This is a genomic window from Streptococcus sp. HF-100 (assembly GCF_015594635.1).
Lineage (GTDB): Bacteria > Bacillota > Bacilli > Lactobacillales > Streptococcaceae > Streptococcus > Streptococcus vaginalis.
This window is the reverse complement of the sequence record NZ_JADNQV010000007.1, coordinates 1-57,671: the sequence shown is the minus strand read 5'-3', so window position 1 is coordinate 57,671 and position 57,671 is coordinate 1. Positions and strand designations below refer to the sequence as shown.

The following is a 57,671-nucleotide window of genomic DNA, read 5'->3' as shown; positions in this document are numbered from 1 at the left end:
TCACCAGCTTTAAACGTTGGTTATAATAGTCTTAAACGTGTACCTACTCGTGAAAACTCACCACAAAAACGTGGTGTTGCAACTCGTGTTGGTACTATGACACCTAAAAAACCTAACTCAGCTCTTCGTAAATTTGCTCGTGTACGTTTGAGCAACTTGATCGAAGTGACTGCTTATATCCCAGGTATCGGACATAACTTGCAAGAACACAGTGTTGTGCTTCTTCGTGGTGGACGTGTAAAAGACCTTCCAGGGGTACGTTACCATATCGTTCGTGGTGCACTTGATACTGCAGGTGTAACCGATCGTAAACAAGGCCGTTCTAAATACGGTACGAAAAAACCAAAAGCATAAGGAAAGGGGATAAAGATCAATGAGTCGTAAAAACCGTGCGCCTAAGCGCGAAGTATTGCCAGATCCGCTCTACAATTCAAAATTAGTGACACGTCTTATCAACCGCGTTATGCTTGATGGGAAACGTGGTACAGCAGCTTCAATCGTATATGGTGCTTTTGAACAAATCAAAGAAGCTACTGGAAATGATGCACTTGAAGTATTTGAAACAGCAATGGAAAATATCATGCCTGTACTTGAAGTACGTGCTCGCCGTGTTGGTGGTTCTAACTACCAAGTCCCAGTTGAAGTTCGTCCAGAACGTCGTACAACTCTTGGACTTCGTTGGTTGGTAACTATTTCACGTTCACGTGGAGAACACACTATGCAAGATCGCCTTGCAAAAGAAATCATGGATGCAGCTAACAATACTGGTGCAGCTGTTAAAAAACGTGAAGATACTCACCGTATGGCTGAAGCTAACCGTGCTTTTGCTCACTTCCGCTGGTAAGATTGCTTCTCTTTTTAGAGAATTGCAAAAGCTCTTTCAAAGGCTTAGTACTCTTACTAATTAGCATGAGTAATCAACAAGCGGGTAGGATTTGCCTACTCGCTTTTCTTAAAATATGTTATAATAAACTGTAAATAAAATAATAGGAGAAACAACCAAATGGCTCGCGAATTTTCACTTGAAAAAACTCGTAACATCGGTATCATGGCTCACGTCGATGCTGGTAAAACAACAACGACTGAACGTATTCTTTACTATACCGGTAAAATCCATAAAATTGGTGAAACACACGAAGGTGCTTCACAAATGGACTGGATGGAACAAGAACAAGAACGTGGTATTACTATTACATCTGCTGCAACAACAGCACAATGGAAAGATTACCGTGTCAACATTATTGACACACCAGGACACGTGGACTTCACAATTGAAGTACAACGTTCCCTTCGTGTATTGGACGGTGCAGTAACTGTCCTTGACTCACAATCAGGTGTTGAACCTCAAACAGAAACAGTTTGGCGTCAAGCAACTGAATATGGTGTTCCGCGTATCGTATTTGCTAACAAAATGGATAAAATCGGTGCAGACTTCCTTTACTCAGTAAGCACTCTTCACGATCGTCTTCAAGCAAATGCTCACCCAATTCAATTGCCAATCGGTGCAGAAGATGACTTCCGTGGTATCATTGACTTGGTTCGTATGAAAGCTGAAATCTATACAAATGACCTTGGAACAGATATTCTTGAAGAAGATATTCCAGCTGATTATCTTGAACAAGCCCAAGAATGGCGTGAAAAATTGGTCGAAGCAGTTGCTGAAACTGATGAAGACTTGATGATGAAATACCTTGAAGGTGAAGAAATTACTGAAGCAGAACTAAAAGCTGCCATCCGTAAAGCAACTATCAATGTTGAATTCTTCCCAGTTCTTGCTGGTTCTGCCTTCAAGAACAAAGGTGTTCAAATGATGCTTGATGCAGTTATTGACTACCTTCCAAGCCCACTTGACATTCCAGCTATCAAGGGTGTAAACCCAGATACTGAAGAAGAAGAAACTCGTCCTGCATCTGATGACGAACCATTTGCAGCACTTGCTTTCAAGATTATGACAGACCCATTTGTTGGTCGTTTGACTTTCTTCCGTGTGTACTCAGGTGTCTTGAACTCAGGTTCATACGTTTTGAATACTTCTAAAGGAAAACGTGAACGTATTGGACGTATCCTGCAAATGCACGCTAACCACCGGAATGAAATCGAAACAGTTTACTCTGGTGACATTGCTGCAGCTGTTGGTTTGAAAGATACTACAACTGGTGACTCATTGACAGATGAAAAGGCAAAAATTATCCTTGAATCTATCGAAGTTCCAGAACCAGTTATCCAATTGATGGTTGAACCTAAGTCAAAAGCTGACCAAGATAAGATGGGTATTGCCCTTCAAAAATTGGCTGAAGAAGACCCAACTTTCCGCGTTGAAACTAACGTTGAAACTGGTGAAACAGTTATCTCTGGTATGGGTGAACTTCACTTGGATGTCCTTGTAGACCGTATGCGTCGTGAATTCAAAGTTGAAGCAAACGTAGGTGCTCCTCAAGTATCTTATCGTGAAACTTTCCGTGCACAAACATCAGCACGTGGATTCTTCAAACGTCAATCAGGTGGTAAAGGTCAATTCGGTGATGTTTGGATTGAATTTACTCCAAATGAAGAAGGAAAAGGATTCGAGTTTGAAAATGCTATCGTTGGTGGTGTGGTTCCACGTGAATTCATCCCAGCTGTAGAAAAAGGTTTGATTGAGTCAATGGCAAACGGTGTTCTTGCTGGTTACCCAATCGTTGACGTGAAGGCAAAACTGTATGATGGTTCATACCACGATGTCGACTCATCAGAAACAGCCTTCAAAGTTGCTGCCTCTCTTGCTCTTAAAGAAGCTGCTAAGACTGCGCAACCAACCATTCTTGAACCAATGATGCTTGTTACAATTACTGTACCAGAAGAAAACCTCGGTGACGTTATGGGACACGTAACAGCTCGTCGTGGACGTGTTGATGGTATGGAAGCTCATGGTAACAGCCAAATCGTTCGTGCCTATGTTCCACTTGCTGAAATGTTCGGTTATGCAACAGTTCTTCGTTCAGCATCACAAGGACGCGGTACTTTCATGATGGTATTTGACCACTACGAAGATGTACCGAAGTCAGTACAAGAAGAAATCATTAAGAAAAATAAAGGTGAGGCTTAAGATAAGCTGATTTTGGAGCGCCTGCGCAAGCAGGTGCTTTTTGCATATCTCCCACTTAGCTTCCGAAAATGAAAGAGAAATGAAAATCTTTGAAAGGAATGATATTCCTTGTTAATAATGCTGAAATCAGTTGCAATTTTAAGGGATAAAGTATATAATAGATATGTTGAAAGGTGATTTGTAGCAACTCAAGTTACTCTTTTCACATAAAAATTTTTTGATTTTCATAAGGAGGAAATCACGAATGGTAGTTAAAGTTGGTATTAACGGTTTCGGTCGTATCGGTCGTCTTGCATTCCGTCGTATCCAAAACGTAGAAGGTGTTGAAGTTACTCGTATCAACGACCTTACAGATCCAGTTATGCTTGCACATTTGTTGAAATATGACACAACTCAAGGTCGTTTCGACGGTACTGTGGAAGTTAAAGAAGGTGGATTCGAAGTTAACGGTAAATTCGTTAAAGTTTCTGCTGAACGTGACCCAGAACAAATCGACTGGGCTACTGACGGTGTAGAAATCGTTTTGGAAGCAACTGGCTTCTTTGCTAAGAAAGATGCAGCTGAAAAACACCTTAAAGGTGGAGCTAAGAAAGTTGTTATCACTGCTCCTGGCGGAAACGATGTTAAAACAATCGTATTTAACACTAACCACGATGTTCTTGATGGTACTGAAACAGTTATTTCAGGTGCTTCATGTACTACAAACTGCTTGGCTCCAATGGCTAAAGCACTTCAAGACAACTTCGGTATCGTTGAAGGTTTGATGACAACAATCCACGCTTACACTGGTGACCAAATGATTCTTGACGGTCCACATCGTAAAGGTGATCTTCGCCGTGCTCGTGCTGGTGCTGCAAATATCGTTCCTAACTCAACTGGTGCTGCTAAAGCTATCGGTCTTGTTATCCCAGAATTGAACGGTAAACTTGATGGTTCAGCCCAACGTGTTCCAACTCCAACTGGATCAGTTACTGAATTGGTTGCTGTTCTTGAAAAGAATGTAACTGTTGATGAAGTAAATGCAGCTATGAAAGCAGCAGCTAACGAATCATACGGTTACACAGAAGATCCAATCGTATCTTCAGATATCGTAGGTATGTCATTTGGTTCATTGTTTGATGCAACTCAAACTAAAGTTCTTGATGTTGACGGAAAACAATTGGTGAAAGTTGTATCTTGGTACGATAACGAAATGTCATACACTGCACAACTTGTACGTACTCTTGAATACTTTGCAAAAATTGCTAAATAATTCATCAGTATAGAAAAGGGAGGCTTGCCTCTCTTTTTTGTTGTCATTCGCTCCTCGGCTCAGACTTGTGGAAGTTGGGAGTTGAATATGTATAAAAATTAAATTAGAATGTTGATAAAACTCCAGAGTTTCCACTCGTTTGGTCGTTATGACCAAGCTACAATAAAAACAACTTGACTTTACCCAAATCAAGTTGTTTTTTTACTATGTAAGGATTGTATTGCTAGATTTCTTCATCTGGTGTTAAAATCATTGGGATGATAATGGGCTCACGCTCTGTGTTTTCATATAAAAATGGTCTAAGAGCATTTACGATAGCACCATTGACTGACTGGATGCTAGCATCTTTATTTTTTAATGCAATACGAATCGCATTGAAAAGAATACGTTGGCTATGACGGATCAGTTCACCTGATTCACGCATATAGATAAAACCGCGACTAAGAATATCAGGACCAGCCAAAATCATTTTTGATTTAAAGTCAACGGTAGCTACTGCAAGGACAACGCCATCTTCGGAAAGGTCACGTCTGTCGCGAAGGACTGCGGCACCGATTTCTCCGATACGATTACCATCAACATAAATATCTTGGGCATTGAAACTTCCTGCAATACGAGCTGAATTGGCAGTTAAAGCAAGGACGTCTCCATTGCTCATGATAAAGATATTCTTTTTAGGGATGCCTGTATCCATTGCAAGTCCAGCATGAACTTTTTGCATGCGGTATTCACCATGGACTGGCATGAAATACTTCGGTTTTATCAAGCGAAGCATGAGTTTTTGTTCTTGTTGCCCTCCGTGCCCAGAGGTATGGATATTATTGATTTTTCCATGGATAACATCAACGCCAGCTTCTGAAATGGTGTTGATGAGCTTATTGACACTGGTGGTATTTCCAGGGATAGGACTAGAAGAGAAAATCACTGTATCACCTGGTTGAAGCTGCACTTGACGATGTGTTCCATTCGCAATGCGTGAAAGAGCTGCCATTGGCTCTCCTTGACTTCCTGTACACATGATTAGAATTTCATTTGCGGGATAGTCTTTGATTTCGTTTGGTTCGATGAAGGTTCCTTTAGGTGTTTTGATGTAACCTAGCTCAATTCCATTGGTAATGGCTTTTTCCATTGAGCGTCCAAAAACAGCAATTTTTCGGCCAGTTTTAACCGCAGCATCCGCAGCTTGTTGAAGACGGAAGATATTTGAGGCAAAGGAGGCAAAAATAATCCGCCCGTGAATGCCTTCAATGATTTTCATGATAGATTGACCAACGACTTTTTCGGAATTTGTGAAAGTTGGAATTTCTGCATTGGTGGAATCAGAAAGAAGTGCTAGAACGCCATCTTCCCCAAGAGCTGCCATTCGATGTAAATCTGCTGGCTCGCCAACGGGGGTAAAGTCAAACTTGAAGTCACCCGTACAAACAATTTTCCCTTGAGGTGTGTGGATGACAATTCCCAAAGGCTCTGGGATAGAGTGAGTTGTGCGGAAGAAGGTTGCTTTTAAATTTTTAAATTGAAGTTCGGTATTTTGATTGATTTCGTAGAGTTTAGCGTCACGTAAAAGTCCGTGCTCTTCCAATTTACCACGAATCAGTGCAAGGGCAAGTGGTCCAGCATAAATGGGAACATTTGCTTGCTTGAGAAGGAAGGGAATCCCTCCGATGTGGTCTTCGTGACCGTGAGTAATCAACACTCCTTTGATACGGTCAATATTTTCTACGATATAAGAATAATCAGGAATGACATAATCAATCCCTAAGAGGTCGTCTTCAGGAAATTTAATCCCTGCATCAACGATGATAATCTCATCTTGGTATTCAATCCCATAGGTATTTTTTCCGATTTCTCCTAAACCACCAATGGCAAATACACCGACTTCTTCGGGTTTTAAAGTATATGACATGGTTTAGAGCTCCGTAATTGTAAAGTTGCCTGATTTTTTTTCGTATTCTAAATGTTTGTCAGACAAAAGTGTAATCAATTCAACATTATAAGGTGTTTTTTCTTCGACGAGTTTCCGGGCTTTGATGCGTCCTTCTAGTTCGTCTTTGGCGTCAATATCCAAGTAGAGAGAATGCGTGTTTTCCCGACGTGGATTGCGTTCTTTTGTTTCTTGATAAAAAACTTTGTAAATCATTTCAATTCCTTTCTCATTCATAATCAATCTACCAGAAAATAGCCACCTTATTTTCAAGGGCGGTCTCCATCTATTTGATTTTCTGGGTAATAAATTGATTTTGATACGTTACAATTATAATCATTATATCATAAAAAGGTTATTTAGTAAAAGAAAGAAGTGAGAAAAACTAGGAAAACGATTTTCAAAAGGTCTTGTTTTTTTGGAAATCATATTGAGGAAATCCGTATTTTTTGTAGTATAATAGAAAGTAGATTATCACAAAGGAAAGATAAGAATGAAAGTTTTAGCTTTTGACACATCCAGCAAAGCCCTAGCAATTGCGATTTTAGAAGATGAGAGTTTGCTTGCTGAGATGACGATAAATATTAAGAAAAATCATAGCGTTACATTGATGCCGGCTATTGATTCTTTAATGGAAAGTTTGGATTTGAAACCAAGTGATTTAGGTCGCATTGTAGTTGCAGAAGGTCCGGGTAGTTATACAGGTTTGCGAATTGCTGTGGCAACAGCCAAAACGTTAGCACATACGCTTAAAATAGATTTGGTAGGAGTTTCTAGCTTGCGAATTCTGGTGCCAGAGGACATTGACGGCTTGGTCATTCCTCTCATGGATGCTAGACGCAATCATGTCTATGCTGGTTTTTATGAAAATGGCAGAGCAGTTCAGCCAGAAGCTCATTTATCTTTTGAAGAAGTGTTAGAAAAAGCCAAGTCTGCTTCTCAGGTAACTTTTGTAGGAGAAGTGAAAAATTTTGCGGAGCAGATTCAATCCGCTTTGCCAGCAGCTCTTATCAAAGCAACCCTGCCAAGCGCTGTGCTCCTTGCTAAAATCGGTCTGCAACTATCGGATCGTTCTGTTCATGATTTTGTGCCGAATTACCTCAAGCGAGTGGAAGCAGAAGAGAATTGGCTCAAAAACCATCAAGAAACGAGCGATTCTTACATCAAGCGCTTATGATTGAGATTAAAAAAGATGAAAAAAAGCAGGTTGCTGATTTGGCAGAGCAGATTTACCAAGTATTAAAAGATGTGTATGCTGTCAGTCCTTGGAATATAGAGCAGATTGAGAAAGATTTACAAAATCCTTTGTCGGTTTATGTTTTGGCTTTGGAAGCTCAAAATTTAATTGGCTTTCTGGCTTTTCAAGGGTCGGATTTTGAAGCGGAAGTTTTACAAATTGCGGTTAAGAAAGCCTATCAAGGACAAAAAATTGCGACCGCTTTGTTTGAACATCTGCCAATTGACAAAGAGATTTTTCTTGAAGTGAGAGAATCCAACAAAGCAGCTCTGCTATTTTACCAAAAAGAGAAATTTATAAAAATCGCTCGGCGTAAGAATTACTATCATGAGCCAGTGGAAGATGCGATTGTAATGAAAAGAGAAAACAATGAATGACAGATATATTTTAGCTTTTGAGACCTCCTGCGATGAGACTAGCGTGGCAGTTTTAAAGAATGACACTGAACTCTTATCCAATGTTATTGCCAGCCAGATTGAGAGCCATAAACGTTTTGGTGGCGTGGTACCGGAAGTGGCTAGCCGTCACCATGTGGAAGTTATCACAGCTTGCATTGAGGAGGCTCTTGCGGAGGCTGGTATTACAGAAAAAGAAGTGACTGCAGTAGCAGTAACTTATGGACCAGGGCTGGTAGGCGCCCTCTTAGTCGGGTTGGCAGCTGCCAAGTCTTTTGCGTGGGCACATCATTTACCGCTTATTCCTGTCAATCATATGGCAGGTCATCTGATGGCGGCTCAGAGTGTTGAGAAATTAGAATACCCTCTTTTAGCGTTATTAGTCAGCGGGGGGCATACGGAATTGGTTTATGTCAGCGAAGCTGGTGATTATCAGATTGTCGGAGAAACACGCGATGATGCAGTTGGAGAAGCTTATGATAAAGTTGGTCGTGTGATGGGATTGACTTATCCAGCTGGGCGTGAGATAGATGAATTGGCCCATAAAGGACAAGATATTTATGATTTTCCGAGAGCGATGATTAAAGAGGATAATTTAGAATTTTCTTTCTCTGGGTTGAAGTCTGCCTTTATCAACCTATGTCACAATGCGGAGCAAAGGGGTGAAAGTTTGTCGAAAGAAAATTTGGCTGCTAGTTTTCAAGCTGCTGTTTTAGATATTCTCATGGCAAAAACAAAAAAAACTTTGGAGAAATATCCTGTTAAGACCTTAGTCGTTGCGGGCGGTGTTGCTGCTAATCAAGGTTTACGTGAACGTTTAGCAGCTGAAATGACAGATATCAAGGTAGTCATACCGCCTTTGCGTCTCTGTGGGGACAATGCAGGAATGATTGCTTATGCGAGCGTCAGTGAGTGGAATAAAGGGAATCTTGCAACATTGAGCTTGAATGCTAAGCCAAGTCTGGCATTTGACACAATGGAAGAATAAATATGATTGGAAAAAGTTTTAAGGATGGGGCTAAGGCAGCGATGCCAACGGCTCTTGGGTATATTAGTATTGGACTAGCTTGTGGAATTATTGGCGCTTCTTATGTCAGTCCTCTTGAAATGGCACTCATGAGCAGTTTAGTCTATGCAGGAAGTGCTCAGTTTGCTATGCTAGCACTTTTTGCGATTCACGCACCGGTAACAGCTATTGCTCTGACAGTTTTTTTAATCAATTTGCGGTTGTTTTTGCTGATCCTTCATACATCAACCTTTTTTCGGCATGCCAGTCTCTTGCAAAATATCGGTATCGGAATACTCTTGACAGATGAGACCTATGGCGTTTTATTAAGTGAGCGTGTCCATACAAAGGATATTTCGCTTCAGTGGATGTACGGCAATAACATTACGAGCTATCTTGCTTGGATTGTTGGCTCTGTGGTCGGAACGACATTAGGAAGTCTTTTGCCAAATCCAGAAGTGTTTGGACTGGACTTTGCGCTGGTGGGCATGTTTATTGGGATTTTTTCTTCCCAATTTTTAGTGATGCTCCATAAAACAAAACTTCAAAAACTAGTAGTGATTTTGGTTGTGGTAGCTTTGTCGTTCTATGCTTTAAGTATACTTGTTTCTTCGTCTTTAGCTGTTTTAACGTCGACCTTATTAGGCTGTGCTGTGGGGGTAATACTAGATGATAAATAATTATATATTTGTCGCCATTCTTCTCTCAGCCTTGGTGACGTGGCTAGCACGGGTGATTCCTTTTATCTTGGTAAAATATCGCGGTCTACCTAAAGTTGTAGAACGATTTTTACAGTATTTACCAGTCTCTATTATTTTTGCATTGATTTTATCCAGCCTTACAAATGGGAAGATAGGGCAGTTGCCAACCTTTAAATGGCTAGATTTAATAGCTGTCTTTCCAACAATTTATATTGCTTTTCGCTATCGTAACTTAGTAGTGACCGTGATTTTTGGTGTGATATTGGTAGCTATTCTGCGATTTATCTTTTAACTTTATAGGAATAACTCTGTCTTAGGAAATCACTAAAGCGGAGTTTTAGCTAAAATAACCGTTTAAGATCTAAAACAGACTATTCAGGATTTTAATGAGCTTTTTATTTAGATTGAGCAGGATGAGAGCTTGTTATAAAGTAGATTTGCGGTTACTATTTTCATTTCCAAAGGGGCTTTTAGCAGTATTGAGACTTACTTCGCAAACTCTATCTATAACCTCAAGTCTGTGCTTTGAGCAATTATCTACTTCGTTAAGAATTTTGGATATCAAAAAGTAAGGCAGGGATGAGATTTTCCCTGCCTTTTACAAGCTATTATTTTTCCAACAAATGTAGTGATTGGAAAAGCACTTTTGATTTTAATCAATTAGAGTTCCTTGGAACAATTGATTAGGAATAGGTGCCACCCATCACAGCTATCTGTTAGTTTTCTTTTTTGTCTAATTTCTTGCCTAACTCAATAATGTATTGCTTCATATCGTCTTTGACTTGAGGATGTTTGAGGGCATAGTCAATAGATGTTTTCATAAAGCCAAATTTGTCGCCGACATCATAACGGTCACCTGTGAACTCACGAGCGAATACTCTTTGTGTTTTGTTGAGAGTATCAATAGCATCTGTCAGCTGGATTTCATTTCCGGCACCTGGCTTTTGTGTTTCTAAGATGGAGAAGATTTCAGGTGTTAGTAGGTAGCGTCCGATAATGGCGAGATCACTTGGTGCGTCTTCTGGTTTTGGCTTTTCAACAAAAGTTTCAACGCTGTAGAGTCCATTTACTCCTTCACCTTGTGGATCAATAACGCCGTAAGAAGAAACTTCGTCGTGTGGCACTTTCATGACAGCAATAGTTGAAGCATGTGTTTCCTCGTAATCGTTCATCAATTGCTTGGTAAGTGGTACTGCTTTGTCATTTGTAATGTCCATTAGGTCATCACCTAGCATGACAACGAAAGGTTCATTCCCAACGAAAGCTTTGGCTTGTAAAACAGCGTCTCCAAGCCCACGTGGATGGCTTTGACGAATGAAATGAAGACCGATACCAGTCGTTTCATCTACGAGTTTTAAAAGATCAGATTTACCTTTTTCTTTGAGGTTGTACTCCAATTCAAAATTTGAATCAAAGTGGTCTTCAATGGAGCGTTTGGATTTACCTGTTACAACCAGAATGTCTTTGATACCGGATTTTAACGCTTCTTCAACAATAAATTGAATAGTTGGTTTGTCAACAATAGGCAGCATTTCTTTGGCGAGCGCTTTGGTTGCTGGCAAGAAACGAGTTCCGAGTCCAGCAGCAGGGATAACAGCTTTTCTTACTTGAGTCATATGACCCTCCTTTTTTGTAGTAGCTAATTACGACCATTCGTTTTCAGCTTTAAATTCATTATTCATTATATCATAAATGGCGTCTTTTATGTTAAGGCTTTCATAAATCACGTGATAGATCGCTTGAGTAATTGGCATATAGACACCCAGTTCTTGTGCGAGTTCGTAAGCAGCTTTGGTGGTGGAAATGCCTTCGATAACCATGCCCATGTTAGCTTCAATATCTTCTAACTTTTCGCCACGACCAAGAGCATCACCAGCGCGCCAATTACGTGAGTGAACGGAGGTTCCTGTGACAATTAAATCTCCTACTCCGGATAAGCCACTATATGTTAAGGGACTAGCACCGAGTTTGACGCCAAGACGAGTAATTTCTGCTAAGCCGCGTGTGATAATAGCAGCTTTGGCATTGTCACCGTAACCGAGACCATGAAGAGCCCCTGCTCCGACCGCAATGATGTTTTTGAGTGCACCCGCTGTTTCCACACCGATGACATCTGTATTGGTGTAGAGACGGAAGTAGTGATTGCTGAAAAGGTTTTGGACGTATTTAGCTGTTTCTAAGTCTTTTGAAGCTGCTGTGATGAGAGTAATGTCGCGAACGATAGTCTCCTCAGCGTGGCTGGGACCAGAGACAACGACGATTTCGCTACGGAATTGTTCAGGCAATTCTTCCTCTAAAATCATGGAAAGTCGTTTGTGAGTGTCGGGCTCCAGACCTTTTGAAGCATGCATCACTTTAACTGGATGATCCAGCACCTCGGCTACTTGTTTGGCTACAAGACGTGTGACCTTGGTTGGAACGACGAAAAGGATAGCATCCACGCCATCAAGGGTTTCTTTTAAGTCGTAATACGCTGTGATCTTTTCATCAAGAACAATATCTTTAAAATACCGTTTGTTAGTGTGGTGCTCGTTGATTTCAGTAATTTGTTCGGCAATATTGCCCCAAATACGAACTTCATGTCCGTTGTCATTTAATACTTGTGCCAAGGCAGTACCCCATGAACCAGGGCCTAAAACAGCAACTGTTTGTTTTTCCATGTTCTTCTCCTTATAGAGTTTTCTAATTTCATTTTACCATAGAAAGCGATAAATTTCTTGTTTAGTAGTAGCTTGTTTTTATAAGTTATTATTTTATAAGAATAAAGGCTGATTAAAGTGCATAAAAAGAGTGTAATGAGGCAGGAGTTGTGGCTAGTATAAAAACTATTTATCACGACCTTTAAAAAAATCAATTGGACGGCAGGTAGAGGAAGTGGTAAGATTGTGTATATCAATGAGGAGGGAATCGTATGAGCAGACCGATTGTTGGAGTGACCGCTAATCTTTGTCCTGTCGATAAGGAAGGTAAAAATATTCACTCGTCCGTTTCTAGTAAATTTGCTGAGAGTATCAGAATTGCTGGCGGATTACCTATGATTATCCCTGTTGGTGACAAAAGTTTGGTGAGGGATTATGTTGAAAGTATTGATAAATTGATTTTGTCCGGCGGACAACATGTGCACCCCACTTTTTACGGAGAAAAGCAGACGATTGAGAGTGATGATTACAATATGGTGCGAGACGAGTTTGAGCTGGCTCTGTTAGCAGAAACTATTCGACAAGAAAAACCAATTATGGCAATTTGCCGAGGCTTGCAGTTGGTCAATGTTGCTTTTGATGGAACGCTCAATCAGCATATTGACAACCATTGGCAGGGCTTACCTTTTGGAACTTCTCATTCTATTCAAACTGAGAAAGGCAGCATTGTTGAAGAATTGTTCGGTCGTGCTAGTCAGATTAACTCTGTCCACCGACAAAGTATTAAAGATTTGGCACCGAATTTTCGCGCAACAGCTTTTGATCCTAGGGATAAAACCATTGAAGCGATTGAGTCGATAGATGATAGTCGGATCATTGGGCTTCAATGGCACCCAGAGTTTTTAGTCAATGAAGAAAAAGGGAATCTAGAACTTTTTCAGTATCTTTTGCAGAAATTGTAAATTTGAAATACGGCTTAAGCTTCATTTAAGAAAATCATTTTATAATAATATTATCAAATGAAGACCTCCTAACTTTATTTGATGAAATCCTAAAACTTTTTCATAATAATCTCCCTATAAGGATCACCAAAGAGGTGGTCTTTTTTCTACCATTTGTCAAGCAATTCAATGTTTTTCAGTCAAAGAATTGATGATTGATTTGATTTTAATAGTTTATCCTAGCCCTTTTCGGCTCTTTTGATTGGAAAAAGAGTACACAAAATCAACACCATACCTAGCGAAATTTTTTGTAAGGTGTTACAATGATAGAGCATAGACGGCTTTAATGATTTTGGGTTAAAGTGTAATCGTAAAGTTTGTTATGCGTAATGAGGTAATACATTGTCTGTATGAGGCGATGCATTGAGGCAATCGTATGAGGCTTAGTTGAAGTCGTCTGCGATTGTCTTTTTCGTTTCTCGTAAAAGTCCGCAATGTGGCAAGGATTGGTATGATTGGCCGAAACAATGTTGTGAATGGTCTTGAAGAGAATCTTTCTGGCATGAGGATTGCCCCGTTTGGTGATGTGTTCTTGAGCCAGAAAGTTTCCAGATTTGTAGTGTCTGAGATCAATTCCAATAAAGGCGTTGATTTGATTGGCAAACTGAAAACGGCGAATATCTCCTAGTTCGCCTATGATAGAGGTGGCTGTTGTTTCAGCGATACCAGGGATAGAGAGGAGAATCTCATCCTCTCTCAATCTTAGCTTTTCATTACCCCACTACAGTTGACAAAGAGCCACTTTTTTCTATCATTCTCCAAAAACACTTTGAATATCCTCATCCGTTATTCCAATCATAGGGTTGATTTTCAAGAAATTTTCCTCAGTCAAGATATATTTTTCCACAGTTGTTTCCAAATTATTCACAGAAGTGTGTATAACTTTTTCATCAGTTAGGAGGTCTGAAAAGCGTTGGATTAGATAGGTATTGCGAGCTGTGCCAGTGTTTTTGACAGCAAAGTCAAAGGCAGACTTTTCCCCAAGAAGAATCAATTTGCTCTTGGCACGGGTGATAGCAGTATAGATAAGATTGCGTTGCAGCATACGGTGGCTGCTGGATGTAATCGGTAAAATGACTACAGGAAATTCACTACCCTGAGATTTGTGGATACTCATAGCGTATGCCAGACGAATTTTATACCATTCACTGCGTTGATAAACAATCTCATTGCCGTCAAAGTTGATAGTCAATTCGTCCTGTTTAGAGTCCGTATATTTTGCTGGCAGCAAATCGGTGATATAACCCAAGTCACCGTTGAACACATTGCTTTCCGCATCATTGACCAGATGAATCACCTTGTCGCCTTGTCGGTATTGGCAATCCGTTGCTTCAAAGACGAGTTGTTCTTTTTCGGCAGGGTTGATTAGATTTTGCATGAGTTGATTGATGTGGTCAATCCCAGCCTGTCCGCGGTACATAGGCGCAAGTACCTGCACATCTTGAGCTGGAATGCCACTGCGGATAGCAGCTTCTACAATACGTTCAATCATCTGCGGAATATGTTCACTACGCGCTTCAAAATAAGAACGGTCAGCCTTTTTTTCTATAAAATCAGTTGGCAGGATGCCTTTTTGAATCTGACTGGCTAAGGTAACGATAGTGGAATCTTTGCTTTGTCGATAAATTTTTTCTAATTTGGTCTGTGGAAGAAGAGGGATTTTCAGTAAATCTGCCAGCACTTGTCCGGGGCTGACAGAAGGCAGCTGATCAGCATCTCCGACAATTAGGAGTTTGGTGTTTGATGAAATGTTGCTGAGGAGTTGATTGGCTAACCAAGTATCTACCATTGAAAATTCGTCGACAATAATAAAGTCTGCGTCCAAATAATCGTCTAAATGGCTAGTGTCATCGTCTCCTGTCATGCCTAAATGCCGATGAATCGTAGCGCTTGGAAGCCCTGTTAATTCATTCATGCGTCTGGCAGCACGCCCAGTCGGAGCTGCTAGAAGGATAGGCAAATCGTGAGATTTACGCAAATCCAACCCATTCAGCAGAGCGTAAACAGCAATGATTCCATTGATGACGGTCGTTTTTCCCGTTCCGGGACCACCCGTTAGGATAAAAATTTTGTGATTGATAGCGTCACAAATCGCTTGTTTTTGAATCACATCATAGGAAATGGCAAACTCAATTTCGATTTGGGTAATAGCAGCTTCGATTTTTTTCGGTTCAAATTTGTTTTGCTTCCCTTTTTCTAAAATGCGTAGGAGACTGCTGCGAATCCCTTCTTCGGCAAAAAAGAGACTGTTTTCAAAAATCTTTGTATCAACATTTTGAACTTTATCTTCTTCAATCAAATGTGCCAGCTCATCCGCAACAGAACTTGAGTCTAACTCAATCTGACGAGAACTTTCGAGGAGTTCAATCGTATGTTCCAGAAGTTCTTTTGCTTCAAGATAAGTGTCGCCCTTTTCCATAGACTGGGTTAGGAGTGTGTGAAGCAGCCCAGCACGAAAACGCTCTGGAGCAGTACTTTCAATTCCTAAGCTTTGTGCCAGTTGGTCGGCAATTTTAAACCCAACCCCTTGGACGTCTTCTACTAATTGGTAAGGAAATTGTTCGACAATTTCGAGAGTTTCTTCCTTGTAAAAATCTTGAATCTGAAAGGCAAGCTTGTTCGGGATACCGTATTCAGATAGCTTGGCAAGGATTCTCTCGGTGCCGTAATTTTGTCTTAGTTTTGTGAGAAAGGCTTCACGGTTTTTAGCAGAAAGACCTGCAATATCCTTTAATTTTTCTGGCTCTGCTAAGACTTTATCAATCGCGTTGTCGCCATAGAGATCCACGATTTTTTGCGCTGTTTTTACACCAATCCCTTTAAAATGGTCGCTTGAAAAATATTTGACTAAGCCTTTGCTGGTTGGCTTTGCACGCTCATAGCGTGTTATTTTGAGTTGTTCACCATATTTAGGGTGTTGCACGAGATTTCCCCAAAAAGTGTAGTCTTCGCCCTCCATAATATCCGCCATGGTGCCCGTGACAATAATCTCAAAATCATCAAAATCTGCATCGGTGTCGTCAATATCTAACAGCAGAATCCGAAAGAAACTGCTGGGATTTTCAAAAATAATGCGTTCAATGGTGCCTGAAAAGTAAAATTCCATCATCTTCCTGTATCAATGTTAAAAGAATGGGAGTGGGGCAGAACTAAAAATTGAAAATTTTTAGTTCGTAGTCCCACCCCCGCAAGGGTGCTTAAACAGTTATCAAGCTGTTTAAGGTTGCAGATGAAGAAAACGAAGTTTTCGTCAAAGATGCTCTTCCGAGCTTGAAAAGCGAACAGCTTTGATACTTGCTTCGCAAGTTTTATCTGCCACCTCAAAGCAGTGCTTTGAGCAATCACGGTGGCTTGCCATGCAAGGCTGATTTCCCGCCTTCAACAATTCACTAAATTGTTGAAGCTGCGTTATTCGTGTATTCCTAAATCTGATAGGCTGGAACACTTTTTACCCAGCTCCAACGAATCAAAATAGACTTGTTTGAGATTAGAAAGTGCCGATTCTATTCAAAGGCCAGAAACGGAATTTTGCTTCGCCCTGCAATTGATTGGCTTTAAATGTTCCCACCTGACGGCTGTCTTTTGAGACAAGACGGTCATCTCCTAAAAGCAGGTATTCGTCTTTTGGAACTTCAATGGTAAAGCTAGTGTTCCCATTTGCATCCTGCGTAAAGGCTTGAGCTTTATCTGCTAAAGACTGAAAGAAACTGTTATAGGAATAGGTTGCCTGCAATTTATCATCTTTAAACTTCGCGAGGTAATTTTTAAGATAAGGTTCGTTGGTCTTTTTGCCATTTACATATAGTTGGTCGTTTTCGTAGCGGATAGTGTCTCCAGGAAGACCAATCACCCGCTTGACAATTTGCTTAGTTTTTCCATCTTCATCTTTTTCACTTGCAACGACAATATCAAAGCGATTGACAGGCAGGTGTTTGACAACGAATAGATATTCTCCATTAGCTAAGGTTGGATCCATTGAATGCCCGTCAACCTTGACAGGAACCCAAAGAAAGGCGCGTGATAAGAAAAGAACGGCCATAAAGAGGATAAAAAATCCCCATTCTTTCATAAATTTTGAAAAAGTAGTTGATTTTGTTTGCATAACTTACCTTTCTAGAAGTTTCTTCGCTTTTTCAGTATTTTGAAAATGCAGTTTTGCACTCGCTTCTAAGCCTTTTATGCCGTAGGCTTGAAGAAGCTGACTTGCGATTTTATCGGACTTTGCTCCTGCTCCACTGGGCAATTCATAGCCGAGCTCTTGACTTAAATTTTCAAGATTTTCTAAAAAGAGGTCACGGGCAATCATGGAGCTGACTGCTACGGCTAAGTATTTCCCTTCCGCTTTTTCCTCTAGTGTAATAGGATTTGAAAAGCGATTGCTTTCCTGCTGGAGATATTTCTGATAATTTTTGTCACTTGTGAAAGCATCAATAACAATTTTTTCTGGCTGCACTCCCGTTTGCAAGAGCAGATAAATGGCTTGATTGTGAAGGGCAACCTTGACAGAGACTGCATTATAGCCAGCAGCGATGACTTGGTTGTATTTTTTCGGAGACAATAGCAGAGCTTGGTGTTGAATTTTTTCTTTCAACAGAGGAACGATTTGCCTGATTTTTTGGTCTGTCAAAGTTTTAGAATCTCCAACTCTCAGCTTTCGTAAAAAATCATGCTGTTCTGGTGTCACAAAAGACGCCACAACAGCGAGCCCGCCAAAATAAGAGCCATTTCCCACCTCATCTGTCCCAATAAGAGGACAATTCTGCCAATGAGATGTCGTTTTTTCTTTGGACGCTTGATATCCAAAAAATTGTGCTGCCTGCTCGGCATTTTCCCCTTGAAAGAGGACTTTTCCTGAAGTGTAGATGGAGGCAGTTGCCTTATCAAGCTTAAAAAGGTAACGAATATAAGGATTTTTACTAGAAACAAGCTGTGCCTGGTAGTGGGCAACAAAATCTTGAATTTGTTTCTCACTGGGTTGTAAGGTAATACTTTCCATATTGCTATTGTACCATAAAAGTTATAAATTTCTTTAAAAACTGACAAAATCGCTTCCTTTTGGTATAATATTTTGAGGTGATTTTATGGCAAACTTAAATCGATACAAATTTACTTTCGGAAAGAAGAGTGTAACCTTAACAACAGAACACGATAATTTATTCATGGAAGAAGTTGAAAAGGTTGCAACAGAAAAATATCACGCAATTAAAGAGAAGATGCCTGCGGCAGATGATGAAACATTAGCTATTTTGCTGGCAGTCAATAGTTTAGCGACGCAATTGTCACGTGAGATTGAGTTCGATGACAAGGAGCAAGAGCTGGAAGAACTTCGTAAAAAAGTGTTAGAAGCCAACAAGCAAAAGGTTAGTGAGCAAGAGGGGACCCTATGATTTCATTGGTAATTTTGCTGATTTTGGCTTGGAGTTTTTACATTGGCTATTCGCGTGGGATTGTTTTGCAGGCTTATTATACTGTTTCGGCGGTTATTTCAGCAATTATTGCAGGGCAACTGTACCAATCTCTAGGTGAACAAATCAATCTTTTAGTTCCCTACGCTAGTGCACAGGAAGGAACATTTACCTATTTCTTTCCCAGCAGCCAATTGTTCCAGTTGGACAAGGTTTTTTATGCCGGTCTGGCTTATCTAGTCATTTACACGATTGTTTATAGCATAGCCCGTTTTATTGGGATTTTTATTCACTTAGTGCCAAACAAGAAAGCTAACGAGCGTTGGTACAATGTTGCTAGTGGTGTTTTAGCTCTTTGTGTTACCTTGTTTGGGATTCAAATGTTCCTAACCGTTTTGGCGACGATTCCCTTACCACTTGTTCAAAATCATCTCAATGCTAGTGGTTTAGCTCAATTTATCATCAGTCACACACCAATTACTTCAGGAATGTTGAAACAACTCTGGGTGACCAAAATCATCGGATAAATACAAAGACTCAGTTGGTGGTGCTAGCTGAGTTTCTTTTTCATCAGGAAAGATAAGAATATGAATAGAAAAATTTTAGAAACATTAGAATTTGGGAAAATCAAGGCGCTCTTTGAACCCTATCTTCTGACAGAACAAGGGCGCTTGGAATTGCAGCAGCTATTTCCATCCAATAAACAAGAAAGGCTGGAGACAGCATTCTTAGAAATGACGGACATGCAGCAGATTTTTGTACAGCGTCCTCACTTCAGTCTGGCTGCGACCCAAGACATTACGGGCTTGACCAAGCGCTTGGAGCTGGAAGGCGACTTAAACATTGAAGAATTTCTCGCTCTGAAGCGGGTTCTGGCTGTCACGCAAGAATTGACTGATTTTTATGAGGATTTGGAAAATGTTGAGTTGCAAAGATTGAATCGGCTTTTTGAAAATTTGGTTTCTTTTCCGAGCTTGCAAGGAGCGTTGCAGGCTATCAATGAGGGCGGATTTGTTGAAAGTTTTGCTAGTGATACTTTGGCTCGCATTCGCCGAAAAATTCAAGAAAATGAAGTTCAAGTGAGAGATATTTTGCAAGATATTCTCAAGAACAAGGGCGATATGTTAGTAGATCAAGTAGTAGCCAGTCGAAACGGTCGCAATGTTTTGCCGGTCAAAAATACATTCCGCCATCGTATCTCAGGCGTGGTGCATGATATTTCTGCTAGTGGAAACACGGTGTATATCGAGCCGCGGGCGGTGGTTAATCTCAATGAAGAAATCACCAATGCACGGGCAGACGAGCGCTATGAAATTTTACGGATTTTGCAAGAATTATCAGAACGCATTCGCCCGCATGCTGCTGAAATTGCCAATAATGCTTGGATTATCGGACATCTGGACTTTGTTCGAGCTAAGGTGCGTTTTATGCAGGAGAGAGGAGCGGTAGTACCGAAGCTGTCTGACCGTCAGGATATTCGACTGCTCCATGTTGCTCATCCTCTGATAGAAAATGCAGTAGCTAATGACCTGTACTTTGCGGCAGATTTGACTGAGATTGTCATTACGGGTCCGAATACAGGCGGAAAGACCATTATGCTCAAAACCCTAGGCTTGGCTCAGCTTATGGCACAGTCTGGCCTGCCTATTTTGGCAGATGAAGGGAGTCGAGTGGGGATTTTTGACCAAATCTTTGCGGACATTGGAGACGAACAGTCTATTGAGCAGAGCTTATCGACTTTCTCTAGCCACATGACCAATATTGTTACCATTTTAGAGCAGTCAGACGAAAATTCTTTGGTGCTTTTGGACGAGCTGGGAGCTGGAACCGATCCGCAGGAAGGAGCAGCTCTTGCAATGGCTATCCTTGAGGACTTGCGGCTACGACAGGTTAAGACAATGGCGACGACCCACTACCCAGAGCTCAAAGCCTATGGGATTGAGACTGAGGGAGTGCAAAATGCCAGCATGGAGTTTGATACAGATAGCCTAAGACCGACTTATCGTTTTATGCAGGGAGTGCCGGGTCGCTCCAATGCCTTTGAGATTGCAAGGCGTTTAGGTCTATCTGATAGAGTGGTCAAGGATGCTCAAGAATTGACCGATACGGACAGCGATGTCAATCGGATCATTGAGCGCTTGGAAGAGCAGACCTTGGAAAGCCGCAAGCGCTTAGACAATATCCGTGAGGTGGAGCAAGAAAATCTCAAATTTAACCGCGCCCTTAAAAAGCTCTATAATGAGTTCAATCGGGAAAAAGAAACTGAGCTAAATAAGGCAAGGCTGGAAGCGCAGGAAATCATTGATGTGGCGCTGACCGAGAGTGATACGATTCTCAAAAATCTACATACTAAGGCTAGTCTTAAACCGCACGAAATTATTGAAGCCAAAAGTCAACTGAAAAAATTAGCTCCTGAAACGGTGGATTTGTCACAGAATAAAGTGTTGAAACAAGCCAAAAAAGCACGTAAACCAAAAGTTGGAGACGATATTCTGGTGATTAGCTACGGTCAGAGAGGGACGCTTGTCAATCAGCTCAAGGACGGCCGCTGGGAAGCACAAGTTGGGCTCATCAAAATGACCTTGGAGGAAGCAGAGTTTAACCTGCTCAAAGCTGAAAAAGAACAGCCTAAGAAAAAGCAGGTCAATGTGGTGAAACGAACGACAACAAGCGGACCAAGAGCCAGACTGGACTTACGAGGCAAGCGCTACGAAGAAGCCATGCAAGAGCTGGACGCCTTTATCGACCAAGCCCTGCTCAACAATATGGCGCAGGTGGACATTATCCACGGGATCGGGACGGGCGTCATTCGCGAAGGCGTTACCAAATATCTCCGTCGCAATAAGCATGTCAAGAGTTTTGGCTATGCACCGCAAAATGCTGGGGGTAGCGGAGCAACTATTGTGGTGTTTAAGTAATGCAGAGTTGGTGAACAAAACTGTTCATGATAAAGAAGAAAGATTGAAAAGAGGAAATATTTATGAGACAAAAAGGAATACAAGATTCTTGTACAACGATTCTGGTTGGTAAAAAAGCGAGTTATGACGGTTCAACTATGATTGCACGTACAGAAGATTCACAAAATGGTGTATTTACGCCCAAGAAATTTATTGTTGTTAACCCAGAAGATCAGCCGCGGCATTACAAGTCTGTACTATCAAGCTTTGAGATAGATTTGCCGGACAATCCAGTTCGCTACACCAGTGTACCGGACGCTCTTGCAAAAGACGGGATTTGGGGTGAAGCTGGTATCAATGTTTACAATGTAGCCATGAGCGAGACAGAGACGATTACCACGAATAGCCGAGTGCTGGGAGCAGATCCTTTGGTGGTGACTGGTATCGGAGAAGAAGACATGCTGACCTTGGTGTTGCCTTATATCAAAACGGCGCGTGAGGGTGTGTTGCGTTTAGGGAAGATTCTTGAAGAATATGGCACCTATGAGTCAAACGGGATTGCCTTTTCTGACGTGAATGAAATCTGGTGGTTGGAGACAATCGGTGGACATCATTGGCTAGCTCGCCGGGTGCCCGATGACGCCTATGTAACCAATCCGAATCAGCTGGGAATGGATTATTTTGAGTTTGACAATCCCGAATATTTCCTCTGTGATCCTGATTTGAAAGACTTTATTCGTCGCAATAATTTGAATCTCAACTATGACGGGGAATCTTTCAATCCGCGCTATGCTTTTGGTAGCCAGCGTGACAAAGACCGCCATTACAATACACCGCGTGCTTGGGATATTCAGCGTTTTCTCAATCCAGAAATTGAGCAAGACCCGCGCTCCTTTTTCCTTCCTTGGTGTCAAAAACCCTACCGTAAAATCACGATTGAAGATGTCAAGTATGTCCTTAGCAGCCACTACCAAGACTCTCCTTATGACCCTTATGGCTTAGAAGGCAGTCATCACAGTCAGCGGACCTTCCGCACGATTGGGATTAACCGCACAAGTCAAACATCTATCTTGCAGTTGAGACCCAATAAACCACAGGAAACGACGGGCATCCAATGGTTGTCCTATGGCTCTATGCCTTACAATACAGCCGTGCCTTTCTTTACCCAAGTCTCTACAACACCAGCCTACTTTGCCAACACGACGGACAAGGTTTCGACGGATTCCTTCTACTGGACCAATCGCTTAATTGCAGCTTTGGCTGACGCGCATTTTTCTAGTCATCTGGGAGATTTGGATGATTACCAAGAAACGACCATGGCTTTGGGACATGAAATGTTAGGGCGCGTGGATTGTGCCTTAGAAAAGGGAGAAATAGTTGACTTCGAAGCAGAAAATCAAGCCCTAAGCGATAAAATTCAAGAAGCAACGGACCAACTTCTGAATAAAATCCTGCTAGACGCCAGCAATCTGATGACCAATCATTTTTCTTTGAGCGACTAACTCCGTAGCACATTCTGCCCCTACAAATGCTTCGTCTCAAGTAATTGCTAACGAATAGAAGTTCGTTTTTGGAAAATTATTGAATACTAATTTGCGGAGGAGTCCTCGCTCCGTAGCAAATATTTTGCAAATGCTCCCTTTTAGTGTAGAATGATGTCAAGAAATGAAATAGAGCGATGACATTGGTCATCGTCAGAGGAGAATAATATGGTAGCAGCAGTTACAGATGCAAATTTTGCAGAAGAAACAAAAGACGGACTTGTCCTCATTGACTTTTGGGCAGCATGGTGTGGTCCTTGCCGCATGCAGGCACCGATTTTGGAAAAATTAGCCGAAGAAGTGCATGAAGACGAATTGAAAATCTTCAAAATGGACGTGGACGCCAATCCAAATACACCAAGTGAATTTGGAATCATGTCAATCCCGACCCTCATCTTCAAAAAAGACGGGCAAGTGGTGAAGCAAGTTGTCGGTGTTCACACCAAAGAACAATTAAAAGCTATTGTAGCCGAATTGAGCTAAAAAAGAAAAGGCTTGAACGAAAGTTTCAAGCCTTTTCTCTTTTCAAGATTAGAAGAGTACTTTTGACGAAAATTCGTTTTCATCAGTCACTACCTTTTTGCTAATAGATCAATACACTAATAGGTGCTATAATGAAAATGAAGAAAGATTGTTTCAATCAGAAAGGACGATTAAATCCTGGGAATATTTGGAATAGTAGCTGTATTCGTCATTGTTGTACTCTTATTCATTTGTATCTATCTTCTTTTCAAAGTTATCTTCAAAAAATAAAGTTAGAAGTTAAGTAGGAAATAATTACAAACGAGACAATTTCATTTCGTCCTCGCAGCTGACAAGGCAAACTGATTGTCGTTCACTCCGTCCGCCCGGCGGACGAGATAAACTTCTTTTGGTTCATGCTGTCAGCCGGGCGGACGGAGTAAACCAAAAGTAAGGGAGATTTTCCGCCGGGCGGACGAAGCAAACGAAAAGTAGTTGAGGTCATCCGCCGCGCTGACGGAAAAAGGAGAAGTCATTGAAACGGTCACTTTAAGTGACAAGTAAAAAAGGAAAGAAGGAATTTATGAAGCAAGAAAAGCTCATTGGACTTAAACTTAGTAATCTTCCTTTCCGTGCTCAATAACAGCCGCAAGCACTATGCGGATATCCTTGCCCGTCGCAAGGGCAAAGAGCCTAAAGCAGAATTGGGTTAATTAAAAAATGAGGTTGGGACTTTTCCAACCTCATTGTATTACGCTTTTTTCCTTTTTCCCCAAACACTTTTTTCTGCAACTGCAGTAAAGAGCGCATCCGTTGAGGAATTGAGCGCCGTTTCACAGGAATCTTGGATAACTCCAATGATGAATCCTACCCCAACGACTTGCATGGCAACATCATTTGAAATACCGAAGAGACTACAAGCAACAGGAATGAGCAAAAGAGAGCCACCTGCCACCCCGGAAGCGCCACAAGCAGAGATAGCGGCGACAATACTGAGGATTAATGCTGTCGCAAAGTCAATCGAAATGCCTAATGTATTGACTGCAGCAAGGGTGAGCACATTGATGGTAATAGCTGCTCCAGCCATGTTAATAGTGGCACCAAGAGGGATAGAAACGGAATAAGTATCTTTGTTGAGTCCTAGTTCTTCACAAAGTTTCATGTTGACAGGAATATTAGCAGCTGAACTACGTGTGAAGAAAGCTGTCACACCACTGACTTTTAAACACCGCAAAACAAGTGGGTAGGGATTTTTTCTCATCAGAACAAAGGCAATGAAAGGGTTGACGACCAGAGCTACAAAAAGCATGATAGCGATTAAAACTGCTAATAAGCTGCCATAGTTAGCCAACACCGCCAACCCTTTGTCAGAAATCGTCTTAAAGACCAAACCAAGAATTCCAAAAGGAGCCAGATTGATAATCCATTCAACGACCTTAGAGGTTACACTTGCCATAGTTTGCAAAAGCTCTTTACTGCTTTTGCTGGCTTCACGCATGGCAAGTCCAAATACCACAGCCCAAGATAATATTCCAATATAGTTTGCGGTGATGAGAGCATTGACTGGATTGTCCACTACTTTGAGCAATAAATTACTGAGGACTTGCCCAATCCCATCTGGTGGTGTAATCTTGGTCTTTGACGCTGTGAGTGTGATGTGTAAAGGAAAAAGGTAGTTAGCTAGCACTGCGACTAAAGCTGCTGAGAATGTTCCCAAAAGATACAAGATAATGATAGTTTTCATGTTGGTTTCTTGCCCTTTTCGATGTTGTGATAGAGCATTGGTCACCAAAGCAAAAACCAACAGTGGAGCAATGCCCTTTAAGCCACCAACAAATATATCTCCCAATAAGCCAATTGCTGACAGCTTAGGACAGGTCAAGCCGAGGACAGCCCCTAATGCAATCCCGATAGCAATACGCTTAATCAAACTAGATTTTTTCCAAGCCAAAACTATTCTTTTCATATCATATAATCCCTTCATGATCATAATGTCTCCCATTATAGTATAAATATTCTGAAAAATCAATCTGTTTTAGATAGAATACACTGGGGGGGTTCGCATTCCCCTGATTCAATTAGGCTTAGATATGGTATAATAGAAATAAGCAGGAGGTGACCTATGTTATTTGCGAACAAGAATGTATTCTCTCGCTACTTTGAAAAATTCAACTGGTCTAATTTGTTAGATGAGGTCTTTAGCAAGCTCGTCTCACTCGTGCTATTGCTAGCTCTCTTTTACCTCGCTAAAAAGCTGGTACATGTACTCGTAAGAAAGATTATCTCACCCTCTTTGAAACTTTCCAGTCAAGACGAAGGGCGGCAAAAGACCCTCACTCGTTTGATTGAAAATTTGCTGAATTACACCCTTTACTTTCTCTTGATTTATTGGATATTAGCGATTTTAGGTTTGCCGGTGTCTAGTTTACTAGCAGGAGCTGGGATTGCTGGGGTGGCAATCGGGATGGGAGCGCAAGGCTTCTTGTCTGATTTAGTCAATGGTTTCTTTATTTTGTTGGAGCGGCAGTTGGATGTCGGAGACAGCGTTCGTCTGACTAATGGCTCGATTAAAATTGCAGGAACAGTTGTGAGTGTCGGAATTCGGACGACACAAGTGCGCGATGCAGATGGCACTTTGCATTACGTTCCTAATCGCAACATTACCGTCGTCAGCAATCTCTCACGCGGCAATATGCGAGCGCTCATTGATATTCCATTATACGCTCAGACGGATTTGGAGAAGGTCACTCGGATTATCCAGCAGGTCAATCAAGAATATGCGGGCGATCAAGTAGAAATTTTGCAGGAACCGACGATTTTAGGTCCGCAAGTTAGCGAAAATGGTCAATTTTATTTTCGTATTAGTATCACCGTCCAAAGTGGTAGCCAAAGCACCGTTTACCATCAATTTTACAGGCTGTATCATGACGCTTTATTAAAGGAAGGGATTGATTTGCCAACGATTTATGCACCAGTGTAAGCAGAAAGGAGATTATTATGGAAGAACAAGTACCGCATGAAATAAAAACCCCTGCCGGTCACATCTATCGCTTGAAACAACCGTTGTATAAGCAGCCTTTGTTTTGGACGACCATCGTTAGCTGTGTCATGCTTGTATTCATGACCCTCGTGGTGGCTGGTTTAAGTATTTTTAACTTTGCCTTTCTAGGGCATGGTGCTCGAACTGCAGTTTATCAAGATAGTTATAAACATCACCGTCTGGGAGACAGCGTGCGTTTTGAAAATGGAATGAAAATCACTGTTCAATACATTCATGTGGATTCCAAAGAGCGGATGAAAGGGCAAGCAACAGGAGCAACGATTACCGCCAAGGTCATTATCGAAAATACCTCTAGCGAATCTCTCCCTCTCAATGTCTATGATTTTGATTTACAAGACGAAATGGGAGAATCCTATGTTTTGGATGACGCTACTTTTGACACTGCCAACATAAAAGAGGAACTTGCGGCGGGCGAAAAGGTGGAATGGAGGCTGATGTATGACGGTGAGGACGGCTCGCAGCAGCCCTATACTCTCGCTTATGACAATGTCAGGTGGGGAGAAACCAAAAGCGTGAAGTTTTAGAAATAGCGATTGATTGCTTATTTCAGCAGAAGAACAGTAAAAGGCTGTGGACAAACCTGTCCAACAGCCTTTTGTCATGTATTCGTTTAAACAATCCCTTGAGCAATCATAGCATTGGCAATATTTTCAAAAGCAGCAATGTTTGCTCCGGCTAGATAGTCTTTGCCAAGATTGTAGTTTTCAGCGGTTGTCTTAGCAGTGTTGAAGATGTTGGTCATGATGTCTTTCAGACGAGTGTCTACTTCTTCACGCGTCCATGAGAGGCGGAGACTATTTTGACTCATTTCCAGAGCAGATACAGCCACTCCACCGGCGTTGGCAGCCTTAGCAGGGCCATAAAGGAGACCATTTTCTTTGTAAACGGCAATAGCGTCAAGATTACTTGGCATGTTAGCACCTTCTGATACACAGAATACGCCTTGCGCTACCAAGCGTTTCGCTGCTTCACCGTCGATTTCATTTTGAGTGGCACATGGCAGGGCAATGTCGAATGCACCGTCGTAAGTCCAGACAGAGCCTTCGTGATAAGTAGCACTTGCTCTTTCAGCAGCGTATTCTGTCAGGCGAGCACGGCGTTTTACTTTCACATCTACCAGAAGATCAAAGTCAACTCCGTCCTTGTCAATGATATAGCCATTTGAATCAGACACAGAAATGACTTTAGCACCGAGGGCGGTTGCTTTTTGCACAGCATACTGAGCTACATTTCCGGCACCAGATACGACAACAGTCTTTCCGTCAAAACTTTCACCGTTTGCTTTGAGCATTTCTTGCGTATAGTAAACAAGACCGTAACCAGTTGCTTCTGGGCGGATTAGAGAACCTCCAAATCCAAGTGGTTTACCAGTCAAGACACCAGCATCAAATTGGCGTAGGCGTTTGTATTGTCCGTAAAGATAGCCAATCTCGCGTCCACCGACCCCAATATCACCAGCAGGAACGTCAAGAGAAGGGCCAATGTATTTTTGCAATTCTGTCATGAAGCTTTGGCAGAAACGCATCACTTCAGCATCTGTCTTGCCTTTTGGATCAAAGTCAGAACCACCTTTACCACCACCGATTGGCAGTCCAGTCAAAACATTTTTAAAGATTTGTTCAAATCCGAGAAATTTCAAAATCCCTTGATTAACCGTTGGGTGGAAACGAAGACCGCCCTTATATGGTCCAACTGCGGAATTAAATTGTACGCGGTAACCGCGATTGACTTGAACTTTACCGTCGTGATCAACCCAAGGAACACGGAAACTAATCACACGTTCTGGCTCGGTAATGCGTGCCAAAATGTTTTCTTCAATGTATTCAGGATGTTTTTCAAAAACGGGCTCAAGCGTGTTTAAAAATTCTTCCACCGCTTGCAGAAATTCTGCTTCATGAGCATTGCGAGCTTTCACCAATTCAAAAGTGTTTTGGATATATTCTTTAGCAGTTGTCATAGACTTCTCCTTAAATAAGATACGAGGACGGTTAAAAGTCGTACAAAAATAGGAGGCTGACGCCGTGTTCGATGAACACTAGGGAGCCTATCTTTTTTGCTAGACTTTCGTCCGAGTTCAGTGTATGTTATATTTTGTTACGTGTGTCATTATAGCAGAAAATTTTTGTGCTGTAAAGAAAAAAGTTGAATTTTCTGAAAATTCCGACATAAAATTTACAACAAAATCCTGCTCAGCAAAAATTCATTTGCTTATCCCGAACATTTTTTTCTTCTATTCTGTTCAAAGAGTCATATTTCTGCTTTTAGTGGTACAATAGAAAAAACTAAAGGAGTATTTCATGGTATCAACTCAAACACAAATTGCTGGTTTTTCTTTTGACAACTGCCTGATGAATGCGGCTGGAGTGGCCTGCATGACGATTGAAGAGTTAGAAGAAGTTAAAGACTCAGCTGCGGGAACCTTTGTCACCAAAACAGCTACTTTGCAAGTGCGAGCAGGAAATCCCGAACCGCGCTACCAAGATGTGCCGCTTGGCTCGATCAATTCAATGGGGTTGCCTAATCATGGACTGGACTATTATTTGAATTACTTGTTAGAATTACAACAGACAGAACCAAACCGAACCTTCTTTTTGTCGCTGGTAGGTCTGTCGCTAGAAGAAACCCATGCTCTTTTGAAAAAGGTGCAAGCTAGTGACTTTAAAGGCTTGACCGAGCTCAATCTATCTTGTCCCAATGTTCCCGGCAAACCACAAATCGCTTATGATTTTGAGACGACGGAAAAGATCTTGAGTGAAGTGTTTGACTATTTCACCAAGCCACTAGGCATTAAATTGCCACCATATTTTGATATGGCACATTTTGATCAAGCGGCAGCTATTTTTAACAAATTTCCTCTTTCTTTTGTCAACTGTGTCAATTCAATTGGTAACGGGCTGTATATTAACGATGAAACAGTTGTCATTCGTCCGAAAAAAGGCTTTGGTGGTATTGGTGGTGAATACATCAAACCAACTGCACTTGCTAATGTTCATGCTTTTTATCAACGACTTAATCCTTCGATTCAAATCATCGGTACGGGCGGTGTATTGACAGGGCGGGACGCTTTTGAGCACATTCTTTGTGGAGCCAGTATGGTGCAAGTTGGAACAATGCTGCATAAAGAAGGTGTAGGGGCTTTTGAGCGCATTACAAATGAGCTGAAAGCGATTATGGAAGAAAAAGGCTATGAAAGCATAGAAGATTTTCGTGGGAAATTGCACTATCTGAACTAACCACAAGTGGTATTTGGCAGTTCATTGCCACATCATTCTCAAGAAAGTTCTAATCAAATCCTTATAACATTTTAGGAATTTGTGAGAAAATAAGAACAAAGAAATGAGGTGTTTTTATGGCTGAAATTTATCTAGCAGGTGGCTGCTTTTGGGGTTTGGAAGAATATTTTTCCCGTATTACAGGTGTGACTGATACGACTGTCGGCTATGCCAATGGGCAGGTGGAATCTACCAATTATCAGCTGATTCATCAAACTGACCATGCTGAAACCGTTCAGGTGACTTATGATGAAAATCTGGTTAGCTTGCGAGAAATTCTGCTCTACTATTTCCGTGTGATTGATCCGCTGTCTATCAATAAGCAAGGAAACGATGTCGGACGTCAGTACCGCACAGGGATTTATTATACAAAAGATATTGATGTATCAGTCATTAACGAAGTCGTGAAAGAGCAAGAGCGTCAATTCGGTCAGAAGATTGCAGTGGAAGTAGAACCGCTGCGCCATTATGTATTGGCAGAGGATTATCATCAAGATTACCTCAAGAAAAATCCTGGTGGTTATTGCCATATCAATGTTAATGACGCCTATCAGCCTTTAGTGGATCCGGGACAGTATGAGAAACCGAGTGAAAATGCTTTAAAGGAAAACTTGTCCGAGGAAGCCTATCAGGTCACTCAACATGCCGCAACCGAACGACCATTTCATAACGAATATTTTGCAACGTTTGAAGAAGGCATTTATGTGGATGTGACGACGGGAGAACCGCTTTTCTTTGCCAGTGATAAGTTTGATGCTGGTTGTGGCTGGCCGAGTTTTACAAGACCGATTGCCAAAGATGTGATCAAGTATTATCAAGATAAAAGTCACGGTATGGAGCGGATTGAGGTGCGGTCGCGTTCAGGAAATGCACACTTAGGTCATGTTTTCACAGATGGTCCACAGGATCAAGGTGGACTTCGCTACTGTATCAATTCCGCGGCATTGCGCTTTATTAAAAAAGAAGATATGGAACAAGCAGGATATGACTACTTGCTTTTATATATGAAGTAAAAGTAGTACGACCTGCTAGAGAATGAAAAGGGAACTAAAGGAGAATTTTTAGCTCCCTTTTTTTATTTTTTCAGAGCTTTCTATTTTGTTCACATTTTGTGATGCAGATTTTCATGTCTATCGATATAGTTTGTTGATAACAGGATAAGATTATTGATTGTGGAGATGAGGATACAGATTATGTGAATGAGGCTACGGCACACACTAAAAGAAAATTTGGTGACTATCAAGGGAGTATGCTACGAAATGATAGCTAAGAAAATAATCAAATAAAAAAACAAGAGGCACTAGAAAGATATACGGCTCTTGTTTTTGTAATGGTTCTAAAATTTAGTTGATTCAATCATAATTTAGAATGAATGATATTTAAGAGAATTTCTACAAACATCATAGGGATTGATTGGACATCGATAATAGACTGTTTGGAAAATGAATTTCCAGGAAGGGTGATGACGTGGGTGAAATACTTGGCAGCAGAAGCATGCTCATTTAAAGTGATAAGATAAGAGCGTTTAGGCATATTTTTAGAAATTGCACTCAAAGAGTTGTTAAAGTTAGAAGTAGCTCCTGAAATAGAAAACATAATAAGTGTATCTTCTTCTTCAATGATATTTGAAAGGTGAGCCCCACTATTTAAGTCGGTTGCTAACTGACTAGCTATTCCTAAATCTTGCAAACCAAAATGTAGATAACGTGCAGGCATAGAAGATAAAAAGACGCCAAATATATGAAGCTGCTGTCTTTTTAAAATGCTGTCGGTCAGATGATCAATCAAATGACGGTCTAAATGTTTAATTTGGTTCAAAACAATAACATACTGATCACTCATTTGATCTAGAATATCTTCGGATTGTTCTTTGTAGCGTGTATGAAGATAGCGAATGGCATCGTAACGAAAGTCTTTAAAACCTTTATAGCCCAAAATTTGACAAAATCTCAACACAGCAGATGTTGATGTGTAAGATGAAGAAGCGATTTTGGTGATAGTCAATATTTCAATTTTCTCAAAATTATCTTTTAGAAAATGATAAACTTTGGTCTCAGACTTTGAATAAACACTTTCTTGCAATTGCATTTTTTGTAAAATATCCATAATGAAAATTTACCTTTCTAACCAACTATTTTATGATTTTTTGATAAAAATGTCAAAAAACATTAAAAATTTTAACAAAATATTGACAACGCTTTCTTTTTGGTGTATAATGTCCGTAAAAAATTCCAAACAAACATGACAAAATTGTCAGGAAGGAGTTCAATATGGACTACAAGAAATTAGCCCAGAGTATTATTACAAACGTTGGCGGTGCTGATAATGTAACGATTTTATCGCATTGTATGACGCGGCTTCGTTTCAACCTAAAGGATGTTTCCAAGGCAAATAAAGAAGCGTTGGAAAATCTGGATGGTGTTATTGGGGTTGTGTATGCTGGTGGGCAATATATGGTTATTTTGGGTCAACATTTGATTCAAACGTATGATGCTATCATGAAAGATTTTGATATAACATCTGGTGGTAGTATAGATGAAAATTTAGATGGTGATTTAACACCGAAAGAACCATGGACTTGGAAAAATGCTGGCAGCAAGATTATTGGTTTTGTATCAAGTTCAGTTACACCAATGATTCCAGGGTTGATTGCGGGTGGTATGTTAAAAGTAGCATTGTTGTTAATTGTTACTTTTGTAGATGCTAATTTTGTAAAATCATCTAGCTATTTATTATTATCAGCAATTGCAGATGCACCGTTTTATTTCATGCCAATCTTTGTGGCTTATGGTGCAGCTACAAAATTAGGCGGAACTCCTATTTATGCAATGGCCGCAGCTGCAGCGCTTTTGCATGGAAATTTTACGGGTCTGGTAACGGCAGGTAATCCGATTCAGCTATTTGGTTTGGGAGTACGGCTGCTTTCTTATGGGACTTCGCTTCTGCCAGCTCTCTTGATTGCTATTGTTGCTTACTATGCTGAGAAATATTTAAATAGGATTGTTCCTAATATTTTCAAGGCTATTTTTGTCGGAATGGGAACAATTTTCATCGCAGGCAGTTTAGGTTTTCTTATCTTAGGTCCATTAGGAAACATGGTTGGACAATGGATTGCAGCAATCTTTATGTTCTTAGATAGCACGGTTGGTCCGCTTGCAGTTGGTCTTCTGGCAGCTTCTCTTCCTTGGATGGTTATGGCAGGGATGCATACAGCACTCTCTCCATTTATGCCACAGCTTTTGACAAACCCTGGTTATGATGCGATGTTGCGTCCAGCTTTTCTGATGCACAATATGGCTGAAGGGGGAGCAGTTATTGGTGTCATTGCTCGTACAAAAGACAAAGCAAAACGTAGTGAATTCATCTCAATTGCCATCGGTTGTATTGTTGCAGGTGTCACAGAGCCAGCTATCTATGGTGTCAACTTAAAATATAAAAAACCAATGTATGGTGTTATGGCAGGCGGACTTGCAGGTGGTATTGTAGCTAGTCTTCTTGGTGCTAAAGCCTATGAAATGGGATATTCTAATATCCTTGCTTTACCGATTTTTGGTAAAACAGTAATGGCAGCTGTTATAGGGATTGTGGTGACAATTGTAGTAGCTGCTATTGTTTCATACGTTCTTGGTATTGATGTTAAAAAAGAAGATGCTAAACTTGCAGTTACCGAACCTGTTCAACAAACTGTATCAGATGATGCTATTTTAGCTCTTGCTGATGGTGAACTGCTTCCACTTGAAACTGTTCATGATGAAGTTTTTGCTAAAAAGCTAATGGGAGATGGCGTAGCTTTCAAATTGGCTACAGATTTTATTACAGCACCTGTCAATGGTGAATTGACAACGGTCTTTCCGACGGGGCATGCTTTTGGGATTACTCGTTCAGATGGTGTAGAGATATTAGTTCATATTGGTATCAATACAGTTGAACTCAATGGGGCTGGTTTTGATGTTCTGGCAAAAGCTGGAGAGACAGTCCGCGCTGGTCAGCCTATCGTAAAAATTGATCGTGATGTTATCGAAGAAAAAGGCTATGATACAACAACGATGCTCATCATTACAAATGCTAATGGAAAAATGATTAACTTGCAAAGAACCGGTGATGTGAAACAAGGACAACGCTTGGATAAGGAGGAGAACTAATGTCATACGAATTACCAAAAGGTTTTCTCTGGGGAGGAGCCACGGCAGATTTTCAATATGAAGGTGGCTTTGGTGAAGGTGGTCGAGGATTGCTTTCTCATGATTATGAAACAGATGGCTCACAAGAAAATCCACGTCATCACACTATGCGTATGCCAGATGGCAGTATTATCAATCCCCGTAGTTCATTTTTCTATGCAGATCCGGTTCCAAAAGAAGCAGAACCTGTTTTCCTAGAAGGCGAATATTATCCAAGTCATCAAGCAGTGGATTTTTACCACCATTACAAAGAAGATATTGCTCTCATGGCGGGTATGGGCTTCAATGTATTTCGCTTTTCAATCTGTTGGTCACGTATTTTCCCAACAGGAGAAGAGGCTGAACCAAATGAAGAAGGTCTCCAATTTTACGACGATGTCATCAATGAAATGGCGAAATACGGTATGGAGCCTTTGATTACCATTTGCCATGATGAATTACCTATGAATTTGGTACTTAAATATGATGGCTGGTCATCGCGTTATGTCATTGATTGTTATGTCAAATACTGCAAGACACTCTTTGAGCGTTATGGAGACCGATGTCGTTATTGGCTGACATTTAATGAAATCAACGCAGTGCGTGGCTTCGGTCCTTGTGGCACGCGGCAATCTGCTGGTCAAGATCGCTATCAAGCAGACCACCATATGTTTGTAGCTAGCGCGCGTGCAGTTAAACTTGGACATGAGATGCTACCAGACAGTCAATTTGGTGCCATGTATGCCATGAGTGAACTATATCCTGCTACTTGCAAACCAGAAGATGTCTTTCAGCGGTTGCAAGCCCGTCGTGAAAATTGGTATTTCATTGATATTATGGGGCGCGGTTATTATCCTCGCTATGAGAAAGAAATCTGGCGTCATCACGGTGTGACAGGCATTGCTTTTGAAGATGGAGACGAAGAAATCCTCAAGGAAGGGCAGCTGGATTTTATTTCCTTTTCTTATTATCGGTCCAATACGACAAAGGCTGGTGACGCTTGGTTTACAATTGGTGGCTCTTCTAATCCTTATCTTGAAGAAACCCCTTGGGGCTGGCCGGTTGATCCTCTGGGGCTTCGCCATGTTATGAATGAAATTTATGATCGCATTCAAAAGCCAATTTTCATTGTGGAAAATGGTATGGGAGCGATTGATGAAGCAGATGAAAACAATTATGTGGAAGATGACTATCGCATTGATTACCTACGCGATCATCTGCAGGCTATGGCTGATGCGGTCAATATCGACGGTGTAGAATGCTTGGGTTATACTATGTGGGGTCCGATTGACCTTGTTTCCCTGTCAACAGGTGAAATGAAGAAACGTTATGGCTTTATTTACGTTGATATGGATGATAAAGGTAAGGGGACCTTGAAGCGGACTCCTAAAAAATCTTACCAGTGGATGAAGGAGATTATTGCGTCCAATGGTGCTAAGTTGGCAGAAATGTAATGAAGAAACCCAGTCCTATCGAAAGACTGGGTTTACTTGCTGACGTGTTATAATAAAATTGGTAGCGAAAATTAGTAGTAAGACAACTATAAGGAGTTTGATGTGTTTACGATTTTATCAAGGGCGATTGGATTTTTACTCATTATTTATTTGGGTTACTTTTTGAAACAGAGAAAAGTGTTTAAACATGAAGACGGAGCAAAATTGTCCACTCTCTTAATGAATGTGACACTGCCATGTTCTATTCTAGCTTCAGCAGCTCCAATTCCTTTTTCATTTGATTTACTCCTTCCTTTTCTGATGGGAATAGTAGGAAATCTTATCTTAGATGGATTTGGATATTATTTTGAGAAAAGTCATCAACCATTTAAAAAGGGAATTGCTCTTATTCAAAACTCTGGCTTTAATATTGGAACATTCGTTATCCCTTTTGTGATAGCATTCTTTCCAAGTAAATATATGATGACAGTTCTTCTCTTTGACACGGGGAATTCCATCATGTGTATTCGGGGTAATTATCTACTAGCTGAGAGAATTATTCAAGGAAAACAAAAACAGTCTATTAAGGCTATTCTCAAGAAAATAGTTGCTTCTATACCTCTATGTACTTATCTGATGACCTTGACCGTGTCGCTGCTGCAAATTCAAGTTCCTCACCTATTTCTCAATATAGTCAGCATTGCGGGAAATGCAAATCCTTTTGTTGCGATGCTCATGATTGGAGTGCTAGTTGATTTCCACATTGACAGACAGGATGTCCGTTTATTGATAAAACGACTGTTACAACGATTTGTTTTGATGGGGATTCTTGCAGGATTTGTTTATTCTACATTTCCAATAAGTCTCGTTGCAAGACAAATGCTTGTGCTTTGCCTTTTGGCTCCGATTTCAACTTTAGGACCAGTGTATGCTCTCCAATTAGGCTCAACTCGTTCAGAATCAGCTAACCTTAATTCACTTAGCATTTTTATTAGTTTGTTAATGCTTACGTTTCTTAGTATGTGTTTTGCGTGAGAGGATACTTCTAAAAAGAGTCTGGGATAATAGCATCTCAGACTCGTATGATTCGTATAAAAAACAAGTTGTGCAGTGGGTGATTGCTCAAAGTAGCGCTTTGAAGTTGCGAATAGACCTTGCGAAGCCAGTGTCGCTGCTGTTCACTTTTCAAGCTCAGAAAAGCACCTAATCACTTTGTGGGTTTCCTCCATTTTACTTAAACACTCAGCAATTCCTTTTGCAGACAAAGCGCAACTCCTGCTACTGCACCAGTAAAGTCATTATAAGGCTCAATGATGAGTTCAGGTAAGTCTTTGAAGAGTAGTTTTGGTTGTTGTGAGATTTCTTGATAGAAAGCTGCAATGACTTTGTCATCAGTCAAGATGGGACTGTGCAGATAAATTTTCTTTGCATCAATCATCATGCTAAGGTTTAGCAGGGATTGTGCTAAATACTTAAATGCCAAATGCAGGAGATTGAGAATAGCTTGGTCTCCTAAGTTATATGCTGTGAGGATAGTTTGAATCGTGATCTCTTCTTTATCTGTGACAAGTGATTTTAAATGTGTCAACTCGGCAGTTTCAAAGATGATTTTTGCTTTTTTTATCAGCCAGCTTTCACTAGCATAAGTCTGCAAACAGCCTCTGCGTCCACAACCACAGACTTCTCCGTCAGGACAAACGACGGTATGACCAATTTCGCCGATGACAATATTGCTTTTGCCGTAGATTTTGCCATTGTACATATAAGAGCAGTGCATACCCCGTGCAAAATGAAAATAGATAAAATTCTCATCCAGTTGGTAAGCAGAAAAAAGGCGCTTTGCTAGTGCCATGCAATTGACATTATTAGAAAAGTAAATTGGAAAAGAGAACTCGTTTTTAATCTTCGCTAGATCAAATTGTTTCCATGTTTGATTGTTTGTTGTAATCAAGTCATTGTGCAAATAGCGTCCAGGGATAGCTACTCCCACGGCTTGAATTGTATAGGAATTGTTCCGAAAAATGAATTGTTCAAGTAAATGACAAAATAAATCAGCGCCTTCTGCTAGAATTTTTTCCGAGGTGACGGTTGCTTTATCTTTATCAATCACATTTCCTGTATTATCACTCAACACAAAAGAAAAGTATTTTTCAGACAGTTCACAGCCGATGAAATAAGAGTGCTGTTTTTTAATACTCAAGAGGATTTTCTTGCGTCCGACTTTTGCGTGTTCTTCATCTTCCCCCAGCTCATACAGCAGTTTTTCTTGGATCAAACTTCCTGTAATCGCACTAACTGTAGCAGGAGTAATGCCCGTCTCTTTTGAAATATCAATGCGAGAAATTGGTCCCTTGGCGTAAATTTTATCTAAAATAATTGTTCGTAACTCAGCTTGTTTTTTTGTTTGATTCATTATCTACCATCCTTCCCTGCATCTATTATATATTGATTATAAAAAATTATCAAATATAAGTGAAAACGCTTGACTTTTTGGAATAATTGTTTTAAAATATAATTAAAAAGTGAGATAAAGTTGATTTTGTCTGCTATTTAATAATATATTATAATCAAAGGAGATTGTAAAGATGGACAAATTTTTACAAGCAAAACTAATGCCTATTGCTATTAAGTTGGGGAACAATAAAGGCTTAGTAGCAATTCGGGATGGCATTACGCTTGCAGTGCCATTACTGTTGATTGGTTCTTTGTTTATGGTCATTGCTAGTTTTCCTGTTCCAGGATGGGAAGCTTATTTGACAAAAATTGGGGTTTCTGCCTATCTATGGAAAGGCGTGGATAGTAGTTTTGGTCTGATTGGTTTGGTAGCCAGTTTTGGGATTGCTTACTATATGAGCCGCCAATACAAAGTGGATGGGATTCCTTCTGGGATTATCTCGCTTGCTGCCTTTATCACAGTGACACCATTCCTTACTACTAAAACAGGAAACGGTGTTCCCACAGCATTTTTAGCTTCACAAGGCCTTTTTGTAGCAATCATTCTTGGTTTGGTAAATGGTTATATCTATCAATGGTTCATCAATCATAATGTCCAAATTAAAATGCCTGATGGTGTTCCACCGGCAGTTTCAAAAAGTTTCAGCGCCATTATTCCAGGTGCAGTGATTATCACAGGCTGGTTGTTGGTTTATGCCCTTTTAGCAAGTTTAAAACTACCAAATTTGCATGCGGTAGCTCAAACTGTTTTAGGAAAGCCGCTAGGCCTACTAGGTAATAATTTATTTGGTTTGATGATTCTAGTTGCTTTAAATAGTTCATTCTGGTTTGTTGGACTTCATGGAGGCAATGTTGTCAATGCGGTTATGAAACCATTGTGGCTTTCGAATCTCGATGCCAATAAAGTTGCTTATCAAGCAGGGGAAAAACTACCGCATATCTTTACCAGTGTCTTTATGGATAACTTTGTCTTTATTGGTGGCGGAGGTGCTACCATTGGACTTGTATTGGCACTTGGTTATTTAGCGAAAAAGAAAAAATCAAGCAAACAAATCAAAGCACTGGCACCTATTACGGTAGTTCCAGGCTTGTTCAATATCAATGAGCCAACCATGTTTGGTGTGCCAATTGTCTTAAATATCTTGCTTCTGTTTCCATTCATTTTGGCACCGATTGCGAATCTCATCGTTGCGTGGTCATCCATGGCAAGTGGTCTGGTACCGTTAACATATACTGACCCAGGTTGGACAACTCCTCCGATTATTAGTGGCTTGCTGGCAACGGGAAGTTTTAAAGCGTCTATTTTACAAGCTGTTCTTATTGTGATGGATATTTTAATCTATATCCCATTTGTGATTGCTATTGAAAAACGCTTTAAAGCAGAAGAAAATCAGTAGGGAGATGAGAGTATGAAACGACTCATTAGTGCAAACCCTTCGGAAATTCTAAGCATGACTGCCCAAGAGCTTAAGCAAAGCATTCAAGCGAGTGAAGGGCGGGTTGTCTTATCTGAAAATGTGGTCATTCGTGAAACCTTTATCGGAGATATCACCAATGCTGAAATTGCAAGAGCTTTCGGCGCAGATATGATTTTACTGAATTGTTTAGATGTTTTTCAGCCAGAAATATTTGGTTTGGATTGTGAAAAAGAGCAAATTGTTCACGAATTGCATCGTTTGGTAGGCGCTCCAATCGGTGTGAATTTGGAGCCTATTGATCTACAAGCGGATATGTTGGAAGAAGTGCAAGTGATTGCTGCTGGTCGGCAAGCTAGTCAGGCTTCTTTTGAACAAATTGAAAAATTAGGCTTTGATTTTGTCTGCTTAACAGGTAATCCAGGAACAGGAGTTAGCAATAAAGAAATTATTGATGCAGTAAAATTAGCTAAGCAGCATTTTTCAGGTTTGATTATAGCTGGAAAAATGCACGGTGCAGGGGTATCCGAGCCGGTTGCAGACATTCAGATAGCTGAACAATTATTAGAAGCTGGTGCAGATGTGATTTTGGTACCAGCGGTTGGTACAGTTCCTGCTTTCAACGATGAAGAAATGAGAGCTGTCGTAGATCTAGTACATAGTAAAAGAGGTTTAGTCTTAAGCGCTATTGGCACTAGCCAAGAGACATCAGATGTGGATACGATTAAACAAATCGCACTTCGCAATAAAATTTGTGGTGTGGATATTCAACATATTGGAGATGCAGGCTATGGTGGTTTGGCAGTAGTGGATAATATTTATGCACTGAGCAATACGATTCGTGGCATTCGGCATACTGTGTCACGTTTAGCAAGATCCGTTAATCGGTAGACAGTAATCATTTGATAAAATAGAAGGGGTAAACATGGCTAAAACGACCATTATGCTAGCATGTGCTGCGGGCATGAGTACCAGCTTGCTTGTCACAAAAATGCAAGCTGCAGCAGATGAAAAAGGATTAGATGCAGAGATTTTTGCAGTCCCAGCTCAGGAAGTGGACGACATCATTTTGGAGAAAAAAGTAGATGTTTTGCTATTAGGACCGCAAGTTCGGTATCTATTAGAGCAATTTACGGAAAAATTGAAGGATAAAAACATTCCAATTGGAGTTATCCCAATGGTGGATTATGGCATGATGAATGGTTCAAAGGTGCTAGCGTTAGCTGAGGGACTGATCGGAGGCTAGAAGATTGATATGGAAAATTCAAATTTAGAAAGTATCATGTCCCTCATTATGTATGGTGGCGAGGCGAAGAGTAATGCTTTTGAAGCGATTCAAAAAGCTAAAAAAGGCTGTTTTGAAGAAGCGCGTGAAAAGTTAAAAGCAGCAGATGAGGCATTAGTTTTAGCACACAAGTCACAGACAGTGATGCTGACACAGGAAGCTCAAGGTGAAAAAATTGAGCTCAGTCTTTTGATGGTGCATGCTCAAGATCACTTGATGACGAGCTTAACGTTTATTGATTTAGCAAAAGAAGTTGTTGCAGTATATGAACGACTAAATCAAATAGTTAAATAATCTAATAACATTCTCTTTAAGAACTTTGATAGGTTGAACGACTTGTCAAAGTTTTTTTAAATAATTAACAGACGATTATTTTATTTATCACCTGATAATTATTTAAAAAAACTTTAGAAACCGCTTGCATTTTTAGAAACTTGTGTTATACTTAATTCATGGATTGTTACTGGTCATGCAGGCAAAACCTAGACAAATACGAGATATAAGGTAGGGGAACTGCTTTCTATTTGGTATGTGTTTAGGTTTTTTTGTTACCGTTGTTCTATATTTATATGTGCAACAACACAGCTGACCTAAAAAATAAAGGAGGTCCATTATGGCAAAAGATTATACTGACTTAGCTCAGGATATTGTTGCTCACGTTGGTGGTAAGGAAAATATCATCAAGTTAGTGCACTGTGTGACGCGTTTGCGTTTTTCTCTGAAAGATGAGAGCAAGGCAGATACGGAATACTTGAAAAATAGAGACGGTATTGTAACGGTTGTAAAAGCTGGTGGACAATACCAAGTGGTGATTGGAAACCACGTGCCAGATGTGTATGCGGCGGTCACAAAGGCGGCAGGTATTTCTGGTGAGGGGAGTATTGATGCGGATGAGGGAGATGTTCCTCAAGGAAATCTCTTTGACCGCTTTATTGCCTTAGTATCGGGGCTTTTCCAACCAATGCTGGGTGCTCTGTCGGCAGCTGGTATGATCAAAGGTGTGGTTGCCATTATGGCAGCTTGTGGCATTAAGTCGACAGATGGCGCTTATGTCATCTTAAATGCCGCTGGTGATGGATTCTTCCAATTCTTACCATTGATTCTGGCTTTGACTGCTGCTAAGCGGTTTAAAATGGAAAAATTCACAGCGCTTGCGATTGGCTTTGCCTTGGTCTATCCAAATATCGCAGCCAGCTTTACAGGTGCCAAACCACTCTATACGCTATTTGCAGGAACTTTTATTGAGTCAAAAATCTACGCAACTTTCTTAGGTTTGCCGATTATCTTCCCTGTTTCTAGCTATCTATCAACTGTATTGCCAATCATTCTAGCAATTTGGGTCGGTTCAAAAATTGAAAAATTCTTTAAACAAATCATTCCAGATGTTGTCAAAGTCTTTGTTGCTCCATTCTTTGTTATCTTAATCACGGTACCGTTATCATTTCTTGTCATTGGACCAGTCATGACATGGGCTTCTGATATAGTCGGTGCTATTTTCACAGGTATTTATAGCTTCAGCCCAATTATTTATGGAATTATTCTGGGTGCTTTGTGGCAAGTGCTGGTTATGTTCGGTCTCCACTGGGGATTGGTGCCGCTTGCAATTTTGGAATTACAAAAAGGACCAGGTGTCATTCTTGTAGCTTCCATTGCTATTTGCTTTGCGCAAGCAGGAGCATTGCTCAATATCTTCTTGCGTACAAAAGAAGAAAAAGTCAAACAGTTGGCTATTCCAGCTTTTATCTCGGCTTTGTTTGGGGTAACAGAACCAGCTATTTACGGGATTACCTTGCCAATGCGAACACCATTTATTATGACTTGTATTGCTGGTGCAGTTCAAGGGGCTTATCTCGCTTTCTTTAATGCCAAAATGCAAGTAATGGGAGGAATGGGACTCTTTGCGATTCCGTCTTTCATTGATCCAAAAGACTCACTATTACTCATTCACTTCCTTGTAGCAATTGCAATCAGCTTTGTTCTTGGATTTGTATTGACTCAACTTACAAAAATTCCAACTCTTTATGATGGGGCACAAGAAGTCGCTGCTGAAGAAATCAGTCTGCCAGTTGAAGAGATTGCTCCTGAGCAAGTCATCACAGCTCCGCTTAGCGGGAAAGTGGTCGCACTCGAAGATACGCCTGATGCTGTTTTTGCAAGTGGTGCAATGGGTCAAGGGATAGCAATTGAGCCTAGCGTTGGCGAAGTTGTCGCTCCTGCTGACGGTGTGATTCGTCTGCTTTTCCCAACCAACCATGCGATTGGCTTAGCGACTGATGATGGCGCTGAAATCTTGATTCACGTGGGCATGGATACAGTCGCTCTTGAAGGAGAAGGCTTTATGGCACATGTTACTCAAGGCTCAAAGGTCAAGGCGGGTCAATTATTGCTAAGCTTTGATATAGATACTATCAAAAAAGCAGGTTATCCTGTTACAACTCCAATCATTGTAACCAATACAGCTGATTATAAGACAGTTGAAGCATTAGCTGGCGGCGATGTGAAACTAGGCGATGATTTGCTGAAAGTAAGTAAATAATCTAAGAAAAGGACAAGCAAAATTTGTAGAGTTCCAAAACAGTTAGTCGAAAAAATCAACTAGAGCTACTACAAGCATGCTTTGTCCTTTTTATTATTTATCATTTCCTGCGTCATGTTTGCTTCTTTGTGCTACAATGTAGATAGAGGAGAATGGAACATGAAAAGATCAGAACGAAAAATACAGTCAGCAACTAATTGGCAGTTTATTTTAGGCTTGCTTTGCGTAGTGTTTTTAGTAGCAAGTGGGATTTTATTAGCTGAGAAAATAAACGATAGCGTTAAGACAAAGCCGACAAAAACAAGTATTGTACAAAAGAAAAAAACGTCCTCTTCCCTAAACGGTGTACAGACGGCTCGTATCATGGCAAATGGGGATTTGCTGTATCATGACCTTCTATATATGAGTGTTTTACAGTCAGACGGGACGTATGATTTCACAGAGAATTATCAATATGTCAAGCCTTGGTTGAAAAAGGCGGACTTGGTATTAGGAGACTTCGAAGGGACTATCCGACCAAATTATCCTTTGGCGGGTTACCCACTGTTCAATGCGCCAGAGTCGGTGGTGTCAGCTATCAAAGATGCTGGTTATCAAGTTGTGGATTTGGCACACAACCACATTTTGGATTCTCAATTGGAAGGTGTTTTTTCAACGGCAAAAACATTTGAGCAGCACGGAATTACACCAATTGGGGTTTACACTCATGAAAATCGGGATAAATCGTCACTTGTCATTAAAAAAGTAAATGGGATTAAAATTGCGCTCTTGGCTTATTCCTATGGATTTAATGGCTTAGAGGAAAATATCTCTCAGGCAGACTACAATCATCATTTGTCGGATTTAAATGAAGAAAAGATGAAAAAAGAAATTAAGCAAGCCGAAAAAGAAGCTGATATAACCGTTGTCATGCCTCAGATGGGGGTTGAATATCAATTGGAACCGACACAGGAGCAAAAAACTCTTTATCATAAGATGATTGAGTGGGGAGCAGATATTATTTTCGGCGGACATCCGCATGTCGTTGAACCATCAGAGGTCGTCACACAAAATGGACAAAAGAAATTCATTATCTATTCTATGGGAAATTTTATCTCCAATCAGCGAATCGAGACAATGGACGGTGTGGAAAATAAGAAATGGACAGAACGCGGTGTACTCATGGACGTGACGGTTGAAAAATCAAAGAAAGGGACGATTATCAAGGAGGTACAGGCACATCCGAGTTGGGTGAGTCGTGTGGCGAAAGGGACGTATTCACCGGAAGGCTATCCTCTCTACACCTACCAGACCTATATTTTAGAAGATTTCATTGAAGGTGGAAAATACCGTAATCAATTAGACCAAGCCACCAAAGAACGAATTGACACAGCTTATCAGGAAATGAATGAGCATGTAAATTTGAAATGGGACGAATGAGTTTATTTCTTTAGAGAAAAAAGACCAGAGATTCTTGCATGAAGAATTTCTGGCTTTTTGCTTTCGATATAATTCAGTAATAGGATAGAAGAGTTTTACCATGCATAATTTGGCTCAGTACAACTTACCATTGCATGTAGCAATTCTTCTGGACTAACAATTTTCAACCCAGCATAAACAGGATCTTGAACCATATAAGAAGGATCTATGTAATATATATAGGCAACATCTGAACCATCTGCTGTCAAGCCATATCCTACACCAATAACATTATGCTCTCCACTTCTACCTGGATACATTTTTGAATTATCAATAGTATAATACATTGGATAGCCGTCATTGATATTTTGAATTAGACGCTTTTTGAATCGTTTCATATCTTCTGAATCAGAATTAGGACTCGCTACAGTTGCTAAACGATAACCTGCTTGATTTCCTGACGGTACATCGTAGCCAAACAAATGGCGATTTAAAACTTTTATGGCATTGCTATTATGAGTTCCAAAAGTTTCATCTGTTCCCATTTCGTTGGCTAACTGGGCTTGGTCAACCTGAAGACCTCTACTTGCAAGTATCATGGATACTGTGGCTGGAGCACAGTAATTCCACCGTCGTTGGACAATTGTAGAGATGTTTAGTTGAACTTTTTTTCCTCCTGCATGACTGTCTTTGTCTGTGTTATCTATAGATTCAGAGGGGACCTTTTCATTTGCAGTTGAAGCATTGCTTTCTTCAGGAGTTGCGGTTTGAGAAGAACTTGTCTGACTTGAACTAGAAGCACTTTGTTGAGAAGTAGAAAAATGAGAGCTTTGCGTTTGCTTGATTTTAACAGTATCTAATGACTTCGCTGGTGCTGTTTTTCCGTGAGTACATGCAGTGATAAGAATGAAAACTAATAAGAAAACGATTGACGAATGTATGTCTTTTTTCATAATTCTATCTCCTCTTATTCCTCAAAATCATCATGCTGCATTTTTAACTTTAATCCCATGAATCCGTTTACATTTTTAGTGTACCATTTATGTTACAGTTTTTCAATCTTTTCTGGGTTGTAAAAAATCTTATTTACCCACTTGGAAAACTGTTTACCTAACCAGAGTGCAAAAAAGAGATTACTGATGACGATGAGAATGCCAATGAGACTGAAAAAGAGCAGTTCAACTGTGTTAATATGAAGTAAAATGCTTGTTTTCCAAATGATGATACTACAAACTGGTAAGCACAGGATAGAGGTCGCAAGAGCTGGGATATAGCGCCTAAGCCAGATAGCTTGCAGGATATGAACCACCAAATGAAGAGCGAAAGCGACCAATCCGCCCAGCCAGATGAGGTAAAGTAGGAGAGTGTGGCAAATAAGAGCAAAGAATGAGACGAGGAGCACCACGACAAATTCCTCTGCCACGGCTAGTGCGAAACCTTCTGTGGATAAGCTTTTGTGGGTATTTAAAATGAAGACAGCTTTTTTCTCCAGTAGTTTTTCATTCCGCTCTATCCACGGCATGAAGCCGATGATTTCTTCCAAATCATGAAAAATGAACAGCAGCGGAAACAACCAGATAGTATCTTTCATTGAATGCCTCCTTGTTATTTTTTCCGATATTGACTAGGAGTTATTTGGTAATACTTTTTAAACTGACGATTGAAGTTGGAGAGATTGTTAAAGCCAGACTGTGTAGCAATTTCTAGGACGGGCAAGGTAGAGTGTTGCAAGAGTTCAGCCGCTTTTCGCAAGCGAAATTGAATCACGTATTCCATGCAAGATACCCCAAGATGTTTCTTAAAGAAATTCATGAAATGGGTATCGCTGTAACCACAAATTTGAGCAAGCTGGTCAATCGTGAGTTCCTCTTGATAATGACTACTGATATAGTCAATGATGGTACGGATTTTTTCTTCCTTGCGATAGCCTTCTAAGGATTGCTCTTTTGAAATCACATAGCCATTTTCAAATAAGAGATAAAAAAGTTGATTGAGCTGGGCTTTGAGTTGAAATTCAAAATACTCTGTACGATAATAGCCTGTTTTCATGGCATCAAGTAAACACTGCCGAATGTCTGCATAGGCTGGCTGATTGGGCTTGATGACACGAACAAAATCCAGCTGACCATTGTAAAGCGGCTGCAAATATTCAATACTAGCTTGATCCATAGCAGAATAGCCCATTAAGTCCAAATGAAAGTTAATCGCATCCATATAGTGGCGTTGATTTTCAATCGGGTGAATGGAGTGAAGAGCATTGGGACGAATGAGGATAATATCACCTGCTTCACTATTAAAGTAATCATAATTAATGTGAAACTGCGCAGTTCCCTCATGAACATAAACCAGCTCAACATCCGTATGCCAATGAAAGAGAATGTCCGGCTGACCGTTTTTTGTAATAGTTCGTGTGAGAGAATAAGGAGTGCCTTGATTTTTGTAAACGATATCTTTGTGTAATGTTCCCAGATCCATAAGTGTTGCCTCTTTCGTAGAATAATACCAATTTATAAGAGAATTGTATTAGAAAATACTCTTGTCTAAGATTATAATATAATTAAGTAAAAAATAAAAGAGATAAAAGTCATGAGTAAATTTCCAGCAGATTTTCTTTGGGGCGGTGCAACAGCTGCCAATCAATACGAAGGTGCTTACGATGTGGACGGTAAAGGTCTTTCGGTTCAAGATGTGACGCCAAAAGGTGGCATACCAGCTAATGCAGGTGATCTCAATCCTTTGATTACAGATAGGCCAACAGCTGATAACCTAAAATTGGAAGGAATTGACTTTTATCATCGTTACAAAGAAGATATTGCCCTTTTTGCAGAAATGGGCTTCAAGGTTTATCGTACTTCTATTGCTTGGTCACGGATTTTCCCAAATGGCGATGAAACGGAGCCAAATGAAGCAGGTCTAAAGTTTTATGACAATCTTTTTGATGAATTGGCAAAATATGGCATTGAACCTTTAGTGACTTTGTCACATTATGAAACACCTTTGCATTTGGCACGTCAGTATAATGGTTGGGCAAATCGTGATTTGATTGGCTTTTATGAGCGCTATGTTCGTACCGTCTTTACTCGCTACAAAGACAAGGTGAACTATTGGTTGACCTTTAATGAAATCAACTCTGTTCTTCATGCGCCGTTTATGAGTGGAGGGATTGCAACACCAGTAGAAGAATTGTCCAAGCAAGATCTTTATCAAGCAGTTCATCACGAACTAGTGGCATCAGCTCTTGCAACGAAGATTGGGCATGAAATCAATCCAGACTTTAAGATTGGTTGTATGGTACTAGCCATGCCAGCCTATCCAATGACGCCAAAACCAGAGGATGTACTGGCTGCTCGTGCGTTTGAAAATCAGAATTATCTTTTTTCAGATATTCATGCGCGTGGTAAATATCCAGCATATATGAACCGTTTCTTCAAGGAAAATGGAATTGAGATTCAATTTGCGCCGAGTGATAAGGAATTGATGGCAGAGCATACCGTGGACTTCATCTCCTTCTCTTATTATATGAGTGTGGTTCAAGCTCATGATCCAGAAAGTTATTCTTCTGGTCGTGGAAATGTTCTAGGTGGTCTGCAAAATCCTTATCTGGCAAGTTCTGAATGGGGTTGGCAAGTTGACCCAATTGGTCTGCGTCTGGTTCTCAATGCTTTCTATGACCGTTACCAGTTACCGCTCTTTATCGTAGAAAATGGTCTTGGTGCGAAAGATGTCTTGGTAGATGGTCCTGATGGTCCGACTGTTGAAGATGATTATCGCATTGATTATCTTAAACGGCATTTACAGCAGGTCGGCGAAGCAATTGAAGATGGTGTTGAACTCTGGGGCTACACCACTTGGGGCTGTATTGACCTTGTGTCTGCTTCAACAGCTCAGATGAGCAAGCGCTACGGCTTTGTCTATGTTGATCGAAACGATGATGGAACAGGGACTTTGGCTCGCTATAAGAAGAAATCATTTGATTGGTATAAAGAAGTTATTGCAACGAATGGAGGAAAACTCTATGAAGATTGAGCACGCAGCCCTTTATGTTCGAGATTTAGAAGAGGCTAAACGCTTCTTTGAAACATATTTTGAAGCGAAAAGTAATCAGCTTTACCATAATCAAAAAACAGGTTTTCAGTCTTACTTCCTCAGCTTTGACGAAGGGGCGAGATTGGAAATCATGACTCGAAAGGAAGGTTTAGCGGAGAACAACCAAGAACTTCTCTTTTTGGGGTATCACCATCTGGCATTTAGTCTAGGAAGTAGAGAAAAGGTAAATGAACTGACAGCGAGGCTTCAAGCAGACGGCTATCAGCTTTTAAGCGGTCCACGTCTGACGGGTGATGGCTACTATGAAAGCTGCATTCTGGCTTTAGAAGGCAATCAGATTGAGTTGACCGTATAATTGATAAATTTGCTCCTTATAAATAGAGAGTGGGACAGACATCAATCATTCGAAGAATGTGATTTTTCAGCAAGTCCTAGTTTCTAGTTGCTGACCTAAAACAGTTCACTGGACTGTTTTACTCCCACCTCCGCACAAGTTGGTTAGGATAGCCGCTATCGCCGGTATAACAAGGGATAAGGCTATCCAACCAACCACTGCGTCTTGCAAGCTAAACGATAAAATGCATGAGGCTGAGATACTTTTTGCTCAGCCTCTTTTTTCATGTTAAACAGATGAACTGAAAGTTGTAACATAGACATTATTAGAAAGAAAATATGCAAGTGTAGTTCTCTGTTATTTTTACCTTAAAAATTTGCCAAATAGAGAAATCGCTTTGATTTTCCTCCTTTTCAGTCGTATTTATTGCCAAAGGTCAAAAAAGACAAACCTCAAAAAGAAGTTCGTCTCACGTTTTATAAGGGATCACTAAATAGTTACAAGAGCTGTCGTCGCGTACAACTTAGCCCCAAAACTTCTTAGCGATTTCTTGACCTTGTTTGATTTTGGCCCATTGTTGTGGAATAGCTAGTTCATTGCCTGAATCGCAGGAAGCAAAACCGCATTGATGTGACAGCAGGAGACGATCCTTAGGAAGGATAGTGCTGGCTTGTTCTAATAAACGAAGCACACGTTCTTCATCATCCAGATCAGTTGTCTTGCTAGAAAGGAGACCAAGGACAACTTCGGCATCTTTATCTTTAAGAGAAGCAAGAGCCTTCAAATCACCAGATACATCACTGTCCCATTCCAAGAAAAAGCGGTCATAGTGTTGATCACGTAAGAATTTTTCCGCAATGGCTTCATAAGTTCCGCCTGAAGCAGATCGGCTTTCATAATTTCCGCGGCAGTTGTGTGTCCAAACTTTTAGTCCTAGCTGATGTCCGTAATCAGCCACTTCATTATTGATTGCAATGAATTCATCAGCTAAATCAGCCAGCGCAGCATTGCCATCGGCAAAAAATGAAGCAGGATTTGATTCGTCAAAAAGTTCCCAGAGGCAGTCGTCAAACTGGATAATTTTACCGCCAGCTTCTTTATATTCCGCCAAGAATTCTTTGTAAGCCTTGATGAGACCGGCCTTTAATTCTTCATTTGTTTTGTAAACTTGATCATCGCCAGCCAGCCCGTCAAAGATAGCCAGTTCTGTGTAAGCATGAGCAGGTCCCCAAATGGTTAATTTGGTTTGCGTATTACCAGCTTCTTCCTTGAGCAATTTGTAAATGTCTAAGAAATGATGATTCTTCCCGGAAAGAGGTTCAGTGATACGGATACCAATGTCTTTGCGAGTCTCATACTGTCCGCCGTCGTGATCCTGGAAAGTGTAACCATGGTCTGCAATATAGCGTTCAATACCTTTAAGACCCCAAACAAAGTCTAAGTGCCACATTGATTTCGAATATTCGCCGTCTGTCAGAATATCAATACCGTTTGCCTTTTCATCAGCAATCACTTTTTTTATCGCTGCTGTCTCTGTTTCAAGATAGCCGGGAAAACTGTCGTAAAATGGATAGTGAATATCATCACGATGTTCGATTTTATTTTTGTAGGCAAGGAGGTTGGCTGGGCGAAGAAGAGAGCCAACAAGTTGAAATTTTGATTGTGTCATGTCAAAAGCCTCTTTCTAAATTTCTTACTTTTTATTGTACACAAGCTAAGCACTTTTGAAAAATAGTTAATTTGGAGGAAAGGACATAGTTTAAAACTATACCTAAAAAGACCAATCCTTGCTTGAATACAATTGTTTCCTCTTCACCCCTCTTTTTGATAAAATAGAAGAAAAAGGTTTATTTACTATTTTTTAAATGTGCTATAATCCTTTTGAAATAGGATGTAAATGTAGCCAATCCTGTCCTGTATTATCCAAGCAAAATTACAGAAATAGCAAAAGGATAGTTGTACATCATGAAATAAATGAACGACGAGATTTGAATTTGAAATGAATGATTGTTAGAGGTGATAACATGACAATTAAGATGATTGTGACCGATATGGACGGAACGCTCTTAGATGAAAAAGGGGAATTCGATCGAGGTCGGTTGAAAAATATATTGGATGAGCTGGACAAGCGGGAGATTCGGTTTGTGGTGGCAACGGGCAATGAAATTCACCGAATGCGCTTGTTATTTGGGGATTTGCTGGAGCGCGTGGCCTTGATTGCTGCAAATGGTGCACGGATTTTTGATAAAAACGAGGTACTGCTGGGTACATGTTGGTCTCCAGACTTGGTGGAACAAGTCTTGTCTTACTTTGAAGGGAGAGAACGTGATGTGCACCTCGTCGTCACAGCTGAAAATGGCGCTTTTGTCAAAACGGGAACGATTTTCCCTATGATTGAAAAAGTCATGACAGCAGAAATGGCGCAAGAATTTTACCGAAAGATAAACTTTGTCGAAACATTACGTCCAGACGATTTTCCGCAAGTTCTGAAAATGAGTATGGTGGTAAACGAGCAAGTAGCAGTTCAGGCTACTCGAGAGCTCAATCAGGATTTTGCAGACACATTAAATGCGGTCACAAGCGGCTATGGAGCGATTGACATTTTGCAAAAAGGGATCCATAAAGCTTGGGGGTTAGAGCAATTGATGCAAAAATGGGAAATTCAAGAGCAGGAAATCATGGCCTTTGGAGATAGTGAAAATGACATTGAAATGCTACAATTAGCAGGAATTTCCTATGCTATGGAGAATGCGGATCCTAAAACCAAGGCAGTTGCCAATCACCTTGCACCAGCAAATACAGAGGCGGGCGTCCTGACAGTATTAGAGAACTATTTGAGCAAAGGAGAGAGTCAATGGCTGTCCAATTATTAGACGAATGGCTTTTGAATGAGCAAAAGCAGATCAGAAAAAAATACCACGATTTGAATCGTATATCCGTCAAAGATCCCGATGTACTTTTTCTGGGAGATTCTATCGTAGAGTATTTTCCCTTGCATGAGTTGTTAAAAACGTCAAAAACACTAATAAACCGTGGAATTCGAGGTTATCGATCCGATTTGTTGCTAGAGCATTTAGGATCTCTTTTATTTGGGCAGGCAGTTGATAAGGTCTTTCTCCTTATCGGTACTAATGATATTGGCAAGGAAATCCCCCAGCAAGAAACAGTAAAAAATGTGGAAAGTATCATCCAAACGATTGCTAGGAATTATCCTCTTGCAGAAGTTTGTCTTTTGTCAGTCCTACCAATCAATGAAACCGCTACTTACAAAAAGCGCGTTCATCGAAGAAACAATCAAAAAATTCAAGCCCTCAATCATGCTTATCAAGAGTTAGCTTCTGTTTATATGAATGTGACCTTTGTAAATGTCTATGACGACCTGCTAGACGAAACAGGACAATTAAAAGAAGCATTTACCACTGACGGGCTGCATTTGACGGTCGCAGGCTATCAAATGCTGGCAGAGCGAATAGCAGAATAGTTGTAATCTTTGAGTCAACTATAGATTAGCAATTTTGAACTCGTTTTAATGGGGATAATATCAAAAAATTATTATTGTCATAAAAATTTAATTTTATATACTTTAACTCATATGATATAATGAAAAATAATTATAAAATGTTGAAGGAATAGTATGAGTACATTATTAGCTACAAGATTAAAAAGTAAGCGATTGGAATTAGGGTTATCCCAAAAAGAATTAGCAGAAGGGGTATGTGAGCAAGGTCAGATTAGTAGAATGGAAAAAGGCAAGTATATGCCTGGTTCGGATCTTTTATATTCATTATCAAAAAAAATGAATGTAACAATGAACTATTTTTTTGATGATAGTGTACTTGGTGAGACATCTAAGTTGGTACAATTTAAAGAGTTGGTAGAATCTTTTCTAGTAAAGCGTGAGTATGATTCATTAAAATATTTATACAGTTTAGAAATTGATAAACAACATAGATTGCCACTATCAGACCAAAATTATCTTGAATGGATAGGGGCAATTGTTTCATTTCATTGTGATAATAAAAGAGAAGAGGCTATTAAAAAATTAGAACAAATGCTTGTGCGATTAAGTAAAGATGAGTTAATGTACCTCCGTATCTCTAATACCTTGCTTAATTTCTTTTTAGAAGAAAAAAATAATGATGAATTTGAAAAATGTTATCAAGCAGTACTACCTAAACTTCAAAGTATTGACTTTACTCATATAATAGAGCTGAAAATTTATATTAAAATTAGATATAATTTTTGCCGATATCTTTGGAAAAGTTCTCAGATTGAAAAGGGAATAGAGGAAACGCTTGATGTTATTGAAAAATGTAATGAATACAGTTGTAGTTATTTATTAGCAGATTTATACTGTATATTAGCGAATATTAGCGAGGATTTTTCTAGCCAAAGTATTGTAAAACAATATTTTACACTTTCGCAAGTATTATATAAACTAAGCGGTAATGAAAAAATGGCATTGACGCTTGAAAAGTATCTTCGTGATAATTTTCAAAAAGTGTAAGTTAAAGATAAATTTTAGAAAACACGAATAATCTTATGTCCAGTTGATTATGGGGCTAATTTTATTCGTGTTTTATTTTTTGAACTGCTACCTTACAACTAAGTGAATATATCCAAACACGTAAGATGATTATAGTCATAATTACAAAAAAAATAACTATTTTTATAAAAATCTATTGAAATAGTTTATTCAAAGGTATATAATGTGTACCTAGAAAGGAGATTTAATTCTGTGAAAAACATAAAAAATGTTATCAAAATTTTGTTGTTCCTATCAGGAATATGAGAACAAGGTAATTGTTACAAATAAATTACAAATATTTCTAAAATATGTTGATTTTTACAAAACAAAGTTATATAATGACTTTGGAATTTAAAGATTCCTGAAAAAGAAAGGAAATACAATGAAAAAATCATATAAATTGGCAAGTGTAACCATGTTATGTTCCTTGTTTTTACTTGGTGCTTGTCATAAAAACGAAGTCAAAAGTGGGACAAATGGACATTCAGTAAAAACAACGAAAACAACAAAAAGTAGTAGTTCTAAAAAGACAAAAGCTTCTCAAAATAACAAAACGTCTACTAATGATAATAAAACAACTGATAAAGAGCAAGACAATTCGGTTACAAATGCTCAATCATCAGAGATTAGTAATTCAAATAGCCAAAATAGTGCAAGTAGTCAGCAATCTTCGACTCCTTCAATTGTTCAATCTCAAGGAGGAGGTACTCAAGTGACCTCTGGAACTCTTGAACTGTACCAAGACACGCCAGTTTATGCTTCACCAGATAAATCAAGCGAAGTTGCTTATACTTATCCTAAAGGAAATGTTGATTGGGATCAGTATGTTTTTGAAAACGGTGAAAATTGGTATAGTTTTGTAGTTTCTAATGGAACAGAGTCTAAGCGTTACTACATAGCCTATTCAGATGTAAAACATTAAAGATATTGTTAACCTTTTTTCTTGGACAAGAGAAATATTACAAATAAATTACAAACATTTATAAAATGTGTTAATTTTTACAAAATAAAGTTGTATAATGATTTTGGAATTTAAGGATTCCTGAAAAAGAAAGGAAATACAATGAAAAATTCATATAAATTAGCAAGTATAACTATGTTGTGCTCTTTGCTTTTACTGAGCGCTTGCCATAAAAATGAAACAAAAACTGATTCGAATGACCATTCGACAGTAAAGACTGCACAAAGTAGTTCTAAAAAAGCAAAATCATCTAAAGCTAAGAAAAAGATGACTGCTAACGCGAGTAGTAATAAAAAAGCAGGGGACAGTACTCAATCTGCTGCTAGTGAACAGATGTCACCTGCTCAATCGTCAACTACTCAACCCTCTTCAAGTGCAACTAACGCCGATAGTAATACTTCTCCTGCAGCAGAAGCAAAGTCTACAGTTGACGTAAACGCTCTTGCTAGTGGTGATTTTTCAACAATTTCAGGAACTTGGAGTAATGACTTGGGAAAAAGTATTACCATTAATTCTAATGGTCAAGCTGCTTTTGCAGGTGAGAAAAGAGAGTATGGTCTTACTTCTGAAAAAATAGTCGCGAACACATTTTGGGGAACGATTTATCCTAAAGACGCTCAAGTAGGTGGTGCTGCTTTTATTGTGGTTCCTGCTGGTGTAGCTGATCCTGTTACGGGACAGGTTTCTAATACAGACCGGATTTTGAGTGGGCAAGATGAAAATGCCAATACACATCCTTTCTACAAAAATTAAGATGATAGAAATAAATTAGAAAGTAGGACAAGTGATGAAAAAAATGTTTGATCATAAAGAACAACGTTTTTCCATTCGTAAATATTCGTGTGGTGCAGCTTCTGTTTTGATTGGGTGTGTCCTCTTTATGGGTGGTCAAGCAGTATCGGCTGATGAACAAGTTACAACAGACACAAGTATTGAAACGTCTCAAGTAAATACTGCCGCAAAAAATAATATTCAAAACACAACTGGATCAACTGCTGTGGCTCCTCAAACAGCAACAACTCAGAAAGACGTTGTTGAAAAAGCACCTGCACCAGTTCGTTCATCAGCAACTATGATGTCTGTTGAAAAGTCTTCTGTAGATACTCAAGAAACTACAAAAATTGTAGACAAAACTGCCTCTGCAGCAACAGATACAAGACGTGTTCAATCTACTACTGTAGATGCATCAACACAGACCGAAGATGAAATAACGGATTCATCTGTAGATAAAACAACAAACACAACTAAGCCTTCAACAACTGTAAAAGTTGAAAAGAATCCTGCTGAAAAAGAAGCAGGAAAAAAAGAAATTGATGTCGCAAAGTTGATGGATAAAACGCAAATAGCGCACGAAGCACGTTTGGCAGAATCCAAAGTAATACAAACTGTACCTTCTTTACCAAGCCAAGGTTACTATACTTATACGAAACGTACAGAAGTGAAAAATGAACCGAAAGCAAGTGCAGCATTGCAATTTTATGTGAATGCAGGCGATCGCGTTTACTACGACCGAGTTTTGATTGCGGATGGTTACCAATGGCTTAGCTATCGCTCTTATAGCGGTATCCGTCGTTATGCGGCTATTAATAAGTTGGTAACAGAACCAGTTCAACCTGCAAAGCCAACACCTTCTTCAACAGGAACACTCCCTTCTAGAGGAAGATATACTTTCTCTGGAACGGCAGAGGTTAAGAATGAAGCCAAATGGTCAGCTCCGACACAATTTACTTTTAATAGAGGCGATAGCGTTAACTATGATAAAGTGTTGGAAAATGATGGTTATCAATGGATTAGCTATATTTCTTATAGTGGAATGCGTCGTTATGCAGCTGTTACAAAGTTAGCTCAGCCAGCACCTCAAAGACCAGCTCAAAGTCAAGTGACAGGTACGATTCACATTGAAAATAAGACCTCGCAAGGCTTTGATGTGGTGGTGACGAATGTCAACTCGACCAAGGGTGTGAAGACGGTGAAGTTGCCTATTTGGTCTAGCCAAGGCGGTCAAGATGACATCATCTGGTACGATGCCACTAAGCAAAATGACGGCACTTATAAATTGAGTGTGGACATTCGTCGTCATAAGAATAACTACGGTGACTATAATGTGCACATGTATTACGTTCAGTCAGACGGCAGCTTGCAAGGTGTGACGGGTACCACGACTAAGGTGGAAGAACCTAAATATAGTGTGACCGGCACGATTCACATTGAAAATAAGACTTCGCAAGGTTTTGATGTGGTGGTGACGAATGTCAGCTCGACCAAGGGTGTGAAGACGGTGAAGTTGCCTATTTGGTCTAGCCAAGGCGGTCAAGATGATGTAATCTGGTACGATGCCACTAAGCAAACAGACGGCACCTACAAGTTGAGTGTGGATATTCGTCGCCATAAAAATAATCGAGGCGAATACAACATTCACATGTATTACGTTCAGTCGGATGGCAGTTTACAAGGTGTAACGGGTACCACGACTAAGGTGGAAGAGCCAAAATATAGTGTGACTGGCACCATTAACATTCAAAATAAGACATCTCAAGGCTTTGATGTCCTGATTACAAATGCGTCAGACAGCAATGGAATTTCTAGAGTGAAAGTTCCTATCTGGACAGATAAGGGCGGTCAAGATGATATTATTTGGTATGATGCCGCTAAGCAAAGTGATGGAAATTATAAAGTTTCTGTCAATGTTGACAAGCACAAGGGGGAATATGGCGAATATAATATTCACCTTTACTACATTGAATCAAATGGCAAAGTAAGAGGTGTTAGCGGTACCAAGACAACCGTAGTGGCACCAAGTTCTGCAAGAGAATCCATTCCGTCTCAAGGAGTTTATACTTTTAAAAAGGAAGTTGAAGTCAAAAATAGTCCCACAATGACGGCTAAGACTGAATTTACCTTTGCAAGAGGAGAACGGATTCGCTATGATAAGGTATTAGACGCAGATCATCATCAATGGATTAGTTATGTTAGCTACAGTGGTACACGCCGTTATATCCCAATTGCAACCTTAACAAATGAAGAAACTCCTAAGCCTGTTCAGGTGACTGGCACGATTCACATTGAAAATAAGACCTCGCAAGGCTTTGATGTGGTGGTAACGAATGTCAGCTCCACCAAGGGTGTGAAGACAGTGAAGTTACCTATTTGGTCTAGCCAAGGCGGTCAAGATGATGTGATCTGGTACGATGCGATTAAGCAAACAGATGGCACCTATAAGTTGAGTGTAGATATCCGCCGTC

The 57,671-nt window shown here is 40.1% G+C and carries 51 protein-coding genes and 1 pseudogene (1 of these 52 running past the window's edge); 36 read left to right on the top strand and 16 right to left on the bottom strand.

The window, feature by feature from the left end:
- From rpsL to gap, 4 genes are all read left to right on the top strand, one after another.
- A protein-coding gene (rpsL, locus tag IYQ23_RS07570; protein WP_003026451.1) for a 30S ribosomal protein S12 crosses the window boundary here: on the top strand, positions 1 to 354 show its 3' portion. 60 nt of this gene lie to the left of the window's left edge; 354 of the gene's 414 nt are visible here — the last part of the coding sequence; its start codon lies beyond the left edge, outside the window; the stop codon is at positions 352 to 354.
- Positions 355 to 373: 19 nt separating this feature from the next.
- Entirely contained in the window at positions 374 to 844 is a 471-nt protein-coding gene (gene rpsG / locus IYQ23_RS07565) for a 30S ribosomal protein S7 (RefSeq protein ID WP_003026449.1), read from the top strand.
- Positions 845 to 1,003: 159 nt separating this feature from the next.
- A complete protein-coding gene (gene fusA / locus IYQ23_RS07560; protein ID WP_003026447.1) occupies positions 1,004 to 3,085 on the top strand; it encodes an elongation factor G in 2,082 nt (693 codons plus the stop codon).
- Between the two features lie 244 nt (positions 3,086 to 3,329).
- A complete protein-coding gene (gene gap, locus IYQ23_RS07555) occupies positions 3,330 to 4,337 on the top strand; it encodes a type I glyceraldehyde-3-phosphate dehydrogenase (RefSeq protein ID WP_003026445.1) in 1,008 nt (335 codons plus the stop codon).
- Positions 4,338 to 4,560: 223 nt separating this feature from the next.
- Here gap and rnjA read toward each other — a convergent pair whose 3' ends face one another.
- Together rnjA and IYQ23_RS07545 are read right to left on the bottom strand one after the other, a co-directional pair.
- On the bottom strand, positions 4,561 to 6,243 hold the full coding sequence (gene rnjA, locus IYQ23_RS07550; RefSeq protein ID WP_117645104.1) for a ribonuclease J1: 1,683 nt from the start codon (positions 6,241 to 6,243) through the stop codon (positions 4,561 to 4,563).
- A gap of 3 nt (positions 6,244 to 6,246) precedes the next feature.
- Positions 6,247 to 6,477, bottom strand: a complete 231-nt coding sequence (locus tag IYQ23_RS07545; protein WP_106384694.1) for a DNA-directed RNA polymerase subunit epsilon — start codon at positions 6,475 to 6,477, stop codon at positions 6,247 to 6,249.
- Positions 6,478 to 6,754: 277 nt separating this feature from the next.
- Here IYQ23_RS07545 and tsaB point away from each other — a divergent pair, with 277 nt between their 5' ends.
- The 5 genes from tsaB to IYQ23_RS07520 are packed head-to-tail and all read left to right on the top strand — an operon-like array spanning position 6,755 to position 9,892.
- A complete protein-coding gene (gene tsaB / locus IYQ23_RS07540) occupies positions 6,755 to 7,438 on the top strand; it encodes a tRNA (adenosine(37)-N6)-threonylcarbamoyltransferase complex dimerization subunit type 1 TsaB (protein WP_195674546.1) in 684 nt (227 codons plus the stop codon).
- Positions 7,435 to 7,875: a ribosomal protein S18-alanine N-acetyltransferase gene (rimI, locus tag IYQ23_RS07535; RefSeq protein WP_003026437.1), complete on the top strand. Its 441-nt coding sequence runs from the start codon at positions 7,435 to 7,437 to the stop codon at positions 7,873 to 7,875. Before tsaB ends, rimI begins: the two co-directional genes overlap by 4 nt.
- Positions 7,868 to 8,881 (top strand): tRNA (adenosine(37)-N6)-threonylcarbamoyltransferase complex transferase subunit TsaD, encoded by a 1,014-nt coding sequence (gene tsaD / locus IYQ23_RS07530; protein ID WP_195674545.1) that lies wholly within the window; start codon positions 7,868 to 7,870, stop codon positions 8,879 to 8,881. Before rimI ends, tsaD begins: the two co-directional genes overlap by 8 nt.
- Before the next feature lie 2 nt (positions 8,882 to 8,883).
- On the top strand, positions 8,884 to 9,579 hold the full coding sequence (locus tag IYQ23_RS07525; RefSeq protein ID WP_195674544.1) for an AzlC family ABC transporter permease: 696 nt from the start codon (positions 8,884 to 8,886) through the stop codon (positions 9,577 to 9,579).
- A complete protein-coding gene (locus IYQ23_RS07520) occupies positions 9,569 to 9,892 on the top strand; it encodes an AzlD domain-containing protein (protein WP_195674543.1) in 324 nt (107 codons plus the stop codon). The genes IYQ23_RS07525 and IYQ23_RS07520 overlap by 11 nt, the downstream gene beginning before the upstream one ends.
- Before the next feature lie 424 nt (positions 9,893 to 10,316).
- On the opposite strand, the gene galU is transcribed toward IYQ23_RS07520, so the two are convergent.
- Positions 10,317 to 11,216 carry a UTP--glucose-1-phosphate uridylyltransferase GalU gene (gene galU / locus IYQ23_RS07515; protein WP_003028634.1) on the bottom strand — a complete coding sequence of 300 codons (900 nt, stop codon included), beginning with the start codon at positions 11,214 to 11,216 and terminating at the stop codon, positions 10,317 to 10,319.
- A gap of 27 nt (positions 11,217 to 11,243) precedes the next feature.
- Entirely contained in the window at positions 11,244 to 12,260 is a 1,017-nt protein-coding gene (locus IYQ23_RS07510) for an NAD(P)H-dependent glycerol-3-phosphate dehydrogenase (protein ID WP_106384686.1), read from the bottom strand.
- A gap of 251 nt (positions 12,261 to 12,511) precedes the next feature.
- Between IYQ23_RS07510 and IYQ23_RS07505 the strand changes: the two genes are divergently transcribed.
- Positions 12,512 to 13,201, top strand: coding sequence for a gamma-glutamyl-gamma-aminobutyrate hydrolase family protein (locus IYQ23_RS07505; protein ID WP_195674542.1), 690 nt, complete (start codon positions 12,512 to 12,514; stop codon positions 13,199 to 13,201).
- 322 nt (positions 13,202 to 13,523) lie between these two features.
- Here the strand turns inward: IYQ23_RS07505 and IYQ23_RS07500 are convergent.
- The 4 genes and pseudogenes from IYQ23_RS07500 to rnhC form a co-directional block, all read right to left on the bottom strand.
- Positions 13,524 to 13,940: pseudogene (locus IYQ23_RS07500) on the bottom strand (transposase); the annotation flags it as partial.
- A 51-nt stretch (positions 13,941 to 13,991) separates the two neighbouring features.
- Positions 13,992 to 16,346: an ATP-dependent RecD-like DNA helicase gene (locus tag IYQ23_RS07495; RefSeq protein WP_195674571.1), complete on the bottom strand. Its 2,355-nt coding sequence runs from the start codon at positions 16,344 to 16,346 to the stop codon at positions 13,992 to 13,994.
- A 381-nt stretch (positions 16,347 to 16,727) separates the two neighbouring features.
- On the bottom strand, positions 16,728 to 17,342 hold the full coding sequence (lepB, locus tag IYQ23_RS07490) for a signal peptidase I (RefSeq protein WP_126407904.1): 615 nt from the start codon (positions 17,340 to 17,342) through the stop codon (positions 16,728 to 16,730).
- A gap of 3 nt (positions 17,343 to 17,345) precedes the next feature.
- Positions 17,346 to 18,236 carry a ribonuclease HIII gene (gene rnhC / locus IYQ23_RS07485; protein WP_195674541.1) on the bottom strand — a complete coding sequence of 297 codons (891 nt, stop codon included), beginning with the start codon at positions 18,234 to 18,236 and terminating at the stop codon, positions 17,346 to 17,348.
- Positions 18,237 to 18,321: 85 nt separating this feature from the next.
- Here rnhC and IYQ23_RS07480 point away from each other — a divergent pair, with 85 nt between their 5' ends.
- The 5 genes from IYQ23_RS07480 (at position 18,322) to trxA (ending at position 23,566) form a co-directional block, all read left to right on the top strand.
- On the top strand, positions 18,322 to 18,627 hold the full coding sequence (locus IYQ23_RS07480) for a hypothetical protein (RefSeq protein WP_003026418.1): 306 nt from the start codon (positions 18,322 to 18,324) through the stop codon (positions 18,625 to 18,627).
- A complete protein-coding gene (locus IYQ23_RS07475; protein WP_195674540.1) occupies positions 18,624 to 19,172 on the top strand; it encodes a CvpA family protein in 549 nt (182 codons plus the stop codon). Before IYQ23_RS07480 ends, IYQ23_RS07475 begins: the two co-directional genes overlap by 4 nt.
- Positions 19,173 to 19,232: 60 nt before the next feature.
- On the top strand, positions 19,233 to 21,563 hold the full coding sequence (locus tag IYQ23_RS07470; protein ID WP_195674539.1) for an endonuclease MutS2: 2,331 nt from the start codon (positions 19,233 to 19,235) through the stop codon (positions 21,561 to 21,563).
- Between the two features lie 62 nt (positions 21,564 to 21,625).
- Positions 21,626 to 23,044, top strand: coding sequence for a C69 family dipeptidase (locus IYQ23_RS07465; protein WP_003026411.1), 1,419 nt, complete (start codon positions 21,626 to 21,628; stop codon positions 23,042 to 23,044).
- 207 nt (positions 23,045 to 23,251) lie between these two features.
- Positions 23,252 to 23,566, top strand: coding sequence for a thioredoxin (gene trxA / locus IYQ23_RS07460; protein WP_003026409.1), 315 nt, complete (start codon positions 23,252 to 23,254; stop codon positions 23,564 to 23,566).
- 730 nt (positions 23,567 to 24,296) lie between these two features.
- Here the strand turns inward: trxA and sstT are convergent.
- On the bottom strand, positions 24,297 to 25,511 hold the full coding sequence (gene sstT / locus IYQ23_RS07455; protein WP_026248199.1) for a serine/threonine transporter SstT: 1,215 nt from the start codon (positions 25,509 to 25,511) through the stop codon (positions 24,297 to 24,299).
- A 156-nt stretch (positions 25,512 to 25,667) separates the two neighbouring features.
- Between sstT and IYQ23_RS07450 the strand changes: the two genes are divergently transcribed.
- Together IYQ23_RS07450 and IYQ23_RS07445 are read left to right on the top strand one after the other, a co-directional pair.
- Positions 25,668 to 26,525: a mechanosensitive ion channel family protein gene (locus IYQ23_RS07450; RefSeq protein ID WP_195674538.1), complete on the top strand. Its 858-nt coding sequence runs from the start codon at positions 25,668 to 25,670 to the stop codon at positions 26,523 to 26,525.
- A 17-nt stretch (positions 26,526 to 26,542) separates the two neighbouring features.
- A complete protein-coding gene (locus IYQ23_RS07445; RefSeq protein ID WP_195674537.1) occupies positions 26,543 to 27,130 on the top strand; it encodes a DUF4352 domain-containing protein in 588 nt (195 codons plus the stop codon).
- A gap of 86 nt (positions 27,131 to 27,216) precedes the next feature.
- Here IYQ23_RS07445 and gdhA read toward each other — a convergent pair whose 3' ends face one another.
- The gene (gene gdhA / locus IYQ23_RS07440) at positions 27,217 to 28,563 is read right to left on the bottom strand and encodes an NADP-specific glutamate dehydrogenase (RefSeq protein WP_195674536.1); all 1,347 of its coding nucleotides are present in this window, start codon (positions 28,561 to 28,563) and stop codon (positions 27,217 to 27,219) included.
- 340 nt (positions 28,564 to 28,903) lie between these two features.
- Between gdhA and IYQ23_RS07435 the strand changes: the two genes are divergently transcribed.
- Both IYQ23_RS07435 and msrB read left to right on the top strand, forming a co-directional pair.
- On the top strand, positions 28,904 to 29,839 hold the full coding sequence (locus tag IYQ23_RS07435; protein ID WP_195674535.1) for a dihydroorotate oxidase: 936 nt from the start codon (positions 28,904 to 28,906) through the stop codon (positions 29,837 to 29,839).
- A 116-nt stretch (positions 29,840 to 29,955) separates the two neighbouring features.
- The gene (gene msrB, locus IYQ23_RS07430; RefSeq protein ID WP_195674534.1) at positions 29,956 to 30,891 is read left to right on the top strand and encodes a peptide-methionine (R)-S-oxide reductase MsrB; all 936 of its coding nucleotides are present in this window, start codon (positions 29,956 to 29,958) and stop codon (positions 30,889 to 30,891) included.
- Between the two features lie 343 nt (positions 30,892 to 31,234).
- Here msrB and IYQ23_RS07425 read toward each other — a convergent pair whose 3' ends face one another.
- A complete protein-coding gene (locus IYQ23_RS07425; protein WP_195674533.1) occupies positions 31,235 to 31,984 on the bottom strand; it encodes a MurR/RpiR family transcriptional regulator in 750 nt (249 codons plus the stop codon).
- Positions 31,985 to 32,148: 164 nt separating this feature from the next.
- Between IYQ23_RS07425 and IYQ23_RS07420 the strand changes: the two genes are divergently transcribed.
- From IYQ23_RS07420 to IYQ23_RS07410, 3 genes are all read left to right on the top strand, one after another.
- Complete coding sequence (locus IYQ23_RS07420) at positions 32,149 to 34,020, top strand: glucose PTS transporter subunit IIA (protein ID WP_195674532.1); 1,872 nt, start codon at positions 32,149 to 32,151, stop codon at positions 34,018 to 34,020.
- Entirely contained in the window at positions 34,020 to 35,492 is a 1,473-nt protein-coding gene (locus IYQ23_RS07415; RefSeq protein ID WP_195674531.1) for a glycoside hydrolase family 1 protein, read from the top strand. Before IYQ23_RS07420 ends, IYQ23_RS07415 begins: the two co-directional genes overlap by 1 nt.
- A 102-nt stretch (positions 35,493 to 35,594) precedes the next feature.
- On the top strand, positions 35,595 to 36,506 hold the full coding sequence (locus IYQ23_RS07410) for an AEC family transporter (protein ID WP_195674530.1): 912 nt from the start codon (positions 35,595 to 35,597) through the stop codon (positions 36,504 to 36,506).
- A 199-nt stretch (positions 36,507 to 36,705) separates the two neighbouring features.
- On the opposite strand, the gene IYQ23_RS07405 is transcribed toward IYQ23_RS07410, so the two are convergent.
- Positions 36,706 to 37,884 carry an ROK family transcriptional regulator gene (locus IYQ23_RS07405; RefSeq protein ID WP_195674529.1) on the bottom strand — a complete coding sequence of 393 codons (1,179 nt, stop codon included), beginning with the start codon at positions 37,882 to 37,884 and terminating at the stop codon, positions 36,706 to 36,708.
- 172 nt (positions 37,885 to 38,056) lie between these two features.
- On the opposite strand from IYQ23_RS07405, the gene IYQ23_RS07400 reads away from it, so the two are divergent.
- From IYQ23_RS07400 to IYQ23_RS07375, 6 genes are all read left to right on the top strand, one after another.
- Positions 38,057 to 39,322, top strand: coding sequence for a PTS sugar transporter subunit IIC (locus tag IYQ23_RS07400; RefSeq protein WP_195674528.1), 1,266 nt, complete (start codon positions 38,057 to 38,059; stop codon positions 39,320 to 39,322).
- A gap of 12 nt (positions 39,323 to 39,334) precedes the next feature.
- Entirely contained in the window at positions 39,335 to 40,231 is an 897-nt protein-coding gene (locus IYQ23_RS07395; RefSeq protein ID WP_195674527.1) for a haloacid dehalogenase-like hydrolase, read from the top strand.
- Positions 40,232 to 40,265: 34 nt separating this feature from the next.
- On the top strand, positions 40,266 to 40,586 hold the full coding sequence (locus IYQ23_RS07390; protein WP_195674526.1) for a PTS sugar transporter subunit IIB: 321 nt from the start codon (positions 40,266 to 40,268) through the stop codon (positions 40,584 to 40,586).
- Positions 40,587 to 40,595: 9 nt separating this feature from the next.
- Complete coding sequence (locus IYQ23_RS07385) at positions 40,596 to 40,919, top strand: PTS lactose/cellobiose transporter subunit IIA (RefSeq protein WP_195674525.1); 324 nt, start codon at positions 40,596 to 40,598, stop codon at positions 40,917 to 40,919.
- A 319-nt stretch (positions 40,920 to 41,238) separates the two neighbouring features.
- Complete coding sequence (locus IYQ23_RS07380) at positions 41,239 to 43,161, top strand: beta-glucoside-specific PTS transporter subunit IIABC (RefSeq protein WP_195674524.1); 1,923 nt, start codon at positions 41,239 to 41,241, stop codon at positions 43,159 to 43,161.
- Positions 43,162 to 43,320: 159 nt separating this feature from the next.
- A complete protein-coding gene (locus IYQ23_RS07375) occupies positions 43,321 to 44,580 on the top strand; it encodes a CapA family protein (RefSeq protein ID WP_195674523.1) in 1,260 nt (419 codons plus the stop codon).
- Between the two features lie 95 nt (positions 44,581 to 44,675).
- Here IYQ23_RS07375 and IYQ23_RS07370 read toward each other — a convergent pair whose 3' ends face one another.
- The 3 genes from IYQ23_RS07370 to IYQ23_RS07360 form a co-directional block, all read right to left on the bottom strand.
- Positions 44,676 to 45,512: a C39 family peptidase gene (locus tag IYQ23_RS07370; RefSeq protein ID WP_195674522.1), complete on the bottom strand. Its 837-nt coding sequence runs from the start codon at positions 45,510 to 45,512 to the stop codon at positions 44,676 to 44,678.
- A gap of 92 nt (positions 45,513 to 45,604) precedes the next feature.
- On the bottom strand, positions 45,605 to 46,150 hold the full coding sequence (locus tag IYQ23_RS07365; protein WP_195674521.1) for an HXXEE domain-containing protein: 546 nt from the start codon (positions 46,148 to 46,150) through the stop codon (positions 45,605 to 45,607).
- A gap of 14 nt (positions 46,151 to 46,164) precedes the next feature.
- The gene (locus tag IYQ23_RS07360) at positions 46,165 to 47,034 is read right to left on the bottom strand and encodes an AraC family transcriptional regulator (protein ID WP_195674520.1); all 870 of its coding nucleotides are present in this window, start codon (positions 47,032 to 47,034) and stop codon (positions 46,165 to 46,167) included.
- A 111-nt stretch (positions 47,035 to 47,145) separates the two neighbouring features.
- Between IYQ23_RS07360 and IYQ23_RS07355 the strand changes: the two genes are divergently transcribed.
- Together IYQ23_RS07355 and IYQ23_RS07350 are read left to right on the top strand one after the other, a co-directional pair.
- Positions 47,146 to 48,585, top strand: a complete 1,440-nt coding sequence (locus IYQ23_RS07355; protein ID WP_195674519.1) for a glycoside hydrolase family 1 protein — start codon at positions 47,146 to 47,148, stop codon at positions 48,583 to 48,585.
- Positions 48,575 to 48,961 carry a VOC family protein gene (locus IYQ23_RS07350; protein WP_195674518.1) on the top strand — a complete coding sequence of 129 codons (387 nt, stop codon included), beginning with the start codon at positions 48,575 to 48,577 and terminating at the stop codon, positions 48,959 to 48,961. The genes IYQ23_RS07355 and IYQ23_RS07350 overlap by 11 nt, the downstream gene beginning before the upstream one ends.
- A gap of 502 nt (positions 48,962 to 49,463) precedes the next feature.
- Here the strand turns inward: IYQ23_RS07350 and IYQ23_RS07345 are convergent.
- Positions 49,464 to 50,609: a cobalamin-independent methionine synthase II family protein gene (locus tag IYQ23_RS07345; RefSeq protein ID WP_195674517.1), complete on the bottom strand. Its 1,146-nt coding sequence runs from the start codon at positions 50,607 to 50,609 to the stop codon at positions 49,464 to 49,466.
- A gap of 355 nt (positions 50,610 to 50,964) precedes the next feature.
- On the opposite strand from IYQ23_RS07345, the gene IYQ23_RS07340 reads away from it, so the two are divergent.
- The 6 genes from IYQ23_RS07340 to IYQ23_RS07315 all read left to right on the top strand — a co-directional run.
- Positions 50,965 to 51,813 carry a Cof-type HAD-IIB family hydrolase gene (locus IYQ23_RS07340; protein ID WP_195674516.1) on the top strand — a complete coding sequence of 283 codons (849 nt, stop codon included), beginning with the start codon at positions 50,965 to 50,967 and terminating at the stop codon, positions 51,811 to 51,813.
- Positions 51,795 to 52,421 carry an SGNH/GDSL hydrolase family protein gene (locus IYQ23_RS07335; protein WP_195674515.1) on the top strand — a complete coding sequence of 209 codons (627 nt, stop codon included), beginning with the start codon at positions 51,795 to 51,797 and terminating at the stop codon, positions 52,419 to 52,421. The genes IYQ23_RS07340 and IYQ23_RS07335 overlap by 19 nt, the downstream gene beginning before the upstream one ends.
- A gap of 153 nt (positions 52,422 to 52,574) precedes the next feature.
- Positions 52,575 to 53,447: a helix-turn-helix domain-containing protein gene (locus tag IYQ23_RS07330; protein ID WP_022526473.1), complete on the top strand. Its 873-nt coding sequence runs from the start codon at positions 52,575 to 52,577 to the stop codon at positions 53,445 to 53,447.
- A 403-nt stretch (positions 53,448 to 53,850) separates the two neighbouring features.
- Positions 53,851 to 54,390 carry an SH3 domain-containing protein gene (locus tag IYQ23_RS07325; RefSeq protein ID WP_021002108.1) on the top strand — a complete coding sequence of 180 codons (540 nt, stop codon included), beginning with the start codon at positions 53,851 to 53,853 and terminating at the stop codon, positions 54,388 to 54,390.
- A 141-nt stretch (positions 54,391 to 54,531) separates the two neighbouring features.
- On the top strand, positions 54,532 to 55,182 hold the full coding sequence (locus IYQ23_RS07320; RefSeq protein WP_195674514.1) for a DUF6287 domain-containing protein: 651 nt from the start codon (positions 54,532 to 54,534) through the stop codon (positions 55,180 to 55,182).
- Positions 55,183 to 55,216: 34 nt separating this feature from the next.
- Positions 55,217 to 57,671 (top strand): GBS Bsp-like repeat-containing protein (locus IYQ23_RS07315; RefSeq protein ID WP_195674513.1); only part of this gene is annotated, 2,455 nt, incomplete at its 3' end.

Bases quoted from the DNA above. Each gene is read 5' to 3' on its own strand.
- IYQ23_RS07400 (WP_195674528.1), top strand. From the start codon at position 38,057: ATGGACAAATTTTTACAAGCAAAACTAATGCCTATTGCTATTAAGTTG.
- IYQ23_RS07520 (WP_195674543.1), top strand. From the start codon at position 9,569: ATGATAAATAATTATATATTTGTCGCCATTCTTCTCTCAGCCTTGGTG.
- IYQ23_RS07435 (WP_195674535.1), top strand. From the start codon at position 28,904: ATGGTATCAACTCAAACACAAATTGCTGGTTTTTCTTTTGACAACTGC.
- IYQ23_RS07445 (WP_195674537.1), top strand. From the start codon at position 26,543: ATGGAAGAACAAGTACCGCATGAAATAAAAACCCCTGCCGGTCACATC.
- IYQ23_RS07350 (WP_195674518.1), top strand. From the start codon at position 48,575: ATGAAGATTGAGCACGCAGCCCTTTATGTTCGAGATTTAGAAGAGGCT.
- trxA (WP_003026409.1), top strand. From the start codon at position 23,252: ATGGTAGCAGCAGTTACAGATGCAAATTTTGCAGAAGAAACAAAAGAC.
- IYQ23_RS07480 (WP_003026418.1), top strand. From the start codon at position 18,322: ATGGCAAACTTAAATCGATACAAATTTACTTTCGGAAAGAAGAGTGTA.
- IYQ23_RS07495 (WP_195674571.1), bottom strand. From the start codon at position 16,346: ATGGAATTTTACTTTTCAGGCACCATTGAACGCATTATTTTTGAAAAT.
- IYQ23_RS07450 (WP_195674538.1), top strand. From the start codon at position 25,668: ATGTTATTTGCGAACAAGAATGTATTCTCTCGCTACTTTGAAAAATTC.
- gap (WP_003026445.1), top strand. From the start codon at position 3,330: ATGGTAGTTAAAGTTGGTATTAACGGTTTCGGTCGTATCGGTCGTCTT.
- IYQ23_RS07345 (WP_195674517.1), bottom strand. From the start codon at position 50,609: ATGACACAATCAAAATTTCAACTTGTTGGCTCTCTTCTTCGCCCAGCC.
- IYQ23_RS07370 (WP_195674522.1), bottom strand. From the start codon at position 45,512: ATGAAAAAAGACATACATTCGTCAATCGTTTTCTTATTAGTTTTCATT.
- tsaD (WP_195674545.1), top strand. From the start codon at position 7,868: ATGAATGACAGATATATTTTAGCTTTTGAGACCTCCTGCGATGAGACT.
- IYQ23_RS07415 (WP_195674531.1), top strand. From the start codon at position 34,020: ATGTCATACGAATTACCAAAAGGTTTTCTCTGGGGAGGAGCCACGGCA.
- IYQ23_RS07475 (WP_195674540.1), top strand. From the start codon at position 18,624: ATGATTTCATTGGTAATTTTGCTGATTTTGGCTTGGAGTTTTTACATT.
- IYQ23_RS07405 (WP_195674529.1), bottom strand. From the start codon at position 37,884: ATGAATCAAACAAAAAAACAAGCTGAGTTACGAACAATTATTTTAGAT.
- lepB (WP_126407904.1), bottom strand. From the start codon at position 17,342: ATGCAAACAAAATCAACTACTTTTTCAAAATTTATGAAAGAATGGGGA.
- IYQ23_RS07505 (WP_195674542.1), top strand. From the start codon at position 12,512: ATGAGCAGACCGATTGTTGGAGTGACCGCTAATCTTTGTCCTGTCGAT.
- IYQ23_RS07340 (WP_195674516.1), top strand. From the start codon at position 50,965: ATGACAATTAAGATGATTGTGACCGATATGGACGGAACGCTCTTAGAT.
- IYQ23_RS07525 (WP_195674544.1), top strand. From the start codon at position 8,884: ATGATTGGAAAAAGTTTTAAGGATGGGGCTAAGGCAGCGATGCCAACG.
- gdhA (WP_195674536.1), bottom strand. From the start codon at position 28,563: ATGACAACTGCTAAAGAATATATCCAAAACACTTTTGAATTGGTGAAA.
- tsaB (WP_195674546.1), top strand. From the start codon at position 6,755: ATGAAAGTTTTAGCTTTTGACACATCCAGCAAAGCCCTAGCAATTGCG.
- IYQ23_RS07385 (WP_195674525.1), top strand. From the start codon at position 40,596: ATGGAAAATTCAAATTTAGAAAGTATCATGTCCCTCATTATGTATGGT.
- fusA (WP_003026447.1), top strand. From the start codon at position 1,004: ATGGCTCGCGAATTTTCACTTGAAAAAACTCGTAACATCGGTATCATG.
- IYQ23_RS07365 (WP_195674521.1), bottom strand. From the start codon at position 46,150: ATGAAAGATACTATCTGGTTGTTTCCGCTGCTGTTCATTTTTCATGAT.
- IYQ23_RS07470 (WP_195674539.1), top strand. From the start codon at position 19,233: ATGAATAGAAAAATTTTAGAAACATTAGAATTTGGGAAAATCAAGGCG.
- IYQ23_RS07420 (WP_195674532.1), top strand. From the start codon at position 32,149: ATGGACTACAAGAAATTAGCCCAGAGTATTATTACAAACGTTGGCGGT.
- IYQ23_RS07380 (WP_195674524.1), top strand. From the start codon at position 41,239: ATGGCAAAAGATTATACTGACTTAGCTCAGGATATTGTTGCTCACGTT.
- IYQ23_RS07395 (WP_195674527.1), top strand. From the start codon at position 39,335: ATGAAACGACTCATTAGTGCAAACCCTTCGGAAATTCTAAGCATGACT.
- rpsG (WP_003026449.1), top strand. From the start codon at position 374: ATGAGTCGTAAAAACCGTGCGCCTAAGCGCGAAGTATTGCCAGATCCG.
- rimI (WP_003026437.1), top strand. From the start codon at position 7,435: ATGATTGAGATTAAAAAAGATGAAAAAAAGCAGGTTGCTGATTTGGCA.
- IYQ23_RS07325 (WP_021002108.1), top strand. From the start codon at position 53,851: ATGAAAAAATCATATAAATTGGCAAGTGTAACCATGTTATGTTCCTTG.
- IYQ23_RS07465 (WP_003026411.1), top strand. From the start codon at position 21,626: ATGAGACAAAAAGGAATACAAGATTCTTGTACAACGATTCTGGTTGGT.
- IYQ23_RS07360 (WP_195674520.1), bottom strand. From the start codon at position 47,034: ATGGATCTGGGAACATTACACAAAGATATCGTTTACAAAAATCAAGGC.
- IYQ23_RS07375 (WP_195674523.1), top strand. From the start codon at position 43,321: ATGAAAAGATCAGAACGAAAAATACAGTCAGCAACTAATTGGCAGTTT.
- IYQ23_RS07330 (WP_022526473.1), top strand. From the start codon at position 52,575: ATGAGTACATTATTAGCTACAAGATTAAAAAGTAAGCGATTGGAATTA.
- galU (WP_003028634.1), bottom strand. From the start codon at position 11,216: ATGACTCAAGTAAGAAAAGCTGTTATCCCTGCTGCTGGACTCGGAACT.
- IYQ23_RS07390 (WP_195674526.1), top strand. From the start codon at position 40,266: ATGGCTAAAACGACCATTATGCTAGCATGTGCTGCGGGCATGAGTACC.
- IYQ23_RS07355 (WP_195674519.1), top strand. From the start codon at position 47,146: ATGAGTAAATTTCCAGCAGATTTTCTTTGGGGCGGTGCAACAGCTGCC.
- IYQ23_RS07510 (WP_106384686.1), bottom strand. From the start codon at position 12,260: ATGGAAAAACAAACAGTTGCTGTTTTAGGCCCTGGTTCATGGGGTACT.
- rnhC (WP_195674541.1), bottom strand. From the start codon at position 18,236: ATGGAAAGTATTACCTTACAACCCAGTGAGAAACAAATTCAAGATTTT.
- rnjA (WP_117645104.1), bottom strand. From the start codon at position 6,243: ATGTCATATACTTTAAAACCCGAAGAAGTCGGTGTATTTGCCATTGGT.
- IYQ23_RS07545 (WP_106384694.1), bottom strand. From the start codon at position 6,477: ATGATTTACAAAGTTTTTTATCAAGAAACAAAAGAACGCAATCCACGT.
- IYQ23_RS07320 (WP_195674514.1), top strand. From the start codon at position 54,532: ATGAAAAATTCATATAAATTAGCAAGTATAACTATGTTGTGCTCTTTG.
- sstT (WP_026248199.1), bottom strand. From the start codon at position 25,511: ATGAAAAGAATAGTTTTGGCTTGGAAAAAATCTAGTTTGATTAAGCGT.
- msrB (WP_195674534.1), top strand. From the start codon at position 29,956: ATGGCTGAAATTTATCTAGCAGGTGGCTGCTTTTGGGGTTTGGAAGAA.
- IYQ23_RS07335 (WP_195674515.1), top strand. From the start codon at position 51,795: ATGGCTGTCCAATTATTAGACGAATGGCTTTTGAATGAGCAAAAGCAG.
- IYQ23_RS07425 (WP_195674533.1), bottom strand. From the start codon at position 31,984: ATGGATATTTTACAAAAAATGCAATTGCAAGAAAGTGTTTATTCAAAG.